Origin of the sequence: Bacillus cereus group sp. MG1 (assembly GCF_040460035.1) — a bacterium.
Taxonomy (GTDB): Bacteria; Bacillota; Bacilli; order Bacillales; family Bacillaceae_G; genus Bacillus_A; species Bacillus_A cereus.
Genome location: NZ_JARVGY010000001.1, coordinates 2,272,501 through 2,327,264, shown reverse-complemented (window position 1 = coordinate 2,327,264; position 54,764 = coordinate 2,272,501). Strand labels below are relative to the sequence as shown.

Genomic DNA, 54,764 nt, shown 5'->3' with positions numbered 1-54,764 from the left:
AATGAAGTAGCAAAGCAGTTATACAGAAAATACGGATTTCAAAATGGTGGGATTCGTAAACGATACTATGCAGACAATCAGGAAGATGGTCTCGTAATGTGGGTGAATATATAATGGAAAAAAATACGATTATACTTGGTATTGAAACAAGTTGTGATGAAACAGCAGTAGCAGTTGTTAAAAATGGAACGGAAATTATTGCGAATGTCGTTGCATCACAAATTGAAAGTCATAAACGTTTTGGCGGCGTTGTACCAGAGATTGCATCCCGTCATCATGTAGAAGAAATTACAGTTGTGTTAGAAGAAGCTTTAAAGGAAGCAAACATCACATTTGATGATATTGATGCAATTGCTGTAACAGAAGGTCCTGGTTTAGTAGGAGCACTTCTAATTGGAGTAAATGCAGCGAAGGCAGTAGCGTTTGCACATGATATTCCGTTAGTCGGTGTTCATCATATTGCTGGTCATATTTATGCGAACCGTTTAGTAAAAGAAGTTCAATTCCCGTTATTATCACTTGTTGTATCTGGTGGGCATACGGAACTTGTTTATATGAAAGAACATGGTTCATTCGAAGTAATTGGTGAAACACGAGACGATGCAGCTGGAGAAGCATATGATAAAGTAGCTCGTACGTTATCTATGCCATATCCAGGTGGTCCTCATATTGATCGCCTTGCACATGAAGGAGAACCGACAATTGATTTGCCTCGTGCATGGCTAGAACCGGATTCATATGATTTTAGCTTTAGTGGATTGAAATCAGCAGTTATCAACACTGTGCATAACGCAAAACAACGCGGTATAGAAATTGCGCCAGAAGATTTAGCGGCAAGTTTCCAAGAAAGTGTAATAGATGTACTTGTAACGAAAGCAGCTCGTGCAGCAGAAGCTTATAATGTAAAGCAATTACTTCTTGCTGGTGGAGTAGCTGCTAATAAAGGACTTCGTGCGCGATTAGAAGAGGAATTTGCACAAAAAGAAAACATTGAATTAATTATTCCGCCGCTATCTTTATGCACAGATAATGCAGCGATGATTGCAGCGGCAGGGACAATTGCTTATGAACAAGGTAAGCGTGCAACATTAGCCTTAAATGCAAATCCAGGATTAGATATTGAAGCATAGTTATACACATAATTAACCACAGGTTGTGGATAAAACCCATATTGTCTGTTGATAATGTGGGTTTTATTGTGTATATAAAATGTTGATAACTTTTTTATTAATTGTGGATAATGTGGAAAAGTTATTTTAAGGCTTATTTTATAAAGGTGGATATGTGTATAAACTTGTGGATAAATAGGATGATGTCAGACCTTTGTGTTTGTTCTTTTTCGGGAAATAAAAAGTAAGAAGATATCCCCGAAAAACATTTTGAAACATCCCCCTATTATAGAAGATGCTAATATTGTCAATCTTTGTCGTTAAATCGATATTTCGTGTCGAACTGTTAATATATATAGGGTTACAATAGATATATTTGAAAAATCGTTGGTATATTCTAAGTTACGATTGATATACTCAAAAAATTGTTTCTGTATTAAAAGAAAAAAAGATGTCGCATAGTCAAAAATCCTGACTTATGAGACATCTTTCTTATTTAAATATGCTTATACATGCAGCTCTTCCCATTCTGCCATACAAGTTTCAAGTTGTTCTTGTAGCGTTTGCTTTTTAGTTGTAATTTCACTAGCTTTTTCATAATCTGCATATATTTCTGGTAAGCAAAGTTGATCTTCTAACGTAGCAATTTCTTCTTCTAATTCTAATATACTTTGTTCTAGCTCTTCAATTTTTCTAGTGCGTTGACGCTCTAGTTTTTTACGCTCTTTTTCTTCTAAATAATTTAATTTCTCTTGTGCAACCACCTTTTGAACAGGAATGTCACTTTCTTGCTGTTCAAGTTCTGCACGTTCAATCATTTCATTTTTCTTTTCAACGTAGTAATCGTAATCCCCTAAATATTCCTGTGCACCTTCTGTTGATAACTCAACCACAGTCGTTGTTACACGGTTAATAAAGTAGCGGTCATGTGAGACGAATAGAAGAGTCCCTGGATAATCAATTAAAGCATTCTCCAAAATTTCTTTACTGTTTAAATCAAGGTGGTTCGTAGGTTCATCTAGAATTAATAAATTTGATTTTTGCATCATAAGTTTTGCAAGAGCTAATCGAGCTTTTTGTCCACCACTAAGGGAAGATACTGGTTTCAGTACATCATCTCCTGTGAATAAAAAATTCCCGAGTATAGTACGGATTTCTTTTTCAGGTTGCAGTGGATATTCATCCCATAGTTCATTTAAAACCCGTTTAGAAGATGTTAAGTTTGCTTGTTCTTGATCATAATAACCAACAGATACATTTGATCCGAAAGAAACATCACCATTTAATAGTGGTAACTTATTCACAATAGACTTTAACAATGTGGATTTCCCAATTCCGTTTGGACCAACTAAAGCAACACTATCTCCGCGAGTTAAGCGCATAGTTACATGTTCAATTATAGGGTTCTCATCATAGCCGATGGTTGCATCATTTACTTGTAAAACATCATTTCCACTTTGCTTTTCAATATCGAAGTGGAATGATGCTGACTTAGAATCCCCTAATGGTCTCGTTAATAATTCCATTCTGTCTAGTTGTTTACGACGACTTTGAGCACGTTTCGTTGTAGAAGCGCGAGCTATATTCTTTTGAACGAAGTCCTCAAGTTTTGCGATTTCATCTTGTTGTTTTTCGTAACGTTTCATTTCTTGCTCATATAATGCTGATTTTAAGTCTAAATATTTACTGTAGTTACCAACAAATCGTCTGCTTTCTTTATTCGAAATTTCATATACTTGTGTAACGAGTTTGTCTAAGAAATAACGGTCATGTGAAACGATTAATATTGCGCCAGGATAACCTTGTAAATATTGCTCAAGCCACGTTAATGTTTCGATGTCTAAATGGTTTGTAGGCTCATCCAAAATAAGTAAGTCTGGTTTTGTTAATAATAATTTCCCGAGAGCTAATCTTGTTTTTTGCCCGCCGCTTAAAGTAGAGATCGTCGTCTGGTGCGTTTCAACTGGGAAGCCAAGGCCGCTTAAAATGGAGCGAATATCCGCTTCATATTGATATCCACCTTGATCTTTATAATTGAGTTGCAATTGGTCATAATCAGCTAACAATCTTTCATATGTAGCTTCGTTTGAAAAGTTTTCTTCTTTTCCCATTTCTTGCTCAAGCCTTCGAAGTTTTGTCTCCATTTGCTGTAAGTGGGTAAAGACGGTTAGCATTTCATCCCAAATTGTTAAAGACGTTTCTAGTCCAGTATTTTGAGCTAAATATCCGATTGAGACATCTTTCGGTTTTATAATTTCGCCACCATCATGAGATAATTCACCAGCGATAATTTTTAATAATGTAGATTTGCCTGCTCCATTCCTTCCAACTAATGCGATACGATCTTTTGTTTGTACTTCCAATTTTATGTTTGCAAGAATCGTTTCTGCACCGTATAATTTCGAAAGCGCGTTTACTTGTAATAAAATCAATGTTTTCACCTCAAATAATTTCTTAACTTTGCCATGTTTATATTTCTCAATCATACTAAAAATAGTGTATAGTTTAAAATAAAGAGAGAATACTTCTTCTCTTTATTATACAAGGAATTTAATGAGTGCTAAACTTCTGTATTTGATTAAAGTATATGAATAAAGATAGGAAGAGAGGAGAGGTCATATGGATCAGCAAAAGATTCCACAAGCCACTGCTAAAAGATTGCCTCTATACTATCGATTTATCCAAAACTTATCTCTTTCTGGTAAGCAGCGTGTTTCATCGGCCGAATTGAGTGAGGCAGTAAAAGTAGATTCCGCAACAATACGAAGAGATTTTTCGTATTTTGGAGCGTTAGGGAAAAAGGGATATGGATATAACGTAAATTATCTATTATCATTTTTCCGCGAAACACTTGATCAAGATGATATAACACGTGTAGCACTTATTGGAGTAGGTAATTTAGGGACCGCTTTCTTACATTATAATTTCACGAAAAACAATAATACAAAAATTGAAATGGCATTTGATGTTAGTGAAGAGAAAGTTGGAACAGAAATCGGGGGCATTCCTGTATATCATTTAGATGAATTAGAAGAGAGATTATCAAATGATATACAAGTGGCAATATTAACAGTACCGGCTACAGTAGCACAAGCTGTAGCAGATAGATTAGCTGAAACGAGCGTGCATGGTATTTTGAATTTCACACCAGCGCGATTAAACGTATCAGAGAATATTAGAATTCATCATATTGACTTAGCTGTAGAGTTACAAACATTAGTTTACTTTTTGAAAAACTATCCACAATAAAACGTAGAGGAAGCGACCTCTGCGTTTTATTATTGTTTCTTCTTTGTGAATTTAATTAATATAAGGCGAAGTGCCAAATTAAAATCAATTGTTGCCATAACTGCAAATAGTATTGTCCACATATTCCAGATTGTATCTGTCACGTTCGTAATGGCGAAGCGTGTAAAGATACATCCAAGAAGGAAGTATAGTGCAGCCATGAACAATGGTGAGTTTCTCATACAAAAAATCCTCCGATAAAGCCTTGCATTTTTTCAGCTTCTTTAATCATTTCTTGAATTTGTTCATTGCTCATAAAAATTTGCCCAATAGCGACCAATGTATTCATCGCAACATGAGCTGCAATCGGAACGATAATCCGTTTCGTCTTCACATATAAGAAGGCGAATACGAGCCCCATAGCAGTGTATACCAATAAATGAGTAAAATCAAAATGAATTGCTGCGAATACAAGCGAACTAATGATAGCTGCGATAAAGAAGTTAAACTTCTTATAAAGTGCACCAAATAAAATTTTTCTAAATACGATTTCTTCTAAGATAGGTCCAATTATAGATACAACAATAAGGAACCAAGGGGTCGTTCTTGCAATCTCCATTAGTTTCATTGTATTTTCTGAACCTTGTTTAATTCCTAGCAGCTGCATCTCGATCATACCGGCAACTATTTGTGAAAAGAAAGCTAAGAAGAACCCGATGAAAATCCATCCAATAGTAGCTGGAGCAGAAGAGCGCTTTGGATCTAAATGCCTGTCACGAATATCTGTTCTAAGTAACCAAAGTACGATACATAATGCAACAAAGAAGCTAATAATTGCCCAGTGTCCCGTTATGATTTGTCCTTTTTCCTCAATGGTAAATCCTCTATTATCATAGAGTCCTGTTTTTAGGAGAAGTGGCAATCCAACAACGCCAGATAACTGCATTAAAATGTATGTAACGATAATCCACCAGTATTGTTTCTTCAAATGGTTTAACCATCCTTTCTAACTATAGTGTATGAGATAAGTTAGGATAACATGTAAATATGCTACCTACGATATAAACCTCACTTGAATTATGTTTTTTTCGTAAATCCTTATTTGAAATTATAATAGAAGACAGGAGAAAGTTGTGTGTGTAGCGAAAACAACTTAGGGTGTCCTTTCATATTGTAACATACGAGCAGTGGAAACAACGATTCATATAGTAAAGGCAGTATTCTATATAGAAAGTTTATATAGTGATTTGCGAAAAAATTATGATTTTTTTACTTGCAAAAGAAATTGAGATTATTTATTATTATAAGTGTGTTAGCACTCGGATGACTTGAGTGCTAATAAAAGAAATTTACATAACAAAATGAGGAGGTTATTGTTCATGCTAAAGCCATTAGGTGATCGCGTTGTAATTGAGCTTGTTCAAGCAGAAGAAAAAACAGCAAGTGGTATCGTATTACCAGATACTGCAAAAGAAAAACCACAAGAGGGTAAAGTTGTTGCAGTAGGTACTGGTCGAGTGCTTGAGAATGGTGAGCGTGTTGCTTTAGAGGTAGCAGCAGGTGATCTTATCATCTTCTCAAAATATGCAGGTACTGAAGTGAAATATGAAGGTACAGACTACTTGATTTTACGTGAAAGTGACATTTTAGCAGTTATCGGTTAATTATATAAATCTTAAAAAATCCAAGGGGGTCAATTATTATGGCAAAAGATATTAAATTTAGTGAAGAAGCACGTCGTTCGATGCTTCGCGGTGTCGACACTCTTGCAAATGCAGTAAAAGTAACGCTTGGACCAAAAGGTCGTAACGTTGTTCTTGAGAAAAAATTCGGTTCACCACTTATTACAAATGACGGTGTAACAATCGCAAAAGAAATCGAATTAGAAGATGCATTCGAAAACATGGGTGCGAAACTAGTAGCAGAAGTTGCTAGCAAAACAAATGACGTAGCTGGTGACGGAACAACAACTGCAACTGTATTAGCGCAAGCTATGATTCGTGAAGGTCTTAAAAACGTAACAGCTGGTGCGAACCCAATGGGTCTTCGTAAAGGTATCGAAAAAGCTGTTACTGCTGCAATTGAAGAATTAAAAACGATTTCTAAACCAATCGAAGGTAAATCTTCTATCGCACAAGTAGCTGCTATTTCTGCTGCTGACGAAGAAGTAGGTCAATTAATCGCTGAAGCAATGGAGCGCGTTGGTAACGACGGCGTTATTACTTTAGAAGAATCTAAAGGCTTCACAACAGAATTAGACGTAGTAGAAGGTATGCAATTTGATCGTGGATATGCATCTCCTTACATGATTACTGATTCTGACAAAATGGAAGCAGTTCTTGATAACCCATACATCTTAATCACTGACAAAAAGATTTCTAACATTCAAGAAATCTTACCAGTATTAGAGCAAGTGGTACAACAAGGTAAACCACTTCTTATCATTGCTGAAGATGTAGAAGGCGAAGCGTTAGCTACATTAGTAGTGAACAAACTTCGTGGTACATTCAATGTAGTAGCTGTTAAAGCTCCTGGATTTGGTGACCGTCGTAAAGCAATGCTAGAAGATATCGCGATCTTAACAGGTGGCGAAGTAATCACTGAAGAATTAGGTCGTGACTTAAAATCTGCTACAGTTGAATCTTTAGGACGCGCTGGTAAAGTTGTTGTTACAAAAGAAAACACAACTGTAGTTGAAGGTGTAGGAAGCACAGAACAAATCGAAGCTCGCATCGGTCAAATCCGTGCGCAATTAGAAGAAACAACTTCTGAATTCGATCGTGAAAAATTACAAGAGCGTCTTGCAAAACTTGCAGGTGGCGTAGCGGTAATTAAAGTAGGTGCAGCAACTGAAACTGAGTTGAAAGAACGCAAACTTCGTATTGAAGATGCACTTAACTCAACTCGTGCAGCAGTAGAAGAAGGTATCGTTGCAGGTGGTGGTACTTCACTTATGAACGTATACACAAAAGTAGCTTCTATCGTAGCTGAAGGCGACGAAGCAACAGGTATCAACATCGTACTTCGCGCACTAGAAGAGCCAGTTCGTCAAATCGCAATCAACGCTGGTCTAGAAGGATCTGTAGTTGTAGAGCGTCTAAAAGGCGAAAAAGTAGGCGTTGGTTTCAACGCAGCTACTGGCGAATGGGTTAACATGCTTGAGTCTGGTATCGTAGATCCAGCTAAAGTAACTCGTTCTGCACTTCAAAACGCAGCATCTGTTGCAGCTATGTTCTTAACAACTGAAGCTGTAGTAGCTGACAAACCAGAACCAAATGCACCAGCAATGCCTGACATGGGCGGCATGGGCATGGGTGGTATGGGCGGAATGATGTAATTCCGTTTGCCCTAAAAAACATCCATTTCTATATAGAAATGGATGTTTTTTTATGTTTTTTAGAAAAGGAAATGAATTTCTGTAGAATTTTGTCGCTTTCTCTCTTGACCATATTGATATTTCATTGTTAGAATCTAGGAAGATAATATAAAACGATCCTTCATATATCCTCAATGATATGGTTTGAGAGTCTCTACCGGGTTACCGCAAACAACCTGACTATGAAGGCAGTGTGTCTTATATTTATAAAGAGCGGAGACTATCTTTCTTTATAAAGCCAGACCCCTGCCTTTTCTTTGTTATGAGACTAGAGGAGGAGGACTGGCTTTTTTTATTATATTGGTAATGCTTTTCGCCAAATTGGTGAAAATATTTATATACGAGAACTAACGTTGGGGTGATTATTTTGAAGAAACAACACGATACAATTATCGTTTTAGATTTTGGAAGTCAATACAATCAGTTAATAGCACGTCGAATTCGTGAGTTCGGTGTATACAGTGAACTTCATCCACATACAATTACTGCAGAAGAAATTAAAGCAATGAATCCAAAAGGGATTATTTTCTCTGGTGGACCAAATAGCGTATACGGTGAAGGTGCATTACATTGTGATGAAAAAATCTTTGAACTAGGTTTACCAATCTTCGGTATTTGTTACGGTATGCAGCTTATGACGCAACACTTCGGTGGTAAAGTAGAGCGTGCAAATCACCGTGAGTACGGAAAGGCTGTTCTTAAAGTAGAGAACGAATCAAAATTATATGCGAACCTTCCAGAAGAGCAAGTTGTATGGATGAGCCATGGTGACTTAGTAACTGGTTTACCTGAAGGATTCGTAGTAGACGCAACAAGTGAGTCTTGCCCAATTGCTGGTATGAGCAATGAAGCGAAAAACTTATACGGTGTACAATTCCACCCAGAAGTACGTCACTCTGAGCACGGTAACGATTTAATTAAAAACTTCGTATTCGGCGTATGTGGTTGTTCTGAAGGATGGAACATGGAGAACTTTATCGAAGTAGAATTAGAAAAAATTCGTGAAACTGTTGGAGACAAAAAAGTACTATGCGCACTTAGTGGCGGTGTAGACTCTTCTGTTGTAGCAGTATTAATTCATAAAGCAATCGGCGATCAATTAACTTGTATTTTCGTTGACCACGGCTTACTGCGTAAAGGCGAAGCAGAAGGCGTTATGAAAACATTTAGCGAAGGCTTCCACATGAACGTTATTAAAGTGGATGCAAAAGAACGCTTCATGAACAAGTTAAAAGGTGTAGAAGATCCAGAACAAAAACGTAAAATCATCGGTAACGAATTCATTTACGTATTTGATGATGAAGCGTCTAAATTACAAGGTATGGACTTTTTAGCACAAGGTACACTTTACACAGACATCGTTGAAAGTGGTACAGCAACTGCACAAACAATTAAATCTCACCACAACGTTGGTGGACTTCCAGAAGACATGCAGTTCAAATTAATTGAGCCTTTAAACACGTTATTTAAAGACGAAGTACGTGTATTAGGATCTGAACTAGGAATTCCTGATGAAATCGTATGGCGTCAACCATTCCCAGGACCGGGTCTTGGTATTCGTGTATTAGGTGAAATTACAGAAGAGAAATTAGAAATCGTTCGTGAATCTGATGCGATTTTACGTGAAGAAATTATTAAAGCGGGCTTAGACCGTGAAATCTGGCAATACTTCACTGCACTTCCTGGTATGCGTAGCGTAGGTGTTATGGGTGACGAGCGTACTTACGATTACACAGTAGGTATCCGTGCAGTAACATCTATCGACGGTATGACAGCTGACTGGGCACGTATCCCTTGGGACGTATTAGAGAAAATCTCTGTACGTATCGTAAACGAAGTAAAACACGTTAACCGTATCGTGTATGATGTAACGAGTAAGCCACCAGCAACTATTGAGTGGGAATAAATGAATAAATAGCTGTGAACGTTGAAGTACCAAGCTTTTAAACGATATTTTTAGAAGTGTGGTACTCATATGGAACTTTTTTGTTCCATTAAGTTATTTAGCTTCTTTGCGACAGCATCATGCTTGTTTGGATACAGATGTGAATAAACTTGCAGTGTCGTCTCGATTTTTTCATGGCCTAATCTTTCTGATATCAATAATGGGCTATATCCTAATTCGATTAGAAGAGATGCGTGTGAATGTCTAAGGTCGTGCACACGTATCTTTTTTATATTCGCTTTTTTTATTCCTCTTCTTAATTCATATAAAACATAGTACTTAGAACAATCAAATAAAAAATCATTATGTTTAGGTTTGTATAATTTGTTTTTATATTTTACAATCAATGCACTTAGTGCCAAAGGGATATGAATAATTCTTTTGCTTTTTGGTGTTTTGGGAGGATTTATGACAGTTTCGCCATTCACCTTTTGAAGTGATTTTGTAATGGATATTGTGTTGCTTAATAAGTCTATGTCTTTCCATTGCAACCCTAATAACTCCCCGGAACGAATTCCTGTCCAAAAAAGTATAGAGAAGATAACTTTACTTTCTTCTTTTTCTAATTGTTCGTAGAATAAATTGAATTCCTCTAACGTCCAAAAATTCATAGAATCAGCTTGCTTTTTTCCTATAGAGCCGACTACTTTTGAAGGATTGGCAGATAATCCGTAAAATTTTACAGCGAAATTGAGTATCGCATTTAATTGGTTATTAATTGTTTTTAGATATGTTTGGCTAAACCCTTGAGAAATTAGGGTGTTTTGCCATTTACGTATATGCATAGGTTTGATCTCATTTATGGCTATTTTTGAAAAGAATGGTAGTATTCGTGAATTAATAATATATTTTTTATTTTCGAAAGTATTTGGTCTAATGCGATGAACTATATCTTCCATGTATAATTCAACTAGACTAGCGAAACTCATATCGCTACTTTCATTATGTTTTTTATGAAATTCTTTTTCCCAAGCGACAGCATCGTTCTTTTTTTTGAAACCACGTTTTTTTTTCTGCTTCTTGTTTCCCTCGTAGTCGCGGTAAACGATTTTTACATAGTACGTTCCTCTTTCTTTGTCTTTATAGATAGGCATCCTTTCACAACTCCTTCCAAATAAGTTCAAAAATTAAATGTTTTATATTTCATGAACCGTTTAGGAACTCCATAAACACTTGCAATTTGTTCTATGGTGTATCCAGAACGGAGATAATGATAAACTTCATCATCAGGCATCAATAATTCAACAGCAAAAGTATTTGCTTCTACTTCTAATTTATCTGTGGAAAAGAGTGTCTGCTTATTAAGAAAAGCGGTATCTTCTTCAGGGTGTCTAACAGCATGACCTAATTCATGAGCACAGACATAGAGTTGGTAAAATTCTTCTAGAGTGCAATTGATATGAATAAGTTGAACGCGTCGACAGTAATGATAATATCCGTAGATATGTTGCAGGTCTTCAAATATTAATTCGATGTTTCTTTCTTTAGCTATTTTAAATGGATTGTTTGTGCCGTGTTCTTTTACTAGATCTAGTGCGTGTTGTTTTATGTTATCCTTCAACCCAAAGTCCTCCTTAATTTCTATATTTCTTAGGAGTGAATTTTTTCTTAGCTATTTCTCGCGCTAAAAGCATCGAACGTTCAAGTGAATCTTTTAATACCATCTTTGTGGCTTCGTCAAGTGGTTCGCCATCGAAAGCGGCAAAACCATTTTTGTCATCACCCAATCCATCTAACATTTTTTCTAATTGTTTAGCAATGTCTTTTTTGTCTTTTTCAGTTATTTGATAATATTTCCGATCTGGTTGCTTTTTTTCGATAAGTTTATCTACATCGTACCCCATTAACCAAGCAGGGTTTATACCAAATTGTTTTGCTATAACTTCTATAGTAGTTAGTTTTGGTGCCATTTTACCACTACAATATCGGGATACGGTGGCTGCAGAAAGATTAATTCTTTGCGAAAGAGTATAAATTGTTTGGTTATTCTCAAGCATGATTTCTTTCAATCTGATAGGGAATATTTCTTTATTTAACAGTTGCTTTTGTTCCATTTTGTAACAACCCCCTTTTTCGATAAGTATAAACAAGTTTGTTACAAAACGCAACAACAATAGAGGTGAAATTGACAAAAATGTTACGAAACGTATTGACAGTTGTTTTTTTAAAGGGTATTCTAGGGGTGAGTTACGAAACGTAACAATAACTGCAATTTATAAGAAGAGAGAGGGGTGATTATATGAACAAAAGACGTAAATATCCAGAATTAAAAGCTTTAAAAGGAAAAATAAGAGAAGAAAATTCTAGTTATAGGAAATTGGCTGAGGCGTTAGAGATAAGTACAACTACCTTGAATGATAAGATTAACGGTTACTCTGTGTTTGATACAGAAGAAGTAAATAAAATTGTGAATGAATTAAAAATAGAACCGAATGAGGTAATCCGAATTTTTTTTCCTCGAATGTTGCGTTTCGTAACTGACGGTGTTGCTTAACGAGGTGTGGTTGATGGATGTCTATAGATGTGAACATGTCATGGATTTGTTTAGTGTGAAAGAGACGAAAGCGCGAGAAATTATTAAACAGCTTAACAATGAACTAAAAGAAAAAGGTTATATCACGGTAGCCGGACGAGTGCCAATAGAGTATTTTCACGAAAGAACAAAAATACCTAAAAATAATCATGAATTACGGTAAGCGGGTTAAGTGAAATTAATTTTGATGTTGTAGATACAGAGGAGGTGAGTTGAATGAAAAATGGTAAAAAGCCAACAAAAAAGGAAAAAATTCATATTGAGTCATACAATCTTAATCCTGATATTTGGTTAATCTTCAAAAAAGTAAGTAATGAATTACATTTAGTACATCGTTATACAAATACAACAAAAGTAATTCCAAGTGCATAAATAGGAGGAAATAGCATGGATCAATTAACAACAACAAACGAACTACATATTTTAGGAAAACAAAATATCGCAGGTTATCAGTTCACTGGAATTGAGGGAGGATTTGGTGAAGGTAAGAAAGCGATGTTAGTAAAAGAAATTGCTGGAATTCATGAGAAAGAAGTCAAACATATTAACCTACGGATTAATGAAAACCGTTCCCGATTTAAAGACGGTATTGATATCGTTGATTTAAAAGTGAGTCCGTTTGGCGGACCGAGTTTAGAACAACTCGGATTTACAAAACAATCAATTGCTAATTCGAAAAACATATATATTCTTTCTGAACGAGGATACGCAAAACTCTTAAAAATTCTCGAAGATGATACAGCATGGGATTTATACGATCAGTTTGTTGATGGATATTTCAATATGAGAGAACAGAAACAAATCCCTACAGATCCAATGAGTATTTTAAAACTAACATTTGATGTATTAGAAGGACAAAAACAAGAACTCCAGCACATCAAATCAGATGTCAAAGACTTACGAGAAAACGCACCATTATTCGCAGTAGAATGTGATGAAATATCTAATGCTGTTAAACGTCATGGTGTTGCTTTATTAGGTGGTAAACAATCGAATGCTTATCGAGATCGTGGGTTAAGAATAAAAGTTTATCGTGATATTTATAACCAACTATATCGTGAGTTTGGAATAACAAGTCATAAAGCAATTAAACGTTGTCATTTGGAGTTAGCATCGAAAATTGTTAAAGAATATAAATTGCCAATTGTATTAAGTGAGGAAATCGCTTTTGCAAATTCACAAATAAACATGGCAGAAGTGCAATAGGAGGAAGTTACATGCAACAAAAGATTTTAGTGATTACAAGTAATTTCGCAGGTTTTCCAGGTATCAGTGAATTCCACTCAAAAGATGCTGCAAAAGAAGAAGTTAAAAAGTTGATTCAAAAAGGTGTAAGTCCAAAGTCAATTCGTGTAACGCAAGAAATCCCTATGAACATCGATATTCAAGTGGATATTGAATTTTAAGAAGAAAGGTTTAGGTGAGAGAAGAAATGGAAGTCATGATTGATTTAAATACATTTGCTGATGGAGCACTTGCTGAAAGATTTCATCAAGAGTTTGAGCGTGTAATGGAAAATATGGCAGATTTAAATACTGATCCTAAAAAAGCAAGAAAGATTGTTTTAACACTTTCGTTTGCTGGTGATAAAAAGCGTGATGTGTGGAATTGTCAAGTTCAAGCTACTTCGAAACTAGCGCCAACAGAAGCGGTAGAATCTAAGATTCTATTAGATATGGATCAAAACGGAAATTTAGTTGGTCAAGAGTTAGCTTCCGGGATCCAGGGACAGTTTTATATGGATCTACAGGGTGATGTGAAAACAGATGTTGGACAACCTGTAGAAGAAGTAGAAGAAAAAGAACAAAATCAGGTTGCTGATAAACAAACAGTAGTAATCGATTATATGAAAAGTAAATCTAATTAAGAAAAGGGGAAATAAAAATGACTATGACAAGAGAAGCAATTGAAAAGGTATTAGAGATTGGAACGATTGAAACACATAAAATCGGAGAACAAACTTATTCAACACAACGATTACATCTTGTGCAAGAACCGACACCAGCAGAGATTACTGTTCGTAGTTTATCTGGTTTAGTAAGTTACGTGAAATCAGAATTTGACACAACAGAAGCTGTAATGATTCATATTGTAAACCCAACAACGGTAAGATGCTTTACTGCGGTTAATGGAGATAAGGCTAGAAGTACTTATATCGAAGCACAAGCATCCATTCCACGTTTTAATTTTGGAAGCTTTTATGACAGAGAAGAATTTAATATTGCATTGCAATCAGGTTTTGTACAAAACAATCATCGAGACATTGTTTTACAGGTAGTAGGTACGGTTGTAGAAAATGATGTTAAGGAAATTGGAGATGATGGTGTATCGCAAGCTGTAACGGTGAAAACAGGAGTTGCGAGTAGAGGGAATGCAAAAGTACCTAATCCAGTGCAATTAAGCCCATATAGAACATTTGTTGAAGTGGAACAACCAGAAAGTAAGTTTGTGTTCAGAATGCGTGAAGGTGCACGTTGTGGTTTATTTGAAGCCGATGGTGGGGCTTGGAAGTTAGAAGCGATGAATAACATTAAAGAGTATTTAAACGAAGCGTTGGCGCAAGAAATTGAGTCTAAAAAGGTGTTTGTTTTAGCCTAATGGATATTACAACGGTAGAAAGTACAACGAATGTCTGTATCTTTGGGTTAGGGATTGTGATACTTGCGTATGGAGTTTATAAAGGTGGTACTTTCATTGAACAAAAGTTTGATGAAAGTGATCGCTTAGAAAGGGAGGCTTTAGATGATGGGAATAGAAAGCCGAGTTCTTCCGGAACATCTAGAAAAGGCTTTGGAATTAGAAGAGGAGCGTAGAGAGTGTATACAAAATTTGCATCTGTTATATAAACAAATGAACCAGGCAAATAAGGAAAGGAATAAAACTTTGTATCTTGAATTACATAACGCTTATCAGAAGCAAAGTATAAGAGATTTAGAGATATCAAAACAGTTATCAGCTATGTATTTTAAGAAACAGAAAAGTGATCGTGAAGCAGAAAGAACAGAGGTTTTTCGTGTAGCAGATCGTCTTGAAAAGGTTGGTGGCAGAAAAGAAGTAGTTGAAAGAATTCGCAAGAATGCATAAGAGAAGAACCCGATGCAACGGGTCCTAAAGAAAAAATAATAATACGTATTATAACAATTAATTGATGTTTTGGAAATAGGAGAGATAGGAAATATGGGTATTTTTCGAGTGAAAAAGGATACGAATTATTCGGTTATACACAATACGCCTTTGCGCGATGAAAATTTAAGTTGGAGGGCAAAGGGGTTATTGGCTTACATGCTTTCTTTACCGGATGATTGGACATTTCATGCTACTGAATTAAGTCAACATGCCAAGGATAGCGAGAAAACAACAACAAGTACCCTAAAAGAATTGAAAAAGGCAGGGTATTTGAAGAGATATCCAATCCAAAATTCAGAAACAGGGAAAATTTCACATTGGGAAACCATTGTTTATGAGTTACCAACCATAGATACCAAAAACCATAGGGTGGATAAACCACCTAGTGGTGAAACCACTGAGTGGAAAAGCCACCCTATGGAAAAATGCCGACTACTAAATACTAATTCTTTACTAAGTACTAATAATATACAAAATACTAATTATTATCATGATGATAATAAAGAATCGAAATCACATGTATTAGTCGATGAAGAATTTAAAGTCAGTTATAACTTTTTAAAAGGTGAAGGAATTCCGTTAAGTGAAATTGCCATTACGGAATTAGGAGAGTTTTGTGATTCGTTTGGTAGCGAATTAATTAAACATGCTGCTCACAAAGCTATTGATGAAAATAAGCCAAAATGGAATTACATTAAGGCCATTTTGAAAAGCTGGGAAAAGCAAAAAGTAAAAACATTAGATGATGTTGCTGCATTAGATAGACGCTTTGAAATGAGTAAGAATAAACGATTGAATGGTTCGGGACTAGGCCGTTCAAATAGAAAAGAAATTGTTCCAGATTGGTTACGTGAAGATGTTGAGCCAACTAAAAAAGAAATCGAAAAGCAAAACTCGCAATCTATTGATGAAGAGCGTGAGAGATTGCAAGAAGTGCTAAACAAATATAAATCATAGGAGCGATTTACATGCTAAATCCATTTGAAGATGTAATTGGAGAAGAGTGTTATCAATGCGAAAATCCTTTTCCTGAGTCTGATATGAGTAAAATATATATTTCTGGTTTGGAGAGGACTTTATGCAAGCGGTGTAGAGAGCAGATTGAACAGAAAGTAAAAGTGTTAGATTTTCGTGTCATTCATGATGTTCTAAAGGAATTAATAAAAGGATTCGGCCGCGAGAAAGTCCGTCAATTCGATTTAGTAACTGCAAAAAGATACGTGATTGACAACGAAGTAGCTCTAATGATTGAAAAGCGTGGTGGCAAGTTCAGTCAAGAACTTTTAGGCGAATTTGTTTCCGTATCTACTGAAGAGTTAATTACAGTCATCGAATTTTTAATGAGAAAAATGAATCCTACTCTATGGATGAATGCTGTGATAGGGAATGTGTTAGATCAACAAATGATTATTACGCTTTCACCGATAGAAGGTGAATCAAATGACTGAACAAATCACAATAGACCATGATTTTATTTATGAGCCACTAATAGATACATACATGGTGGACATTGTTACAGAGTCAAGATTCAAATTAGAATTTTGTGAAGCTGAAACGAAAGAAGAAGCAGGATTAAAAATCCGTGAAAAATATCGTAAGAATTATAGTTTTAAGATTCGTAGTATTGAAGTTTCGAATAGATCGTTAAAAGAAATTCAAGAACTTAATTAACAATTGAATAGGAGAAGATATTCATGCGGGATCCATATGATTATTATATAACTCCAGAAGAATACGAAATAGCAGAAAAAAATGGTGTTTGCGCAAGTACGTTAAGGTCTAGAATTTATGATCTTTGTTGGAGTAAAGAGAGAGCGATTAATACACCACCTATTAAAAATCATCTTTGGCGTATTGGGATGACATCTATTTAGTTGCTAACGAGAAAGAAGAAATTTATGTAGTATGTGATGATCCTGGACAATTCATAAAGAACGGTTGGAGTAATTGTGGAACGGATGAAGATCCAAGTAAGTATGCGAAAGAATTTAAGGTATTCCAGTACCAACATATAGACAGAGTACGGGGAGTTAGTAAGAACGGTTTTTATCAGTTAGTTAAATTTAAGAATAAGAAACATGAATATGCTCGTAAGGAAATGGATGTTCAATTTGAACAAAGTGTAGATTTTTGGGTTTAGTACAAATTAAGGAGGAATTAAATATGAAAGTGACTTTAGTGAATATAAATATGACGGAAATCATTGCACCGTTTATTGAAAAAGGGGAATGGGTAGCGTTTGAAGGCAAAGACTACACAATGTTTGCAGCAGTAGAAGATATTGCTTTTATCGATCAGAATGGCGGTATTGCATTATATGGAACGTGGGGTAACGAATCGGTTATGAGTGTAGGAGATAAGGGATGGCAATTTGCTGATGAGTGCCGCAGAGCAACAGAGGATGAGCAGTATTGGGAAGAACGTCGCAGAATATTTGCTGCTAGAGGTAGAAAAAACAACGAATTCCATCCTGGCGACTTCGTTAGTAATGATGAACGGGTTTTAACTGTACAACATCAAGATCCAGAAACGGGACTTGTGTCCGTACTAGTTAACAATTCAGACGAGAGGTTCCAAATAGATCCTAAAGAACTAGAAATCTACTTTTACGCAGAAGATATGGCAGGTTAATCCATTATGGATAAGGATACATTAATTGTTTTTGTAATATTCAGTCTTATTATAGCTATAGCAATTAGGGTATTCGATAAGATTCAAAAGTAAACAGCAGGTGAACAAAGCAATTGGAGAAACAAAAGATAATAAATCAATTAATAGATTTGAAGTGTTATAGGCTCAGAGACCGTCAATTGTGGGAATTGGACGAGCTAGAATTGACGGTCTTGCTAATAGTTACAATTATAAAACAATTAAAGGGGATAAATACTATGAGATTTGAAATTAAATGCTTATGCGGAATGAATATACTGGCTAGTTTGGTTGAAAAGGAATTTGAAAATGAAGGTCCAGTTACATCGGTATTGCCAATTATCGCGACTGAGGATAACGGAATCGGCGGAATCATGGTAAGCGCAGAAGAAAAAGCTATTCATGTAAAATGCACGAATTGCAACAAAACAGCGCGCTTCTTGCTAGAAGTACCTTTGGAGATGATTAATCAAGAAGAAACAGCAGAAATGGATTGGTCAAAAGTCTCTTTTGTTGGTCAGGAGGGAAACTAATGGCTGCCACTCCTACATACAAGTATCATATTTCAACAGTTTTTCCGCAGTGGAGATGTGACCATATCATTACCAAAGAAAGTGAAGAGAAAGCAAAATATCACTATTATAAACAATTTAAAAAGCAGCATTTTATAGAAATGCCTTATGAACAATTTGAAAGATTCATATCCTGCAAGTATTTAGGAGTAGTAGATATTAGTACACTTTTTGGACAAGAAGCGCCATTTCGAAAAATGTGTAACTACAGAAGAATACCATTTGCTAAACGTGGGATGCGTGTCGAAGTACAGGGAAGACAAGGGACGATTGTCGGGAATTGCAAAAATGATTTGTACGTTATTTTAGATGGTAATCCCCATAAGTTCAGATTTAATCCGTATTGGGAAATTGCATATTTTAATGAGAATGGTGCCATTATTAAAGATTATCGTAAAGGAGTGTATGCGCAATGAGACATACAACTAACTTGCATATCATTACTAAAGAAGAAACAAGCCAAACATTTGATATTAGTGAATTAATGGAAATGCAAAAAGAACTTGATAGACGCATTGGTTATAAGGGTAATGACAAATTAGACATGCTGTTTCGTGCATTATTAGTGGAGATTGGCGAGGCTTGGAATGAAACGAGAGCATTTAAAATGTGGAGTGTAGGGTTTGGAACTCCCAAAGAAGGGCTGTTGGTTGAATTAGTTGAGGGGTTTCATTTTCTCATGAACATTGTAATTGAATTAGATCGCCATACATTAAAGCGTAGAATAGCAGCAATGTTCCGCGAACAATACATTATGAAGAAAAATATATTAAGCATCAATATGCTTTTTGAATGGTATATGCAGGATATTTTAACCGCCAAACGTGCGTGGTGCCAATATAGAGATTTAAACGTAACTCTAACACATTTGCATAAGGCTTTCGGTATTTTTTTCCGTCTGTGTTACTTGTATGGGTACAAATTTGAAGATATTGTACAAGCCTACAAAGATAAAAATAAGGAGAACTTTGAACGTCAAGCCAGCGGATATTGAGTAAAAGGGAGGATGGGGTTTATGAAAACACCATATGATTATTATATTACGCCAGATGAATATAAAAGGGCAGAAAAGAACGGGATTAGTAGATGTACATTAAATGGTAGAGTTCGTGTTTCCATGTGGGATAAAGAAAAAGCAATTACAGAGCCGTTAACGCATAAGGATAGTCAATGGTCAAGATGGAAAGAAGTTGCGAAAAAACATGGGGTTGGTTACCAAACGTACTATCATCGAGTGAAGAAAGGTTTGGAACCATTTGAGGCTGCTACAAGGCCAGTTATGGAGAAGGAACAGATTTTTCAAAAAGGACGGACAGTACAAGCACACAAACGAGTATTTACGGATGAAGAGTTAAGAATAGCTGCTTCAAATGGGATTCAATATCAAACTGCACTTTATAGATATAGAAAAGGTGGATGGAACAAAGAAGATGCGATTACTACACCGCCTTTATCGCTAAAGGAATGTATGAGAAGGGCGAGAGAAAAATCCAGTTGGGAAAGAATTCATTTCGGGAGAGGTCTCGAAATTTTAGTTGAATGGAAAAAGGCAGGTTCAAGTTGAACCTGAGCTTAAAATAAGACCAAATTTGAATTTTATAAGAAACGGAGCGATGAATATGAAGTTTTGGGCGATTGCTTATCAATTTGAGGAAGAGTCATTTTATGACTTTAAACAAGCAGAGGATACGATGGATTTAACTGAATCTTGCTTCTTACCAACAAAAGAAATGGCAGAACAGTTCATTGAAGATGAGTTATCAATACAATATGTTCCTGTAGAAATCGAATTAGAAACATTGCAGAAGAATGGTATTTGGTCTTGGTCACGAGGAAGGGTTGAGCGTTGGGATGAGGATTTTGAATAAAAGCGTTATTTGAATAGAAATGAGGTGAAAACGTGGGGAAGGGATCTACAAAGTATCAATTATTAAAAGATGACTTTGACCATGCTGTAAAGCAGATTGAATTGAAGAATAAAGAAATAAACCTTCTCCGTGCTTCTCGTGGGGCCTCTATACATGAGTATCGTCAGTTGTCTAATGAAAGAGCGAAACTTAAAGAAGAGGTTGGGTTTCTAAAGGACGATGTTCAAGTAAGAGATGAGCGAATCGATGAACTTGAAAAGGAATTGAATGAATTAAAAAATGGACTATTTCAGGAAGTTGTTATAGCTGTTCAAATGAGTAATGAAAGTTATTTAGGGACATTTGGAGAAGTGCAGACAATCAACATGGCATTAACAGCTGATAGCGAAGAATCAATGCAAATGACTTTGAAGAATCGGTTTATCGATGGAACGTATCAGTTCATTAAAGTGAAGAAAACGTACGAAGTAATTTAACAAAATAGTTATTTTGGATAGAAAGTGAGGGAAGTGAATTGAGTGAACTGAAAGAACTTGAACGGGTTGTAGTAGAGAATTTAGGGGACGGAACGCAAATAACTCGACTGCCTAATGCAGAAGAAATGATGAATAAAATAAATGAATTAGTAAGGCATACGAATCGATTGGAGCAGAACAAACAGAGTAAACCTATTAAGCCGGTGGGTACCGTTAAAGTAACAAGAATTTAAAACCGAACAAAATTCTTATTTTAATCAAAAAGGAGAATGGATATGAAAGAAATAGTAAGGGTTGCTATAGATCTTGAAATACTAGAAGATCTCGACGGTGTAGATTTGAAGGACAGAATTATAGAAGGTGTTTGTGACCAAATGCAGGATGTTAATTACACCTTATTATCGGTTGAAATTGTAGATTAATAAAGCTAAACAAAAACGCTATTTTATTAGAAAAGGAGGAATTATATTGCCAGTTGCTAATCAAATCTTATTTTCAATAGTGTTGTTGCTCCTATATGTAGGGAGTGTAATTGTAAGTCGTAAACTTATGAAACGAGTGATGGAAGAGGAAGAAATTTACCCAAATATTTTTATTATATGTTTAGTGTTAGTACCTATAGGAAATATTGCGGTTAGTATCCTTTGTTATCTTACTTTTTGCACAAAAAACTTAAATACAGACAAAATAGCTAAAAAATTCTTTGGAATGTAAAGATAAAACTTAACAAAAACTTCATTTTGTAGAAAAGGGGAATGGATATGAAAGTATTTAAAATGAATGATATTGATTGGGTTTGTGCTGAAACGGAAGAACAAGCAAAGGAATATTACAAAGAAGAATGTGGTATTGGTGATGAAGATTTAAACGAATACTTCGAAGGAGAAGTTAGTTTGCAAGAAACGATGCATATCAACGTTGATGACTTACCTTATGAGGAGCAACAGCAGTGTCAAACAATGATGCATAGAGGTGGGGAGTTGGTTGTTTTAAGATCTTTTGAATGGGCGATAAAACAAAATAACATTACAAAACCATGCGTCATAGCTTCAACAGAATATTAAAAGAGCAGCTAGCAAAAGCTAACTGCTCATCTCCAAGGGGGAACAAGGAGAAAGTAACTTAATGGGTTGTCTACAGTATTGACGGAATATTGAGTTTTATTCAGAAGGGACCAAAATATTATGAGTAATTTTAACGGGGAGAAGTTAACAGAACTTCGGCATTTATCCGGAATGACTCAAGGACAGGCTGCTGAATTGTTAGATGTCGATATTAATAAGTTGATTGAGATAGAGCGACCAAGAATCATTCCATCATTTAATCAGATACAAGTACTTTGCAAGAGGTTTCATGTTAAACCAAAGTATTTTTATAGCGAATCATTTGTAACCAGCGTGGTAAATCCGAGTTATATTTCTTTTCGATATTAATAAGGAGGTAGAGGGAAATGATTGAGATTAATCTTAAAAGCGGAAGAAGTTTAGGGTGGATATTTGATACTGAACAGGAAATGAAAAAAACGTGGGAACAAATGAAGAAAGTGGATTATACCAAGAAAGGTGCTATTGAATGTAATGGAACTTTAATTCCTTATAGTAGTATTGAATTTCTCAAAATAAAGAAAAACTGAACAAAATAATCCTTTGAATAGAAAGTGAGACTGATATAAATGGCATATAGCGGAGCACATGGACCTGCATTTGAAAATCTAATTAATTGGTCAAACGATATGTATAGAAATAATGAAATTGCATTAATTGAAAAACGAGCTACACCCGTTGTAGTTACGAAAAAATATAGGGATGGAAGAATTAAAGAAGGATATTACGAGAAAAAATCTACAGTGGATTATGATGGGATATATAAAGGTCGATTTATTGCATTTGAGGCCAAGGCTACTATAAAAGAAAAACGCTTTGATTTAAGTAATATAAAGCCTCACCAATACAAATGGTTACTACAAGCTGAGCAGATGGGAGCAATTTGTTTCATTTTATTGGAGTTTAGTAAAGAACATTCTATATTCTTAGTTCCATTTGCGCTAATTAAAGAGTATATGAAAGCAGCAGAAAATGGTGGTCCAAAATCAATAAAAAGAGAAGTATTTGATGAGAGAGCATATTTAGTAACACCAACTAATCGTGCGTTAGTAGATTACCTATATTATGTTGATAAGTTAGAATGGCCAAGTATTAGTTAAAGTAATAGAGGGTGAAGATATGAATGCTAAAGAGGCGCGTATCAAAGTTCTAAATATGCAGGATAAGTATTGTAAAAATTGTGAGTATAGATATCAGCAATTGGATCATTGTAGTTCAAATTGCACCATAGGGAAAGAAATAATAAAACTAGGCGCATTTCTAGGTGGCAAAGAAGAAGTGCAAAAGCGAAAAAGGAAAACGAAAGAAGAATGGGATAGAATTTGTGTGAAAGCTGCAGCTATGAGAGAAGACGGAATGACGTATACAGCTATTGCTAGATACTTTGGTATTGCAGATGGTAAAAATGTATCGGAGCAGCTAAAAAAAAGAGGATTAAATTAAAATTTCACTTACCGTATTAAAATGATAAATAAAAAAACAATGAAAGTAATAGTCCGCATTCAGAGGGCGTTTTATAAGTATTATCAATGGAATGATCAGTGATATTAATTACGCTCTAGAATGGATGCGTACTGCTAAACAGCCAGGGAAAAAAAGAGGAATTGAACGTAGGGCGGCATATGAACGTGAGAAACCATGTGACCCATTATTAATGCAAAGATATGTGCGTAGTACTGTAATGCCAGTATATGAATGGGATACAGCAGCAAAAGAAAGTGTTATCTCTGAATGGGACCGTATGCAGTTAGAAGATGCATTATCAACTTTAACGGATAGAGAAAAGGAAATATATGTAATGTCTAGAGGTCATGGTTTAACGATGGAAAAAATATCTAATTATTTAGGGGTGAAAAAAACTACTATTCAAAACCATTTAGAAAGAGCAGATAAGAAGATTGGAAAAAGAATAAATGAAAGTCTCTTCTGCATGTTTTGATTTTAGTTGCGAAAAATGTCGAAATTTGTGGTACAAATGCCCCCTATATATGAAAGGTTACCGAGACCTGTTCCGATGGTATCTGTTTTGGGTGACCAAGTGTTTGCTCGTATATAGATTCTATAGGGATGTTTTTTTCAATACACAATAAGCGATGGGATATTGCGAGTCTCATTGCTGCAAATCATTTAATAAAGGGGTTGATTCTCATGTAGTAAAAATTAAAACAAGTACACCACCTATTTAAAAAGACGTCGGAAGAAATACAAACGTCTTGATATGAATCCTTTATAATTCGATATCGGTCAACGAAGGCTATGCGACAGCCGAAGTATTGACTATACCTATTCAGAGGGAGGACTATTCTTAGTCTTCTCTCAGTCACTGAACGTAAAGTGCGTAGCTAAGAATACGGGAATGCAGTGGCTGAGAGAATGTTAAGAGTGATCTTGGCATTCGATTCACATAGACATATCCCCTTATGTTCGAACGTGAATTTCTCCCATCCCCTTTAATATTTTTATAAGCCGTAAAAGAACCGTCATTTTAATAGTGGCGGTTTCTTTTTTAAAGAAAGGATGAGGATATGAGTAATAAAGAAAATGTAGAAATAACAATTATAGCGAACAACGAATTGTTAGAGAAACAATTAAGAAATAGCACTTTAAGTGATGGAGCAGCTGTTAAGGAATTAAGAACAGTCACCATACCATTAAGCAACAATAAAATCATTAGTATTCCTTATTTAAAGAGTGAACTATAGCATCCATAATGGGTGCTTTTCTTTGTTATATAAAAATTACACATTAAAGATCGTTTAACTATGTTAGATGGATAACGAATGTATACAGCTATAGTAGACAAATTAGACACTTAAAAAGGAGGATGAAGGATGGATAATCAATATCTTGCGGAAAGAATCGATCGATTAGAAAAATTAGTTAATGATTTAGATAGTGTAAATCGAGATCAACAAAAAGTAATTAACGACTTATGTATGAGAATTGAAGGTGTAGTCAACACGATTGATCATTTAAAAAAGGAATTAAGCACTAAAATGAGCGTTCTTCCTAAAGATGCGCAAGAAAAGATAGAGAAGTTAAAGAAAGCTGCGGAGGGAATTGTAGATGGCTAATAACAAATTAAAGATTAACATTGATGTCGATACGACAGAAGCGTTAAAACAAATGAAGGAAGTAACTGAAGCTGCCAATGAATGTGTTGCTGCATTAGAGAGATTGGAGAAATTGACTAATAAATTTTCAGGTTTAGCGCGGGGAGGAATAGTGAGTGCTGGAATGATGAGTGTTCCTGTCACCTTAAATGGGGGGACGATTGCCGAATCCGTTTCTAAAATTCAAGAAAATGAGAGTATTAGAGTGCGACAGTTTTAATTAAACCAATAGCAATTATCGTAGGCGCTTCCGTGATCTGGGGGCGTCTTGTTTGTTGTTAAGGAAAGATAAGCGCAAACGTGTTGCATTTTAGAAAACAAATGGACACAATGAACGGAAATAGAGGAGGAAATAATAATGAATTTCGGTCAAGCTCTAGAAGCGTTGAAACAAGGTAAAAAAGTAAAAAGGTCTATTTGGGGTGGATATTGGTTTCTCTCCAAGAATCCAGAGGTAAAAGAAGAACTGAACGCTGGATATGTAAGGGAATTTCAAACTCACGATATGATATTCGCTGTATTAAAGGATAATGGTGGGGTTGTACCCGCTCAAGCGTACCAAGCTGATATGTTAGCAGAAGATTGGGAGGTTGTTGAATAATGAGTTTTGGACAAGCGATAGTGGCACTAGTGCAAGGGAAAAACGTAGCTCGTGAAGGATGGAACGGTAAAAATATGTTTTTGTATCTTATTGAAGGTAATAAATTGTCTAAGGGATTAGGATATGGATACGGCGAGTATGTAGGGGTAGAACCTTCATTTGTTGATACCATTGCAATGAAGACTGCACAAAATACAATTGTTGTTGGCTGGCTCGCATCCCAAACGGATATGTTAGCAAATGACTGGGTAATTTTAAATTAAAATACAGATAGTTAACATAGTGAAGTTTATGCAAGAAATTAGGGTTAACGATTAATAAGAATGCTGTTAAATCAACGATGTATAAAAACTGTATAACGGTATAAAACAAGAATCGCTCAACCATGCGTATTTCCCATGTTAATGACTGTCATATAATAACTATTATGTAAACTAAAACTGTTAGGTCTATTCATTTCCCTGCATAAATTAGTTTTCGTTATGGATTTTTCAAAATAAGATTCTTTTTGGAGTGGTTTTTATGAAAAAGAAGCGATATATGAAGAAAAGAAAGAAAATGAATCTTTATTATGTGACGAATGGATATACAGGATATAGCCAAATACATGTGTATGTCATTGCGGAAAACCACGAGAGAGCAGAAGAGCTAGCTTCCAGAAGATTTAGAGAAGACGCTAGAAATAAAGATTATGATGAAGTTCTTGCTAGGCATAAAAAAATAGGATGGCCTACAGATCACTTACAAGAATATCGTTATGATGAAAATTATTGGACCGACCTAGATGTCTATTGTGAAGCAGAAGATGTATCGCAAGAATTTGTTTCTGATGTAAACGATTAAATACTGCTTTTTATTTTGGAGGGAGTGATGGTAATGGAACAGGATATTAATGAAATAAGTTTTAAGTATCTTAGTCCTATATGCGAAACATTCAAACTTGATTTTGATGAAATCTCCGATGATGTCAAAAGACATGTGAATGCTAACAATTCTAAAATCAATGCTTCTAATGCTGTTCTAGGTATGCGTTTTATCTTATCGAGAATATGGTGTACAGATATGCATAAGGAATTAGGTGCGATTGATTGGAAGACAGTAAAAGAAAATATTTATAAGGTTTCTAGATCATTAGTTAGTAAACCGGAAGAACAATATCAATTCATTAGAAAAGTCGCTGGTGCACAAGGTTACTTTATGCTGTGGCTATTATTAGAAGAAATGCACGAGAAAGAAATGTTAGCGCTGGAATAAGTGCTATTTTTTATTTTGGAGGAGGATGAAGGATGGATAATCAAAACTACCAAATGAAAACTGAAATTGTTGAATTAAGAATACAAGTTACTGGATTACAACGAACGATTGAAGGATTAACAAGAAAAGTAACTATGTTCGAAGAGGAATTAGCAACGAAAGCGGATATAACTCATGTTCAATTAATAAATAAACAATCTGAAATAATTAAGAAGAGTAACGATAGTAAATCTATTCCTATGGATTGTAAAGTTGGAGTTTCATTAGATGGAAGAGTTGTAGCGGAATCTATTGTCGAACATACAGCTGATTCAATCAAATGTGGCGTAATTAAAGGGAGTGAGATAAATGAAACTAGATAAACAAGAACAAGCTGTTGTAATTGGTACATTTATTTCAATGTTAGGACAGGACGTTGTAAATGAACGCATCGATAAAAAGAAATTAGAAAGTGTACTTCCTATCTTTAATGAAATGCAAGATAATACAACACCAAAGCAAAAGAGAGAAGCGATGATTAGTTTGCTTGGTAAAACGTTGGATGAATTCTTAGAAAAGTAGCCATAAAAAAAGGAAAAGTAACTCGTATTGGGGACGAATTACTTTTCCAGATGACAATGTTAACTCTATTATAGCAACTTGGACATATTTATAAAAGAGTAATTTGAATCTTTCGTAAAATAAATTAGGGATTACCGCGAGGTGGTGGTTATGGCTAGACAACGTAGCCCAGATAGAGATAAAGCATTCGAAATATATAAAGCAAGTAAAGGTGAGAAGCCATTAGTTGATATTGCAGCAGAGTTAAATCTCAAACCTTCGCAAATCAGAAAGTGGAAATCACAAGATAAATGGGATGAGCAAATGAATGGTAACGTTACTATTGCAAAAAGGAGCGTTACCAATGTTAAAAATCCCAAAACGAAAGAAAAATTAAAAGAGATTTTAGAGGATGAAGAGCTGACCGAAAAGGAACGGCTCTTTTGTTTGTATTATGTGAAATACTTCAATGGTACACAAGCTGCGTTAAAGGCTGGTTACTCCAAAGATGGTGCTCATGTACAAGCTAGCCGATTATTAAGACGTGAACGCGTTGCCTCTTATATAAAAGAACTTAAAGGTGAGTTAGTCGAGAATGTATTTGTAGAAGCGATGGATGTACTAAAAGAGTACATTAAGATTGCTTTTGCTGACATTACTAACTATGTGACCTTTGGGCAGAAGGAAGTTCCTGTAATGGGGATGTTCGGCCCTATGAAGGATGAAGCGGGTAATGAAATAACTCGTATTATCAATTATGTAGACTTGCATGAGGCTGATATGGTTGATGGTTCTATAATAACCGAAGTAAAGCTTGGAAAAGATGGTGTGTCAGTAAAACTTGCTGACAAGATGAAAGCACTGGACAAACTATCACAGTACTTTGATTTGGTACCTGACAATTTCAAACGGAAAATCGAAGAAGAACGCCACAAAATACAGATGGAAGTGCAAAAAGCTCAAATTGATAAAATTAAAGCAGATACTTCTCGCATTAAAGGTGATGAAGGTGAAGAGTATGAAGATGATGGATTTATCGATGCATTAGAAGGTAAAACAGCAGAGGTGTGGGAAGATGAAACTTAAACCTGCTCCTTTTAAATTCAGACCATTCTCTAAGAAACAATTACAAGTACTTACTTGGTGGAGAAAAGATTCACCTGTGAAGGAGCATGACGGCATTATATGCGATGGTTCTATTCGTGCTGGCAAAACTGTATCGATGGCTCTTTCTTATGTTATGTGGGGAACAGAAACATTTAATGGAGAGAATTTAGGTATGGCAGGTAAAACAATTGGATCCCTGCGACGTAACGTAATTACTCCATTAAAGAAAATGTTGAAATCGCGTAAATATAAAGTGAAGGACCATCTATCAGATAATATGCTTACTATTAGCAAAGATGGCCACACAAATCATTTCTATATATTCGGTGGTAAGGACGAATCATCACAAGAACTTATCCAAGGTATTACATTAGCTGGTATGTTTTTTGATGAAGTTGCTCTTATGCCACAGAGCTTTGTAAACCAGGCAACAGGACGATGTTCTATCGAAGGCTCAAAGTATTGGTTTAACTGTAACCCTGCCGGTCCGTATCATTGGTTCAAACTCGAATGGATAGATAATAAGGAAGACAAGAACCTGCTACATATTCATTTTACAATGGACGATAATCTTTCTTTATCTGAAAAAGTGAAGCAAAGATACTATCGCATGTATAGCGGAGTTTTCTTCCAACGATTCATTTTAGGACTGTGGGTGCTTGCAGAAGGCATTGTATATGACATGTTTAATAAAGAAAAACATGTTGTAAAAACAAAAGAAAGAGAATACGAGAAGTATTATGTATCTTGTGACTATGGTACACAAAACCCTATGACATATGGATTATGGGGCTTATGTGATGGTATATGGTACAAAACAAAAGAATATCATTATGACGGTCGTAAGAACTCGCAACAAAAAACTGATGATGAGTATCTGGATGATCTAAAAGAATTTGTCGGAGAAATTTCTATTCGTGGGATTATAGTTGACCCTTCAGCGGCTTCATTTATCGCTTTATTAAAGAAGAATCGTTTCAAAGTTATTAAAGCTAAGAATGAAGTTATAGATGGTATACGTAATGTAGCGAGACTACTGAATGAAGAGAAAATAAAATACAACGACTGCTGTAAAGAAACATTTCGTGAATACGCTTCTTATACTTGGGATGAAAAAGCTACAGCTCGTGGTGAAGATAAACCGAATAAAGAAAATGACCACCAGATGGATGGTGATCGTTATTTTGTAAATACAGTCGTGGTAACTAATAACAAAGCGAAAGCTGTTAAGTCAATCTATTAAGGAGGTGAGACGATGTTTGAACACTACATTCCGTTACTGGATGAAGAAAATGGTGAACCCACACCTAAGCTACTCAAAAAGATTATTGATGAGTTTGAACCACTAAAACAACGCATGATAAATAGGTATGAGCGTTACAAAGCAAGTGAGAAAGGCGTACCTATATTCACACGTGAGTTTAAAGGTGATGGGAATAAGGACAAGGTTAACAACAAGCTAAACAATGATTTCTTTTCTGAAATTATTGATACAAAAATAGGATATATGTTCGGATTGCCTATTTCATACAGTCTAGATCATGAAGACGAGGAAGTATTGAAGCGTATCCAAGACTTTTTAAAATCGAATCATACCGAAGATGCTGACGCGGAAACAGGAAAGTTTGCTTCTATTTGCGGTTATGGAGCGAGACTGCTTTACCATGACAAAGAAGGAATTGAAAAGGTTATGAATATCAAACCTTATGAAGCAATATTTCTTACTAATTCAAGCATTGCAGAGCCTAAATACGCTATCCGCTGCTATCCAATCAAAGTAATCGATGGTGATGATTTCAAAGACGGATACAAAGTGGAATTTTACAATGATACGCAAATCATTGAGTACACTGGTGAAGATTTAGATAAGTTGAAAGAAACAAATCGAATTACTAATTTATACAAAGGTGTACCACTTATCGGATTTCCTAACAATGAAGAATTGCAGGGGGATGTCGATAAAGCTATTTCTCTTATTGAGGGATATGATAGGGCTATCTCTGATGTAAATAGTGAGATTGAGCAGTTCCGTTTGGCTTATATGATTTTCAAAGGTGTGGATATAGATGATGATACCATTGAGAAATTAAAACAAACTGGAGCTCTGGATGTAGGCGAGAATGGCGAGGCTAATTTTTTAACTAAGGACCTTAATGACAACATTTTAGAACATCATCTAGACAGGTTAGAAAAGAATATATGCCGATTCACGAAGCATGTGAACCTTTCTGATGAATCGTTTGGTGGTAACCTTACTGGTGTTGCTATTCGTTATAAGTTGCTATCGTTAGAAACAAAATCCGGTACATTAGAAATGAAATTCACTAAGTCATTGCGACAACAATTTAAGTTACTATTCGACGCTTGGAATTTACGCTCAAATAAAGAAGAATTAGATTACCTTTGCATGACGTTCCAATTTACACGTAACCTTCCAGCAAACTTATCTGATGAAGCTGATGTTCAGTCTAAATTACAGGGTTTAATAAGCGAAGAAACACGATTATCTATGTTATCTGTTATTCCTGATCCAAAGGCAGAATTACAAAAGATGAAGGAAGAAGAGGTTGATTCTATCGATTTAGACACTGTACATAAAGGCGGTGAAAACGATGGAATGGGACAAGAAGCAGAAACACCTCCAAAAGATAGAGGACGAGCTGGAAAAGGCGATTCTCTACCTGTATAAAGATGCTTTGGAAGAAGTCAGAGGAATACTGGCTTTTTATTATGCTAAATATGCGATAAATGAGCAGTTAAGTATGCAGGAAATGCGTCGATTTAATCGATACAAGAACCTGCAAAGTGAACTACAGCAAGTTATTAATGAAATAACTTATGAGAAAAAGAAAACTCTCAATGAAACACTCTCCACTCAATATGGGGAGTCTTTTTATTATACGAGTTATCTTATCGAAAAAGAGGTTGGTGTATCCCTTTCATATGGGCTGATTGACCCGAACGTCATTAAGCGAGCGGTACAAATGCCTATCGATAAAATGACACTCAATCAAAGGTTAAGTACTCATCGAGCACAGATAATTAGCCGAATACGTAAAGAACTATCCATCGGCCTTAGAAAAGGTGAAGGGTATGCGGTAATGGCTAATCGTATTAAGCCTATTCTTGATGGGGATGCGAAGAAAGCACAAATGGTTGCATGGACAGAAAGTGCTAGAGTACAAAACTTAGGTACTTATGACAGTGCCTCGCAAGCTTTTGACGAAGGTGTATCAATGGAGAAGATTTGGATTTCTACATTAGATAAACGTACACGTCCTACTCACCAAGCAGCAGACCATCAAAAAGTACCGTTTAAAGGATTATTTAAAGTTGGTGGTTATAGTTGTGAATATCCACACGATAGTAATTTACCTGCTAAAGAGGTTGTACGCTGCCGCTGTACTTTCATTACGGAAGTAGCGGATGTTAGTCCATTTATTGAGAGAAGGGCTAGAAACCCGACAACAGGTAGGAATGAAGTTATTACAGCAGTTAGTTATGAAGAATGGAAGGACGGTCTAGAATAATGAATTTTGGAAAAGCACTCGAATTAATGAAAAGTGGCAATAAGTTGTCACGTAAAGGTTGGAACGGTAAGAATATGTTTGCTGTTTATCAAAAAGGATATCCTGATGGAATTCCTTGTAATAAACAAACGGCAGAAGCTTGGGGATTAAATGAAGGTGATTTATTTAAGGTACGACCTTACTTGCAATTACGTTGTGCTGATGGCACTCATGCGATGTGGGTTCCAAGTGTATCTGATATTTTAGCTGAAGATTGGATGATTGTTGAATAATACAAATAAAAACACTTGAGGGCTTATAGATTATGAACTTAATAGGGCGTATTCATAGGAACTCAAAGGAGGAAAAATGATGAATATTTTACAAAAACATAAGCAGTTACAGTTTTTTAAAGAAAAGGAAGTAACGAAATTACCATTACGTTTATCAAATCTGCAATTCTTTTCTGATCCAACACCACCTGCAGATGATACGCCACCAGATGACCAAACACCACCTGTTGATGACACAAAAGAACCACAGTTAGATGAAGCGACAAAAGCGTTTATCGAGAAAATGGTTCAATCAGCAGAAGACAAAGTGCGTACCAAGTATACGAAAGAATTGAACGCTACTAAAAAAGAGTTAGAAAGCTTCCGTACTGCTTCTATGACCGCTCAAGAAAAAGCGGAATACGAAATGAAACAACTCCAAGAGCAAAATGATGAACGAGAAAAGGTATTACACCAAAAAGAAATGCAGTGGGCTGCAACTGAGGCGTTATCAGAAGTAGGATTAGACCTCAAATTTGTGGACTTTGTTATCGGTGCTGATGCAGATGACACAAAAAGTCGTGTGGCGAAGCTTAATGAGTTATTCAATACTTCATTAGAAGCTAAAGTAGCAGAGAAGTTTAAAGCAGCAGGGCGCGAAGTCTATGCCGGTTCTGGTAGTGGCGCTGTGTTTACTCGTCAACAAGTAGCAACAATGAACCAGTCTGAAATTAACGAAAACTGGGATCAAATCCAAAAAGATATGAAAACATGGAAATAATGAGGAGGAATTAATATATGTCAGTAGCAACTTTTATTCCAACAATTTGGGAAGCGCGTTTAATGGCGAACTTCCACAAGCGTTCTATCGCTGATTTAATCACAACAAAACCAACAAAAATCGAAGGTAACAAAATTATCTTCAACCGCGTCGGGGCAGTAAATGTAAAAGATTATGAAGGAAAAGTAGAATGGGATGACACGAATCCTTCTAAAGTAGAACTTAATATGGATCAGAAAAAGTACTTTGCGTTCAAAGTAGATGATGTAGATGCAGTACAAGCAGCAGGTAATTTAATCGATCCGCATACACAAGAAGCTGGCGCGGTACTTCAGGAAACAGTTGATACCTTTATTTTAGGTAAGTATGCAGAAGCTCTTAAGGAACACTTAATCGGTAGCGATAAATCTCCAATTGAATTAACACCAAAAAACGCTTACGACTATATCGTTGACTTAAATACAATTTTAAACATTAAAAAAGTACCTAAAACTGAACGCTTCACAATTATTAACTCTCAAGTTCTTGGATTGTTATCTAAGGATGACCGTTTTACTAAACAACCTGTCGTGTTAGAAAATGGTATTGTTGAAGGTCAAATTATCAACGGTTCACAAATCGTTGTGTCTGAAGAAGTTCATGGATCTGGTGGTAAATATAAAATTCTTGGACTTCATAAATCCGCTATTGGGTATGGTAAACAATTAGATGAAACAGAAGCAATGCGTCTACAAGGTGCATTTGCTGATGGTATTCGTGGCCTTATGGTTTATGGTGGAGATATTCTTCGTCAAGAATCACTAGCAGTGCTTACGGCTACAATCGTACCAACTACACCAACTGCACCACCAGCAGGATGAGGGGCTTAATAAGCCTTTCATCTTTTTCATTTACACAAGTAGGTGATTAGATGGATATGAAAATAGAAATTTTAAAGCGTGTACAAATAAAGCTGCCTAATGAAAAACCTGAAAATCTATTAGTGGATATTGAAGATACAATGCTTGTGGTTGCTGAGTATACGAATAGAAAAATACCTGAGTTTCCTCCTGCTTATCCTGGTATTATTTCCAAAATGGTGATTCATCAGTATAAGGAACAGGAGAGAGAAGGGAAGAAAAGTGAATCATTAGGTAACTACTCTGTTACTTATGATGATATTGGAGATTATCCTGCTAGTATTACGAAAGGGCTGAAAGTGAGGCTACGTGTCTTATGATTCAATCGATGATTCGTAAGTTTGGTAAAGATGCTTCAGTACTTCGTAATGATGGTTCTGATGATGGACCATATCCTACAGAAGAATGGAGAGTAATAAACACTGTAAAAGGTGTACTAGATGCCATTCAAGGGACAAAGGATGCACGTAATAAGAAAGTAGAAGAGGAAAGTACACATTTCTTTTACTGTTTTCCATTTGACGTAACTATTCAAGATAGATTAGTTATTGATAATAAAGTATACAGCGTTACTTATCCCGGTGATCCAATGAATGCAGGTAGATTTTTTCAAATAGAATTGGAGATGTTGCCATATGAGCATGAAATTCCAATCAAATAGAGCTGCTGTTATGGCAAGGCATTTAGCTGCAAAGAAAGCGGCTCATACTGCTGTTGGTCAATTTGTTAGTTCTAAAGCCAAACTATTAGCTGCTGTAGATACTGGAAATTTAAGAAGCAGTATTAGTTCTAAAGCGGAACTAGAAAAGGTTGTTATTGGTACATCCGCTGACTATGGCATATACGTCGAGAAGGGCACAGGAGTCTATGCGGTTGATGGTGACGGGAGGAAAACTCCATGGATGTACCGTGACCCAAAAACGGGGAAAATGGTTAAAACGCAAGGGCAACATGCTCAACCATTCCTTAGACCTGCAGCGGAGAATAATAAACCGATGATTACGCAAGCTGCAACACGAACCTATTCGTCATTAATGAGGTAGATACCATGAATGACTTTATAAATACATTACACAGTGAATTGAAAAAGATTCATAAAGACACGTACTATGAAATCGCGAAAACAACGGCTGAAATGCCTTATCTGGTGTATACAGTTAACGATGATAAAGAACCATGGGGACGGAAGAATATCATGCTTACAATTGATATTTACGGTACTTCTGCTCATCTTAGTAAAATAGATGAACTGATTATGAAACTAGAAAACAATCTTCATAGAAAAAGATTAAGCAGCGCTGAATTTGGTGCTGCTATTTCTTATCTTTCAAGTCAGAAAGTACCTGATCCAGACCCGAATATTAGACGCAAAGAAGTGCGATTCATTTTACGAACTTATTTTAAACAATAGAAAGGGTTGATTATATGGCAGCTCCACAACCAAAACCAGAGAATGTCCTATTCGGAGATTGGGGTGCATTTTTCTTTAATTATGGAGAAAAAGACGAACTTCCTGTAGGCGCTACACAAGGCGGTGGCTCATTTAAATACGAACCAGAGTTTAAAGAGATTGAATATGATGGTTCTCCAGGTGACACTATGGGGATGAAACGTATTACAAAATCAAAAACTCAAATTAGTTTTAAGACACTTGAATTTTTGGATAAAGAAAAAATCAAAAATTTTATTGCGGGTTTAAAAGTATCAGAAGAGACTGTTACAAAAGACGGGAAAACAATTAAGTACGACGTGATTGAAGCTACAGAACGTCTAACAAAAGATAGCTATCTTAAAAACGTAGCATGGGTTGGCGAAACTTTAGGTGGAGATATCGTTGAAATTATCGTATATAACGCATTATCTGACGGTTCATTAGAGCTAGGATTTGAAAACGAAAGTGAAGTTGTTCCAGAAGTGACATTCACAGGACATCGTGATCCAGAAAACATTCGAAAAGTACCATGGAAAAAACGTATTTTAACAGCAACAGAAGCAGCTGAATTAATACCAGCAGGTTAAAGAGTAGGGAAAATCCCTGCTCTTTTTATTTTAAGGAGGAATAAATGTGACTATTGCAATTCAAGAAAAAGAATACAAAGTGAGACAAATTCATGGCGGAGATTTATTTTCTGTAGTTCGTATTTTGAAGAAATCGAAATTTAAGGTTGATATTAACTTACTTAAAGATTTAATGACGGGCGTACGAAATAAAGAAGGCGCAACACAAGCTGATGTATTAGCTGCACAAGAGACTTTTGGGTACGACATTATCATGAAGTTTATTTTCGGATTAGAAGAAGCGGAACAAGAATTCTTTGAATTTGTAGCTGGACTTTTAGTTCATGAAGATGAAAATGATAAAAAAACATCTCCAGATTGGGAAACAATACGAACTTTAAATTTAGAAGAGTTAGTTAAGTTGTTTACTGCAATTAAAGATTCAGAAGTTGGATTGGTTAAGCTTTTTTCCAATGCGGTGAACTTGATGAAATAGACTTCATCGATACGTTAGCTTCTCGCTATCCAAATATGGAGTACATAAAGAGTTTGGATGCAGAAATAGTTATTAATTTGTATCTCACCGCAAAGAAAAAAGAGATGGACCGCATGTTATGGGAAGAATGGTGCGCCTTACAACCGTACTGTAATGAAACATTCCCTCAATTTAAACATAAGCGCGAAAATCCAACGCAAGAACAGGTAAAACAATACAACGATTCAATCGAACAAACACCGAAACAGAAACTCACAAAAGAAGAAGTGTTTGCTCGTGTTGCAAAAATCCGCGGAAAGGCGGGTGAATAAATGGAATTATTTAAGATGTTTGGGTCAATTTTCTTAAAGGATGATCAGTTACAAAGAGGATTGGCTAATGCAGAAAGAAGCGGGCAAAGGACCACAGGTATCTTAGGTCGTGGATTTGGTCAAGTTGGTGCTGCGGCAGCTGGTTTAGGTTCTTCTGTTGGTGGAGCTGCTATAGCTATGGGCGGATTAGTCGGCATCGCTGTCGGTGTCGGTGCCGCAGTTGCTGGTGTAGTTCATGTTGGTTCTGAGTACACAAAACAAATGTCAAAGGTAGAAGCTCTTTCGCGTTCGAACGGACTACAAATGGCTGAGCTTGGGGCTAACGCTCGTAAACTTGGTGCTGATACCAGATGGTCTGCTACCAACGTAGCCGAGGCCTATGAATATATGGCTCTCGCAGGTTGGGATTCTAACCAAATGATTGCAGCTAGTAAACCACTACTTGATTTAGCAACTGCTGGTGCATTAGACCTTGCAAAGGCTTCTGATATCGTAACAGATACAATGACACCATTCGGAATGAAGGCTTCTGAAGCAGGAAGAGCGGCCGATGTATTCGCGTTAGCCCAAGCGACTGCCAACTTAAATGTTGAACAACTCGGCGAGACCATGAAATACGCAGCTCCTGTAGCTGCTACATTCGGTTTAAACATCGAACAAACGGCAGCAATTGCTCAAATATTTGCAAATAACGGTATCAAAGCTTCTATGGCTGGTACTGCATTACGTGCCGGATTATCTCGTTTAGCTGCCCCGCCGAAAGAAGCAGCTAAATCATTATCAGCATTAAATGTAACTGTAAAGGATTCACAAGGTAATTTAAAACCAATGAATGAAATTATCGGTCAATTACACGATGGGTTCGGGAAGTTAACTGACGCTCAACAAATCGCTGCTGCAAAAGCAATCTTCGGTGAAGAAGCGTATGCAGGATGGATTCAAGTTATTAAAGGTGGTAAACCTGCCTTTGATGATATGGTAAATACCCTCGAAACTGCTGAAGGCTCTGCAAAGGTTATGGCTGAAACAATGGCAAATAACTTATCAGGTGCAGTTGATGGCGTTAAATCACAATTAGAAAATTTAGGACTTGTTGTTTTCTCGCATGTTGAACCAGCACTTGTTGCAATGACAAACGGAACAAATAGTGCTGTTAAATCTCTTACTGACTGGCTTGATCCATCTGGTAGAGCTGTTGAAGCAGCTAAGCTAATGCAACAAACTGATCAGCAGTTAGCTCAATCTAAAGCCATTCTTGATATGAATCTCAAAAAAGGGAAGATAACGCAAGAAGAGTATAATGAAAAACTTGCTTTATCTAAGAAGCACGCTGAAGATATGATGAATGCCGATGGTATGTTAGCTCAGAAAAAAGAAGAGTTAAAAATGAAGGTCGAGGAAGGGACCATGACTCAAGAAGAAGCCAATAAAATCCTCGACCAATCTGAAGTTGAATACCAGAAACTTCAACAGGGTATTGAGCAAACTCGCCAACGTCAAGAAGCGATGAATAAAGTATTCGAACCACTTCGTGATGCAATTGGAATCATCCAACAAGTTGGCGCTGCTATCGAGCAATTCTGGATTGCTGCAACTGGGGATAGGAATGCGCTAGTTGAAGGTTATGACATCCTTACTAAACTAGGGTTTTCAGCTAATGCAATTCAGTTTATACAAGAAACTACAGCGGCAGTGCAATATGGTGTAGAAACTATGAAAGCTCTCGTATCTGGTGATTGGGGAGCTGCTAGTAATTTATTGGATAAGTTAGGGTTTTCTCCAGAACAAAAAGTGGATATTATCATGTTCGTTCAGGATGTACATGCCCAATTAAGTAGTTTTATAGAAAATGTACAATCTCTAATCTCAGCTGCTGCTCCTGTAATTATGGGAATAATCGGGGCTACTTGGGATTTTATTAAAGGTGTATTCAATACAATAGCTCCTTACTTAATGCCTTTATTAACAGATGTGATGTCATTTGTGAACGGGATTATAGCAAAGATTGCGGCGTTTTGGAAAGAAAACGGGGATCAGATTGTCCAAGCTGTAAAAAATGCATTTGATCTTATAAAAGGCATTATTGAATTTGTAATGCCTGTTGTTCTATTCATTATTGAAGATGTATGGGGAAACATAAAAGGCGTTATAAATGGGGCCTTAGATATCATCTTAGGGACAATTAAACTATTTTCTTCCTTGCTGACTGGTGATTGGACCGGCGTATGGGATGCCATTAAACAGATTTTATCAGGAGCATGGGAATTCATTTGGAATTTCATTCAAATATGGGGTGTTGGAAAGGTACTTGGCATCATTGGCAAAATAGGCAGCAAAATGAAAGGGCTGTTTGGAGAAGCTTGGGATGGTGTAAAGAAGGTATTCTCTGACATGTTCGAGGGTATTTTTAAAAGCTCAGGAGACACCCTTACAGTGATAAAAGAAGTATTCGGAAAAGTGAAAGATGCAATCGCAACCCCATTTAAAAATGCTTGGGAAGGTGTTATGGAGTGGATTGATAAAATCAAAACAGGCGTTAAGAACATGTTTAGTGGTGTTCATATTCCTGTTCCGAAGATTAATATAAACGGATCATTAAACCCAGCGCGTTGGGCTGATGAAGGTTTGCCATCTTTCGACGTCAAATGGGCAGCGAATGGCGCTTTAATTAAACCGGGTAATCCGACATTGATTGGTGTTGGTGATGCAAGAGGATATGATGAAACAGTTTTACCGCTTCGCAAACAAACATTCGACGCGATTGCTAACGGAATAATGGGGTCTCTACCATTAACTCAACAAGCTGGAGCACAACAATATGCATCACAAGAAATTCAAATGTAATCCCATTGCAGGGTAAAAAACGCCCTGCATGGGCTCCTTTGGAACGTACATTCCTTGAAGTCCCTCACTATCCAGGTGGGCGTTTGATAAGAACACAAACAAAAATGAGAAAAATAATTATACCGGTTGCATTATTTTATGAATCTATGGAAGAGGCTGAAAAGTTAAAGGAAGAAATAGCTAATTGGCTTATTACAGATCAACCTCAAGAACTGATCTTTGATGATGAAAAAGATCGCACGTATTTGGCCCTTATTGATGAATCGTTTGACCCACAGCAATTAGTGAATTTAGGAGAAGGAGTCCTTACTTTTGTTTGTGAAATGCCATATAAGTTAGGACCTACTAAAACGGTAGAATTTGAAATGGATGGACGTGGGTTAATAGCAAATGTTCAAAATAAAGGTACTGTTCATTCTAATCCTATAATTGAGATTGAAATTACGAAACCGAACACTTTTTTAGATGTATGGTTTGGTGGGGTATCTTTAAGTGATCGAGATTATTTTCGTATTGGGATGCCGCTAAAAACTGTGGAAAAGCCTGTAGAAAGGAATCAAAGGCTTATATGGGATGAAATGGCCACTACGGTCGGATGGAGTAAAGTCAGCTCAATGGAAGATGGGGAACCGGTTGGTGAAATGAAATCAGATAAATATCAATTTTATTGTTCTGATTTTGGAACGGGAAAAGGATGGCACGGTGCAGCTGTTAAAAAAAGTATCCCTGGTGGCCCAGTAGAAGATTTTATCATGCAAGCTTACGTTACTTGTAAGAGCAAGAAAATCAATGAAATGGGACGAGTTGAGATAGCGATACTCGATGAAAACAGTAAAGTTCTTTCAAAAATTGCCATGAACGATCTCTATTGGCAAGCCGAACAAAATTTTGGAACGATGGTTATTGGATACGATAACAAACCAGGAAAAACAGGTTTAATTTATGAGAGTGGTGATTATCCAAATACATGGAATCAGTATTATGGTAGGTTGTGGATTGCTAGGACCGGAAATGTATGGGAGGCTTATATTTCAAAATTTCTTCCTGGAACAGAAAAAGATGATTCAGAACGCTTTGCGAGATGGACTGATAAAGACAATAAGCATATGGAAAAAGCAGCTCAAATACAGATTAGTATCATGCAGTGGCAGGATGTTCCACCAGTAGAAGCAATGACAGTTTCTGATTTAAAATTTTGGAAAGTGAATTTAAATAATCAAAATACACCTCCTTATATAGTAGATGTTGGTGATAAAGTTGTAATTGATACAGAAAATAGTCATGTAACAATTGAAGGGAAGAATGCGATTAATATTAAAGAGTTTTTCAGTAATTTTCCTGTCATTAATAAAGGGATTAATACATTAGAAATCATGCCTTCTGATATTGGCACAGCAAAGGTTACATATAGGGAGCGTTTTAGATGAGAACACCCAGCGGATTACTTCACGTTGTTGATTTTAAAACAGATCAAATTATATCAGCTATTCAACCAAAGGACTACTGGGCTGATAACCGTCATTGGGAAATCAAAAATAACATTGATACATTAGAATTCAAAACTTTTGACGGTACTCCACATGCAGTTACATTACAACAGCAGAACTTAGTTTTAAAGGAAGTGCGTGACGGTCGCATTATTCCATATGTTATCAATAATGAAGTAGAAAAAGACTCTGGTGATAGATCGCTCACTGTACATGCTTCTGGTGCCTGGGTTCAAATAGCCAAAGATGGGATTATTAAACCTCAACGCATAGAGAGTGAAACAGTTAATACGTTTATTGATATCGCTCTTACCGATTCGAAATGGCAACGTGGAATAACGGATTATTCATCCTTCCACACGATGACTATTGATGAATTCATCGATCCCCTCACTTTTTTAAAGAAAATTGCTGCTTTATTTGAGTTAGAAATCCAATATCGCGTCGAAGTAATGGGTTCCAAAATTACTGGATGGTACGTCGATATGATAAAGACACGAGGGAGAGAGACAGGGAAGGAAGTAACCCTGGGCAAAGACTTAGTGGGCGTTAGACGCATTGAACATTCCAGGGATATTTGCACAGCACTTGTCGGATTTGTACGAGGTGAAGGTGACAAACTTATCACAGTGGAAAGCATAAATAAAGAACTACCTTACATCGTCGATAATGACGCATTTCAGCGATGGAATGCGCATGGTAAACATAAATTTGGTTTCTACACTCCAGAAACAGAAGACCAAAATATGACACCACAACGATTAATGACTTTGATGAAGACTGAATTAAAGAAGCGTGTCAATACTTCAGTTTCTTATGAAGTAGAAGCACAATCGATTGGACGTATTTTCGGACTGGCACATGAACTAATTAACGAGGGCGATACAATCCGAATTAAAGATACGGGCTTCACACCTAAGTTATACCTTGAAGCACGTGTAATTGCCGGTGATGAATCTTTTACGGATCCTACACAAGATAAATATGTGTTTGGTGATTATCGTGAAATTACGGATCCGAACGAAGAGTTAAGAAAAATGTACAATAGGATTCGCGCTACTTTAGGAAATAAAGCAAATAAAGAATTGTTAGATAGATTAGAAGAACTTGTACAAGATACTGATAAAAAAGTAAATGAAGCACAGAAAGAGTCGAAAGCAGCGAAAGAGTTAGCAGAGAAAGTTCAAGAAAACTTGAAGAATAATACAGTAGAAATCATCGAGGCTGTGAATCCACCAACAACGAATCTTAAAATTGGTAAGACGATATGGCGAGATATTAGTAACGGTAAACCTGGTGTTTTAAAAGTGTGGAACGGTAAAGGTTGGGAAATCCTTATTCCTGATGTGGAATCAATTAAAAAAGATACACTGGAGCAGGTTAATAAGGATATTAAACTCGCAAAAGAAGAATTAAATAAGAAAGTGGAAGAAGCGCAAGAAGAAACCACTGGACAATTTAATCAAGTAACAGAAAGCCTTCAAAAAGTTACGAGAACTATTTCTGATGTACAAAGAGATCAAGGTGAAATTGATAAAAAAGTAACCAAGTTTGAACAGGATTCTGAGGGATTTAAAACTTCTATTGAAACATTAACGAAAAATGGTACTGATACTACAAGTAAAATCAACACCTTAGTAAATGATGTGGACGGAAATAAGAGAGTTATCTCTGAAGTTAAAGAAAGTGTAGCAAACTTTAATGACGATGTAAGAAATTTGTTAGTCGGTTCTAAATCCTATGATGGAGCTTTGACCATTGCGCAAGCAGACAATCGTTGGTGGCTTAAGTCAGCAGATAAAGTCAAAATTTCGAAGGATGTTTTTCAAGGAAATACAGTTGTAGAAACTCAATCATCATGGACCGCTTTAGCTTATAACTTCAAAGATTTAGTAGATCGAAAAGTTGTAAAAGTAGGAGATAAAGTAACCTATTCAATTTTTATTCGTGTAAAAGGTTTACCGGATGGTCAAGATTTACAACACACTTTCTATTTTGCGCCAGGTGCTACCGGAATCCGTCCAAATAAATCTACTAATCAATGGCAAAGAGTAAGCGTTTCGTTTACAGTGACAGCAAGTATGATGTCATCACCGGGAACGGATAACGAGAGTCATTTTCGTGTAGAGCCCGATGCAAATCCTCCTGCTGGTTGTTGGTATCAGCAGAGTTCACCACAATTGACTATAGGCAGTAAAGATTATTCGTGGCGACCTGCTCCTGAAGATATTGCAGATGGGAATGTTTTAACCAAGGTAACAACAGAGATCAAAGAAGCAGCAGGGAAGATTAGTGAAAAGTTAACAAAAGTAGAAACAAAGGTTAATAACGATAAATCTGGAGGACGTAATCTGTTATTAGATTCAAATACTAAATACGAAAAAATAGATTATCTAATCAATCCATATTCCCTAACTGAAAATTTTGTTGCAGGTGAGGAATATACTTTTGTAATTAAAGGAAGTGTCCCGCAGGGCCAACAATTTGGAATTTGGCAGAATGGTGGTACAAATCATGTTGGATATGCAACAAGTGCCTATGCTAACGGAATAACTTATGTAACTTTTAAAGCTGTTGCAACTACAAGTGGGAATGAACGGAGATTAAACTTATATAATTATCCAAATAATGCTACAAAGGCAATTGTAGAATGGGTTGCTTTATATAAAGGGAATAAGCCACAGGATTGGACACCAGCTCCAGAAAATCAAGTAACGAATAATGAATTCACTAAGAAAACAACAGAGATTGAAAAAAGTGTGGATGGTATTAAAGAAAGTATTAAAACGGTAGAAAAAACACAAACCTCTTTTGATGAACGTGTTAACACTGTGGAAAAGAATGCAGAAGGAACAACTGCAAGTGTTAAGAAATTACAGGAAACACAAACTGCGCAAGGAAAGACGATTAGTGAGGCTACAACAACAATAGGTCAACATTCTGAAGCATTAAAGTTAACAATGAAAAAGAAAGATGTTGAGGATTATGTTGGTGGATTGGGTTCTATAAATGATCTACGGAACGCTGCGTTCGTTCAGGGCTTCAAATACTGGTCACAAAATGGTAATAGTGCTGTTATTGACTCTTCTGTAACATACAGAGGTTATACAACGGCTAAATTACATGCGACTGGATTGAATGAAGATAAATGGTATAGCCTTCATCAAACGATAGACGTAACTGCTGGTGAAGACATTGTAGCTTCGGGTTACTTTATGTCCAATAACATAGGACAAGGTTTCGTGTTAGAAATTGAGTATCTAAATGCCCAAGGTATCCGAGTTTCACAATCATCAATTGGTATCGATGTAACTGCAAATTCTAATTGGATTAGAGCTGTTATTGCCGGAACAGTTCCAGTTGGAGCTGTTAAAGCGCGTTATAAACCATGGGTGAGAAGAAATGGGACCTTATGGATTGCGTTACCTATGTTACAGCGTGGTAAAATAGCTACTGAATTTTGGTTACATCCGAAAGATCAAACGGATGTTGACAAAATGCTGGAAGATATAGCTAATAGAGTAGCTACTGAAGATTACAATAAAAAAGTAACGGACATTGAGAGGGAAATAAAAGCTACAGCGGATGGCGTCGAAATAACATCGAAGAAACAAGAAAAGTTTATTAATGAGACTTACGCCGCTTATGTAAAAGAAACGGGTTCTAAACTTAAGGTTCTTGATGAAGGAATCCTTGCAGAAGTTAAAAAAGGGAATATCATTGCAGCTATTAACTTTTCATCGGAAAAATTAGAAATTGATGTTTCAAAGGTAGCCATTAATGCCGATACAATGGTGAAATGGCTAACAGCAAAAGGTATTGATACGAATCTGATTAGAATTAACGGTGATAAGATAACCATTGATAAAGATGGTGTAACTGTTAAAATGCTAGACTTTCTATTCCAAGACGAATGGGGAACAAAAACAACTGCAGTATCAAGAAGAAATCTAATAGCAGATCCCGATTTTTCTAGTGTTACAAAGAAAAACATTGGACATAACGATTATTATGGGTTTGAAGGTGGATACGGTCTTACTTGGAAGTCATGGGGAAATGTCGTAATAGAAAAGAATACACATATATTCGATTACGAGCAAATGGTGAATGCTGCAAGGGTAGATATGTATAACTACCCAGAAGCAATTGTGAATAATGGGATACATCCTGGTAACGAATATACAGTTTCTGCTCACTTTAGAACGTCTATGATAAATGGTGTACGTAAAACAGGAAAACCACGTTTACAAGTATGCTGCGTTAAATTCCGAGACAATGTAAGTTACGATATATGGAATGAACAAAAAATGGACTTTCCTGAACCGTCGACATTTTATGGAGAAATCAGAAGATACTCTTTCACTTTCAAAGTGCCGACCAACTATATTCCACAACAACACGCATTGATTATTAAAGTTTGTTCTGGAAATGCCGACATGAGACAAGGGACAGCGATTTGTGTAAGTGGTGTAACGCTATACAGTGGCAAATATGCATCTATGTATAATTGGGATCGTGCAGCAGCAGAAAGAGCAGATGGTATTCAGCCGTTTAACGCACTTGCTGTAGGTGGTGTGAATAACAATATAGCTCCAGCACCAGACGGACAAACGTTTGATATAAGTACTGAAAAAGAAGTGAAAATCTTTAGGAATATACGAGCAATGCAGGGAGTTAACTTGGGTGGCGGTGGATTCCAACAATGGGGTCATATTCGTTTTACAGACGGTAATATGGGATCGGGTTTTTATGCGAGTACTCCAAGCGGTTGGAAATTTAACGCACTTGGATAGAAAGGAGAAGTAAGAATGAATAAAAATCAAATGATGCCACTTCAAGCAGGTGAAAGTTTTCCTTTTATGGGGAGATTGGTGGATGCAGAGCGCACAGATACAGGGATTTTTGTTCAAATACCTGCTGATATGTTAAATAATGCAGGTCTTCTAAACGGTGTTAGCAGGGTTGAAGTATGGAGAGAGATGGATGGGACAGTAAAGTTTCGAATTGCTACGCTGTGTGAAATATGTAAACGCGGAGCACGTTTGTACCCACTAGATATGGGATTTGCGAAAAAGAACATTTGTTTAGAGTGTTATGCATCACTTACAGGAAATTATCCATCTCAAGAACCGCCAACACCAACTAATGAAAATAACACACAAACAGAGCAGGAGCAGCAATAGCTGGTCTTTTTTTATTGCTAAAAAAGGAGATGAAAAGATGGATCGTATTGATGTATTATTAAAAACCTTTATTGCCACTTTCGGTGGCTTTTGCGGGTATTTCTTGGGAGGATGGGATACAACATTGAAAATCTTAGTGACGATGGCAGTTATTGATTATTTAACTGGCATGATTGCAGCAGGATATAACGGAGAATTAAAAAGTAAAGTGGGTTTCAAAGGCATCGCCAAAAAGGTGGTGCTTTTTCTTTTGGTAGGAGCGGCAGCTCAACTAGATTCGGCACTAGGAAGCAATAGCGCTATTCGTGAAGCGACAATCTTTTTCTTTATTGGAAATGAGTTGCTTTCACTTTTAGAAAATGCAGGGCGTATGGGAATACCTTTGCCTTCAGCTTTAACAAATGCAGTCGAAATTTTAGGCGGTAAACAAAAACAAGAAGAGAAAAAGGGAGATGTTCAATAATGGAAATCAGAAAAATGTTAGTACCAGAAAGTCGTTATTCAGTTTTATGTCCAAATCCAATGAATCCAACGGAAATTACATTCCACAATACTTACAATGATGCTACAGCATTAAACGAACGTAATAATGTCGCTAACAATAGTACAGGTACTTCGTTCCATATCGCTGTAGATGACAAAGAAGCTATTCAATTAATTCCTTTTGATAGAAATGCCTGGCATGCAGGAGATGGGAATGGACAAGGTAACCGTCATAGTATCGGAGTAGAGATTTGTTATTCTATGTCAGGTGGGGAAAGGTATCGTAAAGCTGAATTAAATGCGATTCAAGTAATTCGTCAGTTAATGGATATGTTCAACATTCCAATTTCTAAAGTTAAAACACATCAAGAGAGAAATGGAAAGTATTGTCCTCATAGAATGATTAATGAAGGGCGTGTACAGTGGTTTAAACAACAGTTAGTTTCTGGTGCAACAATTCAAAATCCAGAAACACCACAAATTCCACAACCACCAATTACAAGTGGGACAGGCATCGTTTATATTACTGGTAAAAACGTGAACTTACGAAAAGGACCAGGTACTCAATATGATTCAATTAGAAAGCTAAATGCACCTGAAAATTATAAAGTATGGGGACGTTCTGGAGGATGGCTTAATTTAGGTGGCGATCAGTGGGTTTATGAAAACTCAGAATGGTTATATTTTGAAGCAGATGGACAATCATCCGAAACTTTAGTAGCAGACAAACGAGTTGTTTCTAAGGTAAATGGTCTCAGATTCTATTCTAGACCTTCTTGGACCGATTCTGATGTTGCTGGTACTGTAGATGTAGGTTTAGGGTTTACTATTATTGATAAAGTAGAGGTAAATGGTTCTCCACAATATAAAGTGAAAAACTCAAAAGGTAACATCTTCTACATTACAGCTAGTCCTACTTATGTAGAAATTAAATGAGAACGGTATTGACATTTTATATTTGGATATTGTACATTATAAATGTTGTTTTTTGATAGCGCACTGTTTGTTCTAATTTTTCTACTACATTGTTGCTTAGGTAATGTAGTGTTATCAAAAAAGAGTTCTCCAACATATATTTTTAAAAATCCCCTTCTATATTTAGAGGGGGATTTTTTTATTTTTATATAATTAAAATTTACTTTTAGATAATGCCTTTAATATCGGATTTATAATTCTGCTAATTAAACGAAATCCCCTGAATATAGATTGAACAACCTTCATAATAATCGTCCCCCTTAAATTAAATAAATCATACCAATTCAATACAATATTTGTAAACATTCATTTTAATTTATTGACAGAATAGAACGATTGTTCTATAATCCTGTTACAAACAAATGTTCTGGAAAGGGGCAATTCATGTGGCAATAATTGAAAATACAACTCAAGGAAAAGAGAAGGCATTAGAAGAAGCTCTGAAGAAAATTGTAAAAGAATTTGGCACAGGTGCTATTATGAAACTGGGCGAGCGCCCTGAACAAAAGATATCGGTTGTATCAAGTGGTTCTATAGGATTAGATATCGCATTAGGCGTTGGTGGATACCCGAAAGGTCGTATTACTGAAATATATGGCCCTGAGTCTTCAGGGAAGACAACACTAGCATTACACGCAATTGCAGAAGCGCAAAAAGAAGGTGGAACAGCGGCATTTATTGATGCAGAGCATGCACTTGATCCTATTTATGCACAGAAGTTAGGTGTGAATATTGATGAACTGCTCATGTCACAACCAGACACAGGAGAGCAAGCATTAGAGGTTGCAGAAGCTCTAGTTAGAAGTGGGGCTGTAGATATCATTGTAATAGATTCTGTAGCTGCTCTAGTCCCGAAAGCGGAAATTGATGGGGACATGGGAGATTCGCATATGGCCTTACAAGCTAGATTGATGGGACAAGCTCTAAGAAAACTTTCAGGAGCAGTGTCTAAAAATGGAGTAATAGCTATATTTTTGAATCAACTTAGAGAAAAAGTTGGCGTTTCTTTCGGGAGTCCCGAGACGACACCAGGTGGTAGAGCGTTAAAGTTCTATTCGACAATCCGACTAGATGTACGTCGAGGGGAGCAGTTGAAAGGAAAAGATAGTGAAGTTTTAGGGAATAAAACAAAAGTGAAAGTAGTAAAAAATAAAGTTGCTCCACCATTTAGGAATCTGGAATTTGATATTCTGTATGGGGAAGGAATCTCCTTAGAGGGAGAGCTTATTGATATTGGTGTAGAATTAGATATTGTTCAGAAAAGTGGGGCATGGTACTCGTATCAAGAAGAACGTCTTGGACAGGGTAGAGACAATGCCAAACAATTTCTGAAAGAGAATGAAAACATACGTAATTCTGTTCGAAATGAAATTTATGAATACTATTCTCCAAAAGAAGACTCTGTTGTTGTAAAAGCGGAGCTTATAAAAGAAAATGAGCCTAGCACTTTAAAAGAATCTGAATAAGGTTATATAAAGAGAATCTTAAAATAAAATTGATGTTATGTATATTTAAAAAGTTGGAACACCTAGTCATTAAAAACTGGGTGTTTTTTATATGCTCATAAATTCATTGTCAAAATAGAGCTTGTCCATTAAGTTATTTACAATCCCATTGAAATAAGCGAATTATACTTCCTCCACACTTAATATAATCCCATTTCGTCAGCTTCTTCTTTAGATATTTTATAATATACACCTGGAGTAAAAGGGTTGTCTATTGTCTTTGTGGAAGGTATTTTTGAGCCATCAACCTCTAGCCAATTATAAAATATTCCATCATTAGTGCATGCACTAGGCTTACGATTTGCAAGATTATGTATCTTTTTAAAGCTATCAATGTAGTTATAGACCATGCTTTTAAATGTGTTTGTAAAGTATCCGATTGGGTTTTTCATAAGCTCTCCATTGTGTTCAACTTCATGAGTTTTAGAGAATAAAGCAACAGATGCATTCGCAAGGATATTGTTAAATACATCCTTGTCAGATAACAAACTAAACTTCTTAGCGGCTTTTTTAGCGATATTTAAAGCATTGCTAAAGGATTCGTTAATAACATTTGAATCAAATGCAGTTGCTAATTTCATTCGCATAGATTGTGGAACTCGATAATCGATAAAATCATTATCATTGACATTAGATTGAGACTCGTTGCTATTACGTATATTTATATCTTTAATCTTTTGTTTTAAAGAAATAGTAGTTGTTTTATTGGTGTGACAAAAATCATCATTTTTAGCAGGTTCAGGTGTGACAATCTGTTCCTCCACAATGATTGGTTGAATAACAATAGCGTTACTTGTTTGTCTCATATCGCTATTACGCTTCATTTCTAGCTGTTTAATAATGCCTAGAGACTCTAAGCGTAGGCATACTCTAATAACCGTTCTCCGGCTAATCTCAAGAGCCTCAGCAATCTTCTTTTTGGTTTTAAAAGATACACCGAAGAATTTAGCAGAATGGTTGTGTAGGTGATTTAATACCGCTAATTGATTTTTATTTAACTGATCCGCAAATTTTTCTTTATATGTACGAACAGTATCGTTTAATTCTTTAATAGTTTTAAATGTTGATAGGTTTTCATATGTTTCATTTCCAGCAATAATTGTAATTCCTTTTTTCTTTTCCATAACGGTTTGTCTCCTTCTCGGAAACAAAAAAGCAACGTCACCAATAATTTGGTAAACGTTGCTTAATAGACCCTGCATGATGTACAATAATTCATGAGAGTATAGCAAGTGTTTACCTGGCGCAATCAGGTGGACGGTATATAGAGTGTTGATCGCACTGTATATACACGCTGTGCTCTTTTGTTTATATGTTGTGTGGTACTCATATGGTACTTGTTTATTTTTATTTGAGTGTTTTAGATGGAAATAAGCGTTTTATACGTTTTAAAAGTGTTTATTTATCAGTGTGTGTTCTTATGTGATACTTTTTGTAAGTTGAGTGGGAATAGTATTTATAAAAAGGTCCATCTATTGCTTATGCATAGATGGATCTTTTTTATTTTGGCATTAATACGAACGAAACTATAAAAGTTTATGAAAATGTTCGTTTTTAAATTGACAAAACTACTTCGTCGAGTTAATATGATTATGTAATTCAAACGAAAAGTGAATATTATAGCCGTCGTATAATATCGGGGATATGGCCCGAAAGTTTCTACCTAGCTACCGTAAATGGCTTGACTACGAGGCGTTTGTATAAAGATGAGGGGAAACTTGTCTTTGTTTATAGAACGCTTCCATGTATATATGCAATGGAAGCCTTTTTTATTTCTCGGGATAAAAGAGGGCTAGGGTGAAATACGGCGAGTAATCATATAACGGGGGAAACATAGGATGAAACGCTATTTTCAGTTTGATGAGCTCGGTACGAATTATAAGACTGAGTTCATAGCAGGGTTAACGACATTTCTATCTATGGCTTACGTACTATTTGTCAATCCTGCTACGCTGTCGCTTGGAAATGTTAAAGGGTTACCAGCAGGTACAGGGATGGATCCAGGTGCAGTATTCGTTGCTACGGCATTAGCGGCAGCGATCGGTTCGTTAATTATGGGTATTTTCGCGAAGTATCCAATTGCTTTAGCGCCAGGTATGGGGATTAACGCGTTCTTTGCTTATACAGCAGTCTTAACGATGGGTATTCCGTGGCAAACGGCCATTGCCGGAACATTAATGTCAGGTATTATCTTTATTATTCTTACTGCTTCAGGTATTCGTGAAAAAATCATTAATGCAATTCCATCGGAGTTAAAGTTTGCAGTAGCAGCAGGTATTGGATTATTCATTGCTTTCCTTGGATTCCAAAATGCCGGAATTATCGTGAAAAACGATGCGGTTCTTGTTGGGTTGGGGGACTTAACAAAGGGCACAACGTTACTAGCAATCTTCGGGGTTGTTACTACGATCATCTTCATGATTAAGAAAGTTAATGGTGCAGTATTCTACGGTATGATTCTTACAGCGATCTTAGGAGTTGCAACAGGATTAATTGATACTCCGAAAGCTGTGGTGGGAGCAATACCAAGTCTAGAACCAACGTTCGGCGTGGCGTTAACGCACTTCGGAGATATTTTCACAGTTCAAATGGGGATTGTTATTATAACGTTCTTCTTTATCGATTTCTTTGATACAGCAGGTACGCTTGTAGCGGTTGCAAATCAAGCAGGGTTAATGAAGAACAATAAATTACCACGTGCAGGAAAAGCGTTATTTGCAGATGCGATTGCAACTGTAATTGGTGCGATTTTAGGTACATCAACAACAACGTCTTACATTGAATCGTCTGCAGGGGTAGCAGCAGGAGGACGTTCTGGATTTACAGCAGTTGTAACAGCAGGATTCTTCTTACTGGCACTATTCTTCTCGCCATTATTAAGTGTTGTAACGCCAGCTGTAACGGCACCGGCTTTAATTATTGTAGGAATCTTGATGGTTTCTTCCTTAGGGGAAATTGATTGGAAGAAATTCGAGATTGCAGTACCAGCATTCTTTACAATTATCTCTATGCCACTTACGTATAGTATCGCAACTGGGATTGCCATTGGATTTATCTTCTATCCAATTACAATGGTTGTGAGTGGTCGTCGTAAAGAGGTTCATCCAATTATGTATGTTATGGGAGTTTTATTCGTACTATATTTCATCTACGTTCGTAAATAAAAGGGGTTTTTTAAAGGTCTAGACTTAAGGGGAGTCTAGACCTTTTTGCGTCTTCAGAAAATCTTAAGGATTTCCGAGCGTTTTTCTTCAGAAGTTTTCCTATAATAGAAGTTAGGGATTAAAAAAGTGATGGGGGAGATATTGTGGCACACGAAACAATACTTGTCGTAGATGATGAAAAAGAAATTCGGAATTTAATTACAATCTATTTAAAGAATGAAGGATATAAAGTATTACAAGCGGGAGACGGAGAAGAAGGATTACGTCTATTGGAAGAAAATGAAATACATCTAGTCGTATTAGATATTATGATGCCGAAAGTGGATGGTATTCATATGTGTATGAAGGTAAGGGAAGCGAAAGAAATGCCTATTATTATGCTTTCTGCCAAAACGCAAGATATGGATAAGATTTTAGGATTAACAACAGGGGCAGATGATTACGTAACGAAGCCCTTTAATCCATTAGAGTTAATTGCACGAATTAAATCTCAGTTACGCCGTTATATGAAAATGAATGGTTTCGCTGTCCAAAATGAGGACGAGTTAGAAATTGGGGAGATGAAAATCAACATCTCGACCCATAAAGTTGTTGTAGAGGGAGAAGAAGTGAAACTAACTCCGAGGGAATTTTCAATTTTAGAATTGCTAGCTAGAAATCCAGGTATGGTGTTTAGTGCGGAGCAAATTTATGAAAAGGTGTGGAACGAACGATCTTTCCAGTCTGATAATACTGTAATGGTGCACATTCGGAAAGTGCGTGAAAAGATTGAGGAGAATCCAAGGAAACCTAGATATATAAAAACAGTATGGGGAGTGGGGTATAAGATTGAAAAAGATATTTAATCCGTTTACTTATATAAGGAAAATAAGAGAATTAATTGAGAAATTAGTAAAGAGCGTACGAAAGAGTATAAGGATTCAATTGATTACTACTTTTGCTGCTTGTGCGTTATTAGGAGTTTTGTCAGCGAAGGGAGCTGCGCCATTTTTTGAGAATGCGAATCGTCAAGCAACTATCGATTATCGGGCTGGTATGGAACAAATTAATCACCAAGCTCAAGGAGCGGCAAATAGTTCGGTTCATGAAAATAAATTAGAAGCTATATCAAATATGATCGAAATGGAGAACCAAAATTTAGAGCAAGGGTCTAGAGCTTTAAAGATATTGGTTACTGATGAAAGTGGTAAAGTTTTATATAAAACAAAGCAAGCGCAAGAAGAGCAAATCGATTTGCATAATACGATTCGTAATGCAGCATCATTTGCGATTAATTATACAGATGGTAGAAATGTATTTGAAAGTACAAGAAAAGAGTTTATATCTTTTTCACCTATTACTATTGAAGGAAAGAATTTGTACATGTTTGTTAGCGGAATTCCAGAGGGAGAGGTAATGTATGACACGAAAGAAGGGCCATTCCCGTTTTTAATTGGTGTTCTTGTATTCATTTTCTCTTTCTTCTATATAACAAAGAGAAAGATGAAGCAGATTGAAGCAATGGCACAAGGTGTAAAGGAAATAGAAAGAGGCAACTTAGCGTACCGCATTGAGAAAAAAGGTGAAGATGAGATTGCAGCTTTAACTGAGAATATTAATAATATGGCAGAAGAGCTTATGAATAATATAGAAAAGGAACGTAAATTAGAGAAGCAAAAGAATGAGCTTATTACGAATGTATCTCACGATTTACGCACACCGCTGACTTCTATTATGGGCTACTTACGATTACTTCGAGATTCTAAATATGAAAATAAAGAACAACACGATGAGTATACGAGAATTGCTTTTGCAAAGTCGGAGCAGTTAAAAAATTTAATAGAAGATTTATTTGAGTATACGAAGTTAACAAATGAACAAGTTGTATTAGAAAAACAGGAAGTTTGTATGAATGAGCTACTCGAGCAATTAATAGAAGAGTTAGTACCGCAGGCGGAAGAACATGGACTTACGTTTGTTAAGAAGTTTCCTGAGGAACGTGCTTATGCATCGATTGATTCGGAAAAGATGGTTCGTGTATTTGATAATTTACTAATGAATGCGATTAAGTATAGTAAAGATGATGCAGATATAAAAGTTTCTCTTCAAAGGCAGCGTAGGGATATACAAATTGTAATTGCGAATCATAGTGAAGAGTTTACGAGAGAAGAGTTAGCGAATTTGTTTGAACGTTTCTATAAGAAGGATCAATCTCGAAGTAGAGTAACGGAAGGGTCGGGACTCGGTTTAGCGATTGCGAAAAGTATTGTTGAGTTAC

The 54,764-nt window shown here is 36.2% G+C and carries 75 protein-coding genes, 1 pseudogene and 2 riboswitches (2 of these 78 only partly in view); of the genes and pseudogenes, 69 read left to right on the top strand and 7 right to left on the bottom strand.

Translation table 11 applies throughout. The annotated features are described in order from the left end of the window. Together rimI and tsaD are read left to right on the top strand one after the other, a co-directional pair. Window positions 1-114, top strand: partial view of a ribosomal protein S18-alanine N-acetyltransferase gene (gene rimI / locus QCI79_RS11995; RefSeq protein WP_000367190.1) — the final stretch only. Its footprint begins 330 nt before the window's first position; the window shows 114 of its 444 coding nt (coding positions 331-444); the start codon falls outside the window, past its left edge; it ends in the stop codon at window positions 112-114. Then, window positions 114-1,130, top strand: coding sequence for a tRNA (adenosine(37)-N6)-threonylcarbamoyltransferase complex transferase subunit TsaD (gene tsaD, locus QCI79_RS11990; protein WP_000414585.1), 1,017 nt, complete (start codon window positions 114-116; stop codon window positions 1,128-1,130). Before rimI ends, tsaD begins: the two co-directional genes overlap by 1 nt. Before the next feature lie 485 nt (window positions 1,131-1,615). Here the strand turns inward: tsaD and QCI79_RS11985 are convergent, their stop codons facing one another. Continuing rightward, a complete protein-coding gene (locus QCI79_RS11985; RefSeq protein WP_000602145.1) occupies window positions 1,616-3,541 on the bottom strand; it encodes an ABC-F family ATP-binding cassette domain-containing protein in 1,926 nt (641 codons plus the stop codon). A 187-nt stretch (window positions 3,542-3,728) separates the two neighbouring features. On the opposite strand from QCI79_RS11985, the gene QCI79_RS11980 reads away from it, so the two are divergent. Then, window positions 3,729-4,358 carry a redox-sensing transcriptional repressor Rex gene (locus tag QCI79_RS11980; RefSeq protein ID WP_000372699.1) on the top strand — a complete coding sequence of 210 codons (630 nt, stop codon included), beginning with the start codon at window positions 3,729-3,731 and terminating at the stop codon, window positions 4,356-4,358. A 29-nt stretch (window positions 4,359-4,387) separates the two neighbouring features. On the opposite strand, the gene QCI79_RS11975 is transcribed toward QCI79_RS11980, so the two are convergent. Together QCI79_RS11975 and QCI79_RS11970 are read right to left on the bottom strand one after the other, a co-directional pair. Next, window positions 4,388-4,579, bottom strand: coding sequence for a YdiK family protein (locus QCI79_RS11975; protein ID WP_001246200.1), 192 nt, complete (start codon window positions 4,577-4,579; stop codon window positions 4,388-4,390). Then, window positions 4,576-5,325: a CPBP family intramembrane glutamic endopeptidase gene (locus tag QCI79_RS11970; protein ID WP_000745326.1), complete on the bottom strand. Its 750-nt coding sequence runs from the start codon at window positions 5,323-5,325 to the stop codon at window positions 4,576-4,578. Before QCI79_RS11970 ends, QCI79_RS11975 begins: the two co-directional genes overlap by 4 nt. Window positions 5,326-5,716: 391 nt before the next feature. Here QCI79_RS11970 and groES point away from each other — a divergent pair, with 391 nt between their 5' ends. From groES to guaA, 3 genes are all read left to right on the top strand, one after another. Then, the gene (gene groES / locus QCI79_RS11965) at window positions 5,717-6,001 is read left to right on the top strand and encodes a co-chaperone GroES (RefSeq protein WP_000917311.1); all 285 of its coding nucleotides are present in this window, start codon (window positions 5,717-5,719) and stop codon (window positions 5,999-6,001) included. A 38-nt stretch (window positions 6,002-6,039) separates the two neighbouring features. Further along, window positions 6,040-7,674, top strand: coding sequence for a chaperonin GroEL (gene groL / locus QCI79_RS11960; protein WP_001029993.1), 1,635 nt, complete (start codon window positions 6,040-6,042; stop codon window positions 7,672-7,674). Between the two features lie 140 nt (window positions 7,675-7,814). Further along, window positions 7,815-7,916: riboswitch (purine riboswitch) on the top strand. Window positions 7,917-8,080: 164 nt separating this feature from the next. Continuing rightward, window positions 8,081-9,619: a glutamine-hydrolyzing GMP synthase gene (gene guaA, locus QCI79_RS11955; protein WP_000743906.1), complete on the top strand. Its 1,539-nt coding sequence runs from the start codon at window positions 8,081-8,083 to the stop codon at window positions 9,617-9,619. Window positions 9,620-9,684: 65 nt separating this feature from the next. Here guaA and QCI79_RS11950 read toward each other — a convergent pair whose 3' ends face one another. Genes QCI79_RS11950 through QCI79_RS11940 form a run of 3 tightly spaced genes read right to left on the bottom strand, consistent with a single transcriptional unit; the run spans window position 9,685 to window position 11,712 of the window. Then, window positions 9,685-10,752 carry a tyrosine-type recombinase/integrase gene (locus tag QCI79_RS11950; protein WP_021729274.1) on the bottom strand — a complete coding sequence of 356 codons (1,068 nt, stop codon included), beginning with the start codon at window positions 10,750-10,752 and terminating at the stop codon, window positions 9,685-9,687. A gap of 26 nt (window positions 10,753-10,778) precedes the next feature. Beyond that, on the bottom strand, window positions 10,779-11,219 hold the full coding sequence (locus tag QCI79_RS11945; RefSeq protein WP_021729275.1) for an ImmA/IrrE family metallo-endopeptidase: 441 nt from the start codon (window positions 11,217-11,219) through the stop codon (window positions 10,779-10,781). 13 nt (window positions 11,220-11,232) lie between these two features. Continuing rightward, window positions 11,233-11,712: a helix-turn-helix domain-containing protein gene (locus tag QCI79_RS11940; protein ID WP_021729276.1), complete on the bottom strand. Its 480-nt coding sequence runs from the start codon at window positions 11,710-11,712 to the stop codon at window positions 11,233-11,235. A gap of 185 nt (window positions 11,713-11,897) precedes the next feature. Between QCI79_RS11940 and QCI79_RS11935 the strand changes: the two genes are divergently transcribed. The 60 genes and pseudogenes from QCI79_RS11935 to recA all read left to right on the top strand — a co-directional run bounded on the left by QCI79_RS11935 (window position 11,898) and on the right by recA (window position 49,304). Then, window positions 11,898-12,152: a DUF739 family protein gene (locus QCI79_RS11935; protein WP_021729277.1), complete on the top strand. Its 255-nt coding sequence runs from the start codon at window positions 11,898-11,900 to the stop codon at window positions 12,150-12,152. Window positions 12,153-12,165: 13 nt separating this feature from the next. Further along, complete coding sequence (locus tag QCI79_RS11930; RefSeq protein ID WP_000383685.1) at window positions 12,166-12,354, top strand: hypothetical protein; 189 nt, start codon at window positions 12,166-12,168, stop codon at window positions 12,352-12,354. A 53-nt stretch (window positions 12,355-12,407) separates the two neighbouring features. Further along, entirely contained in the window at window positions 12,408-12,563 is a 156-nt protein-coding gene (locus QCI79_RS11925) for a DUF6906 family protein (RefSeq protein WP_021729278.1), read from the top strand. Window positions 12,564-12,578: 15 nt separating this feature from the next. Continuing rightward, a complete protein-coding gene (locus tag QCI79_RS11920) occupies window positions 12,579-13,397 on the top strand; it encodes an ORF6C domain-containing protein (protein WP_042596871.1) in 819 nt (272 codons plus the stop codon). Window positions 13,398-13,408: 11 nt separating this feature from the next. Next, window positions 13,409-13,597, top strand: a complete 189-nt coding sequence (locus tag QCI79_RS11915) for a hypothetical protein (protein ID WP_048549416.1) — start codon at window positions 13,409-13,411, stop codon at window positions 13,595-13,597. Between the two features lie 26 nt (window positions 13,598-13,623). Further along, entirely contained in the window at window positions 13,624-14,058 is a 435-nt protein-coding gene (locus QCI79_RS11910) for a hypothetical protein (RefSeq protein WP_048549417.1), read from the top strand. Window positions 14,059-14,075: 17 nt separating this feature from the next. Continuing rightward, the gene (locus tag QCI79_RS11905) at window positions 14,076-14,789 is read left to right on the top strand and encodes a hypothetical protein (protein ID WP_048549418.1); all 714 of its coding nucleotides are present in this window, start codon (window positions 14,076-14,078) and stop codon (window positions 14,787-14,789) included. Next, window positions 14,789-15,004 (top strand): hypothetical protein, encoded by a 216-nt coding sequence (locus QCI79_RS11900; protein ID WP_000355710.1) that lies wholly within the window; start codon window positions 14,789-14,791, stop codon window positions 15,002-15,004. Before QCI79_RS11905 ends, QCI79_RS11900 begins: the two co-directional genes overlap by 1 nt. Further along, window positions 14,934-15,275: a hypothetical protein gene (locus QCI79_RS11895; RefSeq protein ID WP_080350656.1), complete on the top strand. Its 342-nt coding sequence runs from the start codon at window positions 14,934-14,936 to the stop codon at window positions 15,273-15,275. The genes QCI79_RS11900 and QCI79_RS11895 overlap by 71 nt, the downstream gene beginning before the upstream one ends. Window positions 15,276-15,368: 93 nt before the next feature. Further along, window positions 15,369-16,274 (top strand): DnaD domain protein, encoded by a 906-nt coding sequence (locus QCI79_RS11890; RefSeq protein WP_048556259.1) that lies wholly within the window; start codon window positions 15,369-15,371, stop codon window positions 16,272-16,274. Between the two features lie 11 nt (window positions 16,275-16,285). Further along, window positions 16,286-16,765 (top strand): hypothetical protein, encoded by a 480-nt coding sequence (locus QCI79_RS11885; RefSeq protein WP_048549453.1) that lies wholly within the window; start codon window positions 16,286-16,288, stop codon window positions 16,763-16,765. Continuing rightward, complete coding sequence (locus QCI79_RS11880; protein ID WP_048549452.1) at window positions 16,758-16,988, top strand: hypothetical protein; 231 nt, start codon at window positions 16,758-16,760, stop codon at window positions 16,986-16,988. The genes QCI79_RS11885 and QCI79_RS11880 overlap by 8 nt, the downstream gene beginning before the upstream one ends. A gap of 23 nt (window positions 16,989-17,011) precedes the next feature. After that, window positions 17,012-17,191, top strand: a complete 180-nt coding sequence (locus QCI79_RS11875) for a hypothetical protein (protein WP_048549451.1) — start codon at window positions 17,012-17,014, stop codon at window positions 17,189-17,191. Further along, complete coding sequence (locus QCI79_RS11870; protein WP_021729061.1) at window positions 17,164-17,457, top strand: hypothetical protein; 294 nt, start codon at window positions 17,164-17,166, stop codon at window positions 17,455-17,457. The genes QCI79_RS11875 and QCI79_RS11870 overlap by 28 nt, the downstream gene beginning before the upstream one ends. A 23-nt stretch (window positions 17,458-17,480) precedes the next feature. Further along, window positions 17,481-17,948: a hypothetical protein gene (locus QCI79_RS11865; RefSeq protein WP_021729060.1), complete on the top strand. Its 468-nt coding sequence runs from the start codon at window positions 17,481-17,483 to the stop codon at window positions 17,946-17,948. A 257-nt stretch (window positions 17,949-18,205) separates the two neighbouring features. Beyond that, the gene (locus QCI79_RS11860) at window positions 18,206-18,499 is read left to right on the top strand and encodes a hypothetical protein (protein ID WP_023901545.1); all 294 of its coding nucleotides are present in this window, start codon (window positions 18,206-18,208) and stop codon (window positions 18,497-18,499) included. Further along, the gene (locus QCI79_RS11855; protein WP_021729058.1) at window positions 18,499-18,954 is read left to right on the top strand and encodes a hypothetical protein; all 456 of its coding nucleotides are present in this window, start codon (window positions 18,499-18,501) and stop codon (window positions 18,952-18,954) included. Before QCI79_RS11860 ends, QCI79_RS11855 begins: the two co-directional genes overlap by 1 nt. Next, window positions 18,951-19,532: a dUTP diphosphatase gene (locus QCI79_RS11850; protein WP_021729057.1), complete on the top strand. Its 582-nt coding sequence runs from the start codon at window positions 18,951-18,953 to the stop codon at window positions 19,530-19,532. The genes QCI79_RS11855 and QCI79_RS11850 overlap by 4 nt, the downstream gene beginning before the upstream one ends. Window positions 19,533-19,553: 21 nt before the next feature. Beyond that, the gene (locus QCI79_RS11845; RefSeq protein ID WP_021729056.1) at window positions 19,554-20,102 is read left to right on the top strand and encodes a hypothetical protein; all 549 of its coding nucleotides are present in this window, start codon (window positions 19,554-19,556) and stop codon (window positions 20,100-20,102) included. Between the two features lie 55 nt (window positions 20,103-20,157). Further along, complete coding sequence (locus QCI79_RS11840; RefSeq protein WP_000674084.1) at window positions 20,158-20,406, top strand: hypothetical protein; 249 nt, start codon at window positions 20,158-20,160, stop codon at window positions 20,404-20,406. A 32-nt stretch (window positions 20,407-20,438) separates the two neighbouring features. Next, window positions 20,439-20,882 carry a hypothetical protein gene (locus QCI79_RS35005; RefSeq protein WP_021729054.1) on the top strand — a complete coding sequence of 148 codons (444 nt, stop codon included), beginning with the start codon at window positions 20,439-20,441 and terminating at the stop codon, window positions 20,880-20,882. Between the two features lie 38 nt (window positions 20,883-20,920). Beyond that, window positions 20,921-21,115: a hypothetical protein gene (locus tag QCI79_RS11830; RefSeq protein ID WP_021729053.1), complete on the top strand. Its 195-nt coding sequence runs from the start codon at window positions 20,921-20,923 to the stop codon at window positions 21,113-21,115. Between the two features lie 42 nt (window positions 21,116-21,157). Then, a complete protein-coding gene (locus QCI79_RS11825) occupies window positions 21,158-21,304 on the top strand; it encodes a hypothetical protein (protein WP_006926319.1) in 147 nt (48 codons plus the stop codon). Window positions 21,305-21,350: 46 nt separating this feature from the next. Continuing rightward, the gene (locus QCI79_RS11820; RefSeq protein WP_016090479.1) at window positions 21,351-21,596 is read left to right on the top strand and encodes a hypothetical protein; all 246 of its coding nucleotides are present in this window, start codon (window positions 21,351-21,353) and stop codon (window positions 21,594-21,596) included. A 41-nt stretch (window positions 21,597-21,637) separates the two neighbouring features. Next, on the top strand, window positions 21,638-21,946 hold the full coding sequence (locus QCI79_RS11815) for a hypothetical protein (protein ID WP_031310100.1): 309 nt from the start codon (window positions 21,638-21,640) through the stop codon (window positions 21,944-21,946). Window positions 21,947-22,066: 120 nt separating this feature from the next. Then, window positions 22,067-22,315, top strand: coding sequence for a helix-turn-helix domain-containing protein (locus QCI79_RS11810; protein WP_021728832.1), 249 nt, complete (start codon window positions 22,067-22,069; stop codon window positions 22,313-22,315). A gap of 17 nt (window positions 22,316-22,332) precedes the next feature. After that, complete coding sequence (locus QCI79_RS11805; RefSeq protein ID WP_021728831.1) at window positions 22,333-22,515, top strand: hypothetical protein; 183 nt, start codon at window positions 22,333-22,335, stop codon at window positions 22,513-22,515. Between the two features lie 39 nt (window positions 22,516-22,554). Then, window positions 22,555-23,085 carry a Holliday junction resolvase RecU gene (locus QCI79_RS11800; RefSeq protein ID WP_016049864.1) on the top strand — a complete coding sequence of 177 codons (531 nt, stop codon included), beginning with the start codon at window positions 22,555-22,557 and terminating at the stop codon, window positions 23,083-23,085. 19 nt (window positions 23,086-23,104) lie between these two features. Then, window positions 23,105-23,428, top strand: a complete 324-nt coding sequence (locus QCI79_RS11795; protein WP_016090448.1) for a hypothetical protein — start codon at window positions 23,105-23,107, stop codon at window positions 23,426-23,428. A 73-nt stretch (window positions 23,429-23,501) separates the two neighbouring features. Beyond that, window positions 23,502-23,924 (top strand): annotated as a pseudogene (locus QCI79_RS11790) (sigma-70 family RNA polymerase sigma factor); the annotation flags it as partial. A gap of 586 nt (window positions 23,925-24,510) precedes the next feature. Next, window positions 24,511-24,687: a hypothetical protein gene (locus QCI79_RS11785; RefSeq protein WP_016049868.1), complete on the top strand. Its 177-nt coding sequence runs from the start codon at window positions 24,511-24,513 to the stop codon at window positions 24,685-24,687. 129 nt (window positions 24,688-24,816) lie between these two features. Beyond that, complete coding sequence (locus tag QCI79_RS11780) at window positions 24,817-25,059, top strand: hypothetical protein (RefSeq protein ID WP_016049869.1); 243 nt, start codon at window positions 24,817-24,819, stop codon at window positions 25,057-25,059. Continuing rightward, window positions 25,052-25,318 (top strand): hypothetical protein, encoded by a 267-nt coding sequence (locus tag QCI79_RS11775; RefSeq protein WP_016049870.1) that lies wholly within the window; start codon window positions 25,052-25,054, stop codon window positions 25,316-25,318. Before QCI79_RS11780 ends, QCI79_RS11775 begins: the two co-directional genes overlap by 8 nt. A 138-nt stretch (window positions 25,319-25,456) precedes the next feature. After that, a complete protein-coding gene (locus QCI79_RS11770; RefSeq protein ID WP_016049871.1) occupies window positions 25,457-25,699 on the top strand; it encodes a DUF2829 domain-containing protein in 243 nt (80 codons plus the stop codon). Then, on the top strand, window positions 25,699-25,962 hold the full coding sequence (locus QCI79_RS11765; protein ID WP_016049872.1) for a DUF2829 domain-containing protein: 264 nt from the start codon (window positions 25,699-25,701) through the stop codon (window positions 25,960-25,962). The genes QCI79_RS11770 and QCI79_RS11765 overlap by 1 nt, the downstream gene beginning before the upstream one ends. Window positions 25,963-26,221: 259 nt before the next feature. Continuing rightward, window positions 26,222-26,542: a hypothetical protein gene (locus QCI79_RS11760; RefSeq protein ID WP_016049873.1), complete on the top strand. Its 321-nt coding sequence runs from the start codon at window positions 26,222-26,224 to the stop codon at window positions 26,540-26,542. Window positions 26,543-26,575: 33 nt separating this feature from the next. Then, window positions 26,576-26,953, top strand: coding sequence for a hypothetical protein (locus QCI79_RS11755; protein WP_228220185.1), 378 nt, complete (start codon window positions 26,576-26,578; stop codon window positions 26,951-26,953). Between the two features lie 32 nt (window positions 26,954-26,985). Then, a complete protein-coding gene (locus tag QCI79_RS11750; protein ID WP_016049845.1) occupies window positions 26,986-27,315 on the top strand; it encodes a hypothetical protein in 330 nt (109 codons plus the stop codon). Beyond that, window positions 27,302-27,514, top strand: coding sequence for a hypothetical protein (locus QCI79_RS11745; RefSeq protein WP_000762692.1), 213 nt, complete (start codon window positions 27,302-27,304; stop codon window positions 27,512-27,514). Before QCI79_RS11750 ends, QCI79_RS11745 begins: the two co-directional genes overlap by 14 nt. A 150-nt stretch (window positions 27,515-27,664) precedes the next feature. After that, window positions 27,665-28,579 carry a terminase small subunit gene (locus tag QCI79_RS11740; RefSeq protein WP_016049846.1) on the top strand — a complete coding sequence of 305 codons (915 nt, stop codon included), beginning with the start codon at window positions 27,665-27,667 and terminating at the stop codon, window positions 28,577-28,579. Continuing rightward, on the top strand, window positions 28,569-29,843 hold the full coding sequence (locus tag QCI79_RS11735; protein ID WP_016049847.1) for a PBSX family phage terminase large subunit: 1,275 nt from the start codon (window positions 28,569-28,571) through the stop codon (window positions 29,841-29,843). The genes QCI79_RS11740 and QCI79_RS11735 overlap by 11 nt, the downstream gene beginning before the upstream one ends. Before the next feature lie 12 nt (window positions 29,844-29,855). Then, a complete protein-coding gene (locus QCI79_RS11730) occupies window positions 29,856-31,289 on the top strand; it encodes a phage portal protein (RefSeq protein ID WP_016049848.1) in 1,434 nt (477 codons plus the stop codon). A gap of 73 nt (window positions 31,290-31,362) precedes the next feature. Next, window positions 31,363-32,130, top strand: a complete 768-nt coding sequence (locus QCI79_RS11725; RefSeq protein WP_016090413.1) for a phage minor head protein — start codon at window positions 31,363-31,365, stop codon at window positions 32,128-32,130. Further along, a complete protein-coding gene (locus tag QCI79_RS11720) occupies window positions 32,130-32,402 on the top strand; it encodes a DUF2829 domain-containing protein (RefSeq protein ID WP_016049850.1) in 273 nt (90 codons plus the stop codon). Before QCI79_RS11725 ends, QCI79_RS11720 begins: the two co-directional genes overlap by 1 nt. A 79-nt stretch (window positions 32,403-32,481) precedes the next feature. Then, window positions 32,482-33,162, top strand: a complete 681-nt coding sequence (locus tag QCI79_RS11715) for a DUF4355 domain-containing protein (protein ID WP_016049851.1) — start codon at window positions 32,482-32,484, stop codon at window positions 33,160-33,162. Between the two features lie 17 nt (window positions 33,163-33,179). Further along, the gene (locus tag QCI79_RS11710) at window positions 33,180-34,022 is read left to right on the top strand and encodes a hypothetical protein (protein ID WP_016049852.1); all 843 of its coding nucleotides are present in this window, start codon (window positions 33,180-33,182) and stop codon (window positions 34,020-34,022) included. A gap of 50 nt (window positions 34,023-34,072) precedes the next feature. Beyond that, window positions 34,073-34,381 carry a head-tail connector protein gene (locus QCI79_RS11705; RefSeq protein WP_016049853.1) on the top strand — a complete coding sequence of 103 codons (309 nt, stop codon included), beginning with the start codon at window positions 34,073-34,075 and terminating at the stop codon, window positions 34,379-34,381. Continuing rightward, window positions 34,378-34,722 (top strand): head-tail adaptor protein, encoded by a 345-nt coding sequence (locus tag QCI79_RS11700; RefSeq protein WP_016049854.1) that lies wholly within the window; start codon window positions 34,378-34,380, stop codon window positions 34,720-34,722. Before QCI79_RS11705 ends, QCI79_RS11700 begins: the two co-directional genes overlap by 4 nt. Further along, complete coding sequence (locus QCI79_RS11695) at window positions 34,697-35,104, top strand: HK97-gp10 family putative phage morphogenesis protein (RefSeq protein ID WP_016049855.1); 408 nt, start codon at window positions 34,697-34,699, stop codon at window positions 35,102-35,104. Before QCI79_RS11700 ends, QCI79_RS11695 begins: the two co-directional genes overlap by 26 nt. A gap of 5 nt (window positions 35,105-35,109) precedes the next feature. Further along, window positions 35,110-35,472 carry a hypothetical protein gene (locus tag QCI79_RS11690; RefSeq protein ID WP_016049856.1) on the top strand — a complete coding sequence of 121 codons (363 nt, stop codon included), beginning with the start codon at window positions 35,110-35,112 and terminating at the stop codon, window positions 35,470-35,472. A gap of 14 nt (window positions 35,473-35,486) precedes the next feature. After that, on the top strand, window positions 35,487-36,080 hold the full coding sequence (locus QCI79_RS11685) for a hypothetical protein (RefSeq protein WP_016049857.1): 594 nt from the start codon (window positions 35,487-35,489) through the stop codon (window positions 36,078-36,080). 46 nt (window positions 36,081-36,126) lie between these two features. Then, window positions 36,127-36,555 (top strand): hypothetical protein, encoded by a 429-nt coding sequence (locus QCI79_RS11680; RefSeq protein ID WP_016049858.1) that lies wholly within the window; start codon window positions 36,127-36,129, stop codon window positions 36,553-36,555. Between the two features lie 53 nt (window positions 36,556-36,608). Further along, the gene (locus tag QCI79_RS11675) at window positions 36,609-36,866 is read left to right on the top strand and encodes a hypothetical protein (RefSeq protein ID WP_016090412.1); all 258 of its coding nucleotides are present in this window, start codon (window positions 36,609-36,611) and stop codon (window positions 36,864-36,866) included. Beyond that, on the top strand, window positions 36,867-39,710 hold the full coding sequence (locus QCI79_RS11670; RefSeq protein WP_353842242.1) for a phage tail tape measure protein: 2,844 nt from the start codon (window positions 36,867-36,869) through the stop codon (window positions 39,708-39,710). Next, a complete protein-coding gene (locus QCI79_RS11665; RefSeq protein ID WP_353842257.1) occupies window positions 39,683-41,137 on the top strand; it encodes a distal tail protein Dit in 1,455 nt (484 codons plus the stop codon). Before QCI79_RS11670 ends, QCI79_RS11665 begins: the two co-directional genes overlap by 28 nt. Continuing rightward, complete coding sequence (locus QCI79_RS11660; protein WP_048549193.1) at window positions 41,134-45,990, top strand: phage tail spike protein; 4,857 nt, start codon at window positions 41,134-41,136, stop codon at window positions 45,988-45,990. The genes QCI79_RS11665 and QCI79_RS11660 overlap by 4 nt, the downstream gene beginning before the upstream one ends. A 15-nt stretch (window positions 45,991-46,005) precedes the next feature. Then, the gene (locus tag QCI79_RS11655) at window positions 46,006-46,380 is read left to right on the top strand and encodes a hypothetical protein (RefSeq protein WP_048549194.1); all 375 of its coding nucleotides are present in this window, start codon (window positions 46,006-46,008) and stop codon (window positions 46,378-46,380) included. Between the two features lie 37 nt (window positions 46,381-46,417). Beyond that, window positions 46,418-46,843, top strand: coding sequence for a phage holin family protein (locus QCI79_RS11650; RefSeq protein WP_000373898.1), 426 nt, complete (start codon window positions 46,418-46,420; stop codon window positions 46,841-46,843). Further along, on the top strand, window positions 46,843-47,799 hold the full coding sequence (locus QCI79_RS11645; protein WP_021729802.1) for an N-acetylmuramoyl-L-alanine amidase: 957 nt from the start codon (window positions 46,843-46,845) through the stop codon (window positions 47,797-47,799). Before QCI79_RS11650 ends, QCI79_RS11645 begins: the two co-directional genes overlap by 1 nt. A gap of 401 nt (window positions 47,800-48,200) precedes the next feature. After that, window positions 48,201-49,304, top strand: a complete 1,104-nt coding sequence (gene recA, locus QCI79_RS11640) for a recombinase RecA (RefSeq protein ID WP_042596926.1) — start codon at window positions 48,201-48,203, stop codon at window positions 49,302-49,304. Window positions 49,305-49,483: 179 nt separating this feature from the next. Here the strand turns inward: recA and QCI79_RS11635 are convergent, their stop codons facing one another. Further along, entirely contained in the window at window positions 49,484-50,467 is a 984-nt protein-coding gene (locus tag QCI79_RS11635) for a helix-turn-helix domain-containing protein (RefSeq protein ID WP_042596929.1), read from the bottom strand. A 482-nt stretch (window positions 50,468-50,949) separates the two neighbouring features. Continuing rightward, window positions 50,950-51,051, top strand: a riboswitch (purine riboswitch). 130 nt (window positions 51,052-51,181) lie between these two features. Here QCI79_RS11635 and QCI79_RS11630 point away from each other — a divergent pair. From QCI79_RS11630 to ampS, 3 genes are all read left to right on the top strand, one after another. Next, window positions 51,182-52,507, top strand: coding sequence for an NCS2 family permease (locus QCI79_RS11630; protein ID WP_000833096.1), 1,326 nt, complete (start codon window positions 51,182-51,184; stop codon window positions 52,505-52,507). Between the two features lie 143 nt (window positions 52,508-52,650). Further along, a complete protein-coding gene (locus tag QCI79_RS11625; protein WP_000929880.1) occupies window positions 52,651-53,352 on the top strand; it encodes a response regulator transcription factor in 702 nt (233 codons plus the stop codon). Continuing rightward, window positions 53,336-54,764: the 5' portion of an aminopeptidase AmpS gene (gene ampS, locus QCI79_RS11620; RefSeq protein WP_000719210.1), read on the top strand. Its footprint extends 77 nt past the window's final position; the window shows 1,429 of its 1,506 coding nt (coding positions 1-1,429); the start codon lies at window positions 53,336-53,338; the stop codon falls past the right edge of the window. The genes QCI79_RS11625 and ampS overlap by 17 nt, the downstream gene beginning before the upstream one ends.

What these genes read in the sequence shown, in the direction of transcription:
- QCI79_RS11915 (WP_048549416.1), top strand. Translation starts at nt 13,409, where the DNA reads ATGCAACAAAAGATTTTAGTGATTACAAGTAATTTCGCAGGTTTTCCA.
- QCI79_RS11660 (WP_048549193.1), top strand. Translation starts at nt 41,134, where the DNA reads ATGAGAACACCCAGCGGATTACTTCACGTTGTTGATTTTAAAACAGAT.
- QCI79_RS11690 (WP_016049856.1), top strand. Translation starts at nt 35,110, where the DNA reads ATGAATGACTTTATAAATACATTACACAGTGAATTGAAAAAGATTCAT.
- QCI79_RS11880 (WP_048549452.1), top strand. Translation starts at nt 16,758, where the DNA reads ATGACTGAACAAATCACAATAGACCATGATTTTATTTATGAGCCACTA.
- QCI79_RS11940 (WP_021729276.1), bottom strand. Translation starts at nt 11,712, where the DNA reads ATGGAACAAAAGCAACTGTTAAATAAAGAAATATTCCCTATCAGATTG.
- QCI79_RS11805 (WP_021728831.1), top strand. Translation starts at nt 22,333, where the DNA reads ATGATTGAGATTAATCTTAAAAGCGGAAGAAGTTTAGGGTGGATATTT.
- QCI79_RS11775 (WP_016049870.1), top strand. Translation starts at nt 25,052, where the DNA reads ATGGCTAATAACAAATTAAAGATTAACATTGATGTCGATACGACAGAA.
- QCI79_RS11925 (WP_021729278.1), top strand. Translation starts at nt 12,408, where the DNA reads ATGAAAAATGGTAAAAAGCCAACAAAAAAGGAAAAAATTCATATTGAG.
- QCI79_RS11705 (WP_016049853.1), top strand. Translation starts at nt 34,073, where the DNA reads ATGGATATGAAAATAGAAATTTTAAAGCGTGTACAAATAAAGCTGCCT.
- QCI79_RS11715 (WP_016049851.1), top strand. Translation starts at nt 32,482, where the DNA reads ATGAATATTTTACAAAAACATAAGCAGTTACAGTTTTTTAAAGAAAAG.
- QCI79_RS11810 (WP_021728832.1), top strand. Translation starts at nt 22,067, where the DNA reads ATGAGTAATTTTAACGGGGAGAAGTTAACAGAACTTCGGCATTTATCC.
- QCI79_RS11780 (WP_016049869.1), top strand. Translation starts at nt 24,817, where the DNA reads ATGGATAATCAATATCTTGCGGAAAGAATCGATCGATTAGAAAAATTA.
- QCI79_RS11800 (WP_016049864.1), top strand. Translation starts at nt 22,555, where the DNA reads ATGGCATATAGCGGAGCACATGGACCTGCATTTGAAAATCTAATTAAT.
- QCI79_RS11950 (WP_021729274.1), bottom strand. Translation starts at nt 10,752, where the DNA reads ATGCCTATCTATAAAGACAAAGAAAGAGGAACGTACTATGTAAAAATC.
- QCI79_RS11825 (WP_006926319.1), top strand. Translation starts at nt 21,158, where the DNA reads ATGAAAGAAATAGTAAGGGTTGCTATAGATCTTGAAATACTAGAAGAT.
- QCI79_RS11845 (WP_021729056.1), top strand. Translation starts at nt 19,554, where the DNA reads ATGAAAACACCATATGATTATTATATTACGCCAGATGAATATAAAAGG.
- QCI79_RS11910 (WP_048549417.1), top strand. Translation starts at nt 13,624, where the DNA reads ATGGAAGTCATGATTGATTTAAATACATTTGCTGATGGAGCACTTGCT.
- QCI79_RS11670 (WP_353842242.1), top strand. Translation starts at nt 36,867, where the DNA reads ATGGAATTATTTAAGATGTTTGGGTCAATTTTCTTAAAGGATGATCAG.
- groL (WP_001029993.1), top strand. Translation starts at nt 6,040, where the DNA reads ATGGCAAAAGATATTAAATTTAGTGAAGAAGCACGTCGTTCGATGCTT.
- QCI79_RS11815 (WP_031310100.1), top strand. Translation starts at nt 21,638, where the DNA reads ATGGATATGAAAGTATTTAAAATGAATGATATTGATTGGGTTTGTGCT.
- QCI79_RS11785 (WP_016049868.1), top strand. Translation starts at nt 24,511, where the DNA reads ATGAGTAATAAAGAAAATGTAGAAATAACAATTATAGCGAACAACGAA.
- QCI79_RS11855 (WP_021729058.1), top strand. Translation starts at nt 18,499, where the DNA reads ATGGCTGCCACTCCTACATACAAGTATCATATTTCAACAGTTTTTCCG.
- QCI79_RS11655 (WP_048549194.1), top strand. Translation starts at nt 46,006, where the DNA reads ATGAATAAAAATCAAATGATGCCACTTCAAGCAGGTGAAAGTTTTCCT.
- QCI79_RS11695 (WP_016049855.1), top strand. Translation starts at nt 34,697, where the DNA reads ATGAGCATGAAATTCCAATCAAATAGAGCTGCTGTTATGGCAAGGCAT.
- QCI79_RS11860 (WP_023901545.1), top strand. Translation starts at nt 18,206, where the DNA reads ATGAGATTTGAAATTAAATGCTTATGCGGAATGAATATACTGGCTAGT.
- QCI79_RS11735 (WP_016049847.1), top strand. Translation starts at nt 28,569, where the DNA reads ATGAAACTTAAACCTGCTCCTTTTAAATTCAGACCATTCTCTAAGAAA.
- QCI79_RS11700 (WP_016049854.1), top strand. Translation starts at nt 34,378, where the DNA reads ATGATTCAATCGATGATTCGTAAGTTTGGTAAAGATGCTTCAGTACTT.
- QCI79_RS11760 (WP_016049873.1), top strand. Translation starts at nt 26,222, where the DNA reads ATGAAAAAGAAGCGATATATGAAGAAAAGAAAGAAAATGAATCTTTAT.
- QCI79_RS11745 (WP_000762692.1), top strand. Translation starts at nt 27,302, where the DNA reads ATGAAACTAGATAAACAAGAACAAGCTGTTGTAATTGGTACATTTATT.
- QCI79_RS11685 (WP_016049857.1), top strand. Translation starts at nt 35,487, where the DNA reads ATGGCAGCTCCACAACCAAAACCAGAGAATGTCCTATTCGGAGATTGG.
- QCI79_RS11840 (WP_000674084.1), top strand. Translation starts at nt 20,158, where the DNA reads ATGAAGTTTTGGGCGATTGCTTATCAATTTGAGGAAGAGTCATTTTAT.
- QCI79_RS11975 (WP_001246200.1), bottom strand. Translation starts at nt 4,579, where the DNA reads ATGAGAAACTCACCATTGTTCATGGCTGCACTATACTTCCTTCTTGGA.
- QCI79_RS11740 (WP_016049846.1), top strand. Translation starts at nt 27,665, where the DNA reads ATGGCTAGACAACGTAGCCCAGATAGAGATAAAGCATTCGAAATATAT.
- QCI79_RS11920 (WP_042596871.1), top strand. Translation starts at nt 12,579, where the DNA reads ATGGATCAATTAACAACAACAAACGAACTACATATTTTAGGAAAACAA.
- recA (WP_042596926.1), top strand. Translation starts at nt 48,201, where the DNA reads ATGTTCTGGAAAGGGGCAATTCATGTGGCAATAATTGAAAATACAACT.
- QCI79_RS11630 (WP_000833096.1), top strand. Translation starts at nt 51,182, where the DNA reads ATGAAACGCTATTTTCAGTTTGATGAGCTCGGTACGAATTATAAGACT.
- QCI79_RS11730 (WP_016049848.1), top strand. Translation starts at nt 29,856, where the DNA reads ATGTTTGAACACTACATTCCGTTACTGGATGAAGAAAATGGTGAACCC.
- QCI79_RS11710 (WP_016049852.1), top strand. Translation starts at nt 33,180, where the DNA reads ATGTCAGTAGCAACTTTTATTCCAACAATTTGGGAAGCGCGTTTAATG.
- QCI79_RS11635 (WP_042596929.1), bottom strand. Translation starts at nt 50,467, where the DNA reads ATGGAAAAGAAAAAAGGAATTACAATTATTGCTGGAAATGAAACATAT.
- QCI79_RS11750 (WP_016049845.1), top strand. Translation starts at nt 26,986, where the DNA reads ATGGATAATCAAAACTACCAAATGAAAACTGAAATTGTTGAATTAAGA.
- QCI79_RS11725 (WP_016090413.1), top strand. Translation starts at nt 31,363, where the DNA reads ATGCAGGAAATGCGTCGATTTAATCGATACAAGAACCTGCAAAGTGAA.
- QCI79_RS11650 (WP_000373898.1), top strand. Translation starts at nt 46,418, where the DNA reads ATGGATCGTATTGATGTATTATTAAAAACCTTTATTGCCACTTTCGGT.
- QCI79_RS11930 (WP_000383685.1), top strand. Translation starts at nt 12,166, where the DNA reads ATGGATGTCTATAGATGTGAACATGTCATGGATTTGTTTAGTGTGAAA.
- tsaD (WP_000414585.1), top strand. Translation starts at nt 114, where the DNA reads ATGGAAAAAAATACGATTATACTTGGTATTGAAACAAGTTGTGATGAA.
- QCI79_RS11875 (WP_048549451.1), top strand. Translation starts at nt 17,012, where the DNA reads ATGCGGGATCCATATGATTATTATATAACTCCAGAAGAATACGAAATA.
- QCI79_RS11935 (WP_021729277.1), top strand. Translation starts at nt 11,898, where the DNA reads ATGAACAAAAGACGTAAATATCCAGAATTAAAAGCTTTAAAAGGAAAA.
- QCI79_RS11770 (WP_016049871.1), top strand. Translation starts at nt 25,457, where the DNA reads ATGAATTTCGGTCAAGCTCTAGAAGCGTTGAAACAAGGTAAAAAAGTA.
- QCI79_RS11720 (WP_016049850.1), top strand. Translation starts at nt 32,130, where the DNA reads ATGAATTTTGGAAAAGCACTCGAATTAATGAAAAGTGGCAATAAGTTG.
- QCI79_RS11905 (WP_048549418.1), top strand. Translation starts at nt 14,076, where the DNA reads ATGACTATGACAAGAGAAGCAATTGAAAAGGTATTAGAGATTGGAACG.
- QCI79_RS11895 (WP_080350656.1), top strand. Translation starts at nt 14,934, where the DNA reads ATGATGGGAATAGAAAGCCGAGTTCTTCCGGAACATCTAGAAAAGGCT.
- QCI79_RS11980 (WP_000372699.1), top strand. Translation starts at nt 3,729, where the DNA reads ATGGATCAGCAAAAGATTCCACAAGCCACTGCTAAAAGATTGCCTCTA.
- QCI79_RS11865 (WP_021729060.1), top strand. Translation starts at nt 17,481, where the DNA reads ATGAAAGTGACTTTAGTGAATATAAATATGACGGAAATCATTGCACCG.
- QCI79_RS11885 (WP_048549453.1), top strand. Translation starts at nt 16,286, where the DNA reads ATGCTAAATCCATTTGAAGATGTAATTGGAGAAGAGTGTTATCAATGC.
- QCI79_RS11645 (WP_021729802.1), top strand. Translation starts at nt 46,843, where the DNA reads ATGGAAATCAGAAAAATGTTAGTACCAGAAAGTCGTTATTCAGTTTTA.
- QCI79_RS11850 (WP_021729057.1), top strand. Translation starts at nt 18,951, where the DNA reads ATGAGACATACAACTAACTTGCATATCATTACTAAAGAAGAAACAAGC.
- QCI79_RS11765 (WP_016049872.1), top strand. Translation starts at nt 25,699, where the DNA reads ATGAGTTTTGGACAAGCGATAGTGGCACTAGTGCAAGGGAAAAACGTA.
- QCI79_RS11755 (WP_228220185.1), top strand. Translation starts at nt 26,576, where the DNA reads ATGGAACAGGATATTAATGAAATAAGTTTTAAGTATCTTAGTCCTATA.
- QCI79_RS11900 (WP_000355710.1), top strand. Translation starts at nt 14,789, where the DNA reads ATGGATATTACAACGGTAGAAAGTACAACGAATGTCTGTATCTTTGGG.
- QCI79_RS11795 (WP_016090448.1), top strand. Translation starts at nt 23,105, where the DNA reads ATGAATGCTAAAGAGGCGCGTATCAAAGTTCTAAATATGCAGGATAAG.
- groES (WP_000917311.1), top strand. Translation starts at nt 5,717, where the DNA reads ATGCTAAAGCCATTAGGTGATCGCGTTGTAATTGAGCTTGTTCAAGCA.
- QCI79_RS11890 (WP_048556259.1), top strand. Translation starts at nt 15,369, where the DNA reads ATGGGTATTTTTCGAGTGAAAAAGGATACGAATTATTCGGTTATACAC.